Below are 57,671 nucleotides of genomic sequence, written 5' to 3' on the forward strand. Positions count from 1 at the left end.
AAGATGAGATTTCCCATTACGTCAAGTAAGTAAGACCCCTTAGAGATGATGAGGTTGATAGGTCTCGGGTGGAAGCGTGGTGACACGTGGAGCTGAGAGATACTAATCGGTCGAGGACTTATCCAAATAGAAAAGCGTTGAACTTGATCTAGCACATTATCCAGTTTTGAGAGAATCACTCTCAATAATTTAAGCACGAAGAAAATCGCAGCTTATCACAATTTTAAAAGGATTTTCAGAAGCAAGAAGTTCAAGGAAGCAAAATTCTGAGGAGCGGAGCGTATGTCATTAATACGTGAGCACCGCAAGAATTGCAGCTGACGAGGAAAATCGCAGCTTATCAAAATCCGTAGAGTCTAGTGGCGATAGCGAAGAGGTCACACCCGTTCCCATGCCGAACACGGAAGTTAAGCTTTTCAGCGCCGATGGTAGTTGGGGGCTTCCCCCTGTGAGAGTAGGACGTCGCTAGGCTTATATTATTCCACAGTAGCTCAGTTGGTAGAGCAATCGGCTGTTAACCGATCGGTCGCAGGTTCGAGTCCTGCCTGTGGAGCCAAATTGGAGAGCTGTCCGAGCTGGCCGAAGGAGCACGATTGGAAATCGTGTAGGCGGTGATAAACTGTCTCGAGGGTTCGAATCCCTCGCTCTCCGCCAGAGGATTTAAATATAGAGATACACGGCCCGTTGGTCAAGCGGTTAAGACACCGCCCTTTCACGGCGGTAACACGGGTTCGAATCCCGTACGGGTCACCAAATGAATTAAAGAAGATTTTTAGAAGCAAGAAGTTCGAGGAAGTGAAGTTCTGAAGGAAACGGAGCGTATCCTTAATACGTGAGTACCGTAAGAATGAAAGTGACGAAGAAATTCGCAGCTTATCAAAATCTGAATGGAGGATTAGCTCAGCTGGGAGAGCACCTGCCTTACAAGCAGGGGGTCGGCGGTTCGATCCCGTCATCCTCCACCATATATTAGTTAAATAACGACGTGGGGTGGAGCAACGAGCAATGCATCGATGAATATTCATCGAGTTGTTTCGACGCATATACTGCGAAGGAAAGCTGGAAGAGGAAGGAACAGTCAGACTCTACGGAGAGTGAACATCATCCGTAAACTTTATAACGACGCGGGGTGGAGCAGTCTGGTAGCTCGTCGGGCTCATAACCCGAAGGTCATAGGTTCAAATCCTATCCCCGCAACCAAAGTGGTCCCGTGGTGTAGCGGTTAACATGCCTGCCTGTCACGCAGGAGATCGCGGGTTCGATTCCCGTCGGGACCGCCATTTTTAGTGTATTAGTAGAGGGTTGAGAGAAGCAAGAAGTTCGAGGAAACAACCAAACGAACACCTGAATGTATAAGTAATACATGAGGACGTGAGTGAGGGAAGTTGACGAAGAGATTCGAAGCTTATCGCAGACCGAATAAGGCTCGGTAGCTCAGTCGGTAGAGCAATGGACTGAAAATCCATGTGTCGGCGGTTCGATTCCGTCCCGAGCCACCATTTATGCCGGTGTAGCTCAATTGGTAGAGCAACTGACTTGTAATCAGTAGGTTGGGGGTTCAAGTCCTCTCGCCGGCACCAGGAGTATTTAAGAATACTTTTAAAAATTACTTTTAGATCATTAATCTAATATGATATAATAATAAACATTAAGATGATGGAGGGGTAGCGAAGTGGCTAAACGCGGCGGACTGTAAATCCGCTCCCTGAGGGTTCGGCGGTTCGAATCCGTCCCCCTCCACCATGTAGTATAAATTGTAGGGGCATAGTTTAAAGGTAGAACTACGGTCTCCAAAACCGTCAGTGTGGGTTCGATTCCTACTGCCCCTGCCATTTTAATATCTTATAAAGCATTGGGCTATAGCCAAGCGGTAAGGCAACGGACTTTGACTCCGTCATGCGTAGGTTCGAATCCTGCTAGCCCAGCCATTATGCGGAAGTAGTTCAGTGGTAGAACATCACCTTGCCAAGGTGAGGGTCGCGGGTTCGAGTCCCGTCTTCCGCTCCAAAATTTTAAAAATGGCGGCATAGCCAAGTGGTAAGGCACGGGTCTGCAAAACCCTTATCCCCGGTTCGAATCCGGGTGCCGCCTCCATTTAAATAGCAGTAAAGTCCTAGCCGGGGTGGTGGAATTGGCAGACACACAGGACTTAAAATCCTGCGGTAGGTGACTACCGTGCCGGTTCAAGTCCGGCCCTCGGCACCATATTTATGTTTACCAAACAAAAAATCTATCGATTGGCCGGTGTGGCGGAATTGGCAGACGCGCACGACTCAAAATCGTGTTCCTTCTGGAGTGTCGGTTCGACCCCGACCACCGGTACTTCTATTCTTTACTTTTACATATCGTTAATTACAGAAGAATTAAGTAATACCAACGTTTACAACGTCTTTCTACAAATAGTAGGAAGGCGTTTTTTATTGTTTTTTTTAGCTGATTTTCACACGACAAATTATATTAAAATCGTGTTCACCGTTGGGAGGAATTGGCTATGGCAAGACATAAAAATATTTTAGACGATAGTGAATTAGCTGTTATTGAGAAGAAATCAAAATCTTATGTTGATTCATTTTCTGAAGCGATTGATTTATTTGTTAAGGACTGTGAAATAGCAACATTTACTAAAGACCAATTAAAAAAATTATTCAAACAACCAGACTTAAAGACATTCACTGGTGTACTTGATTATTCAATTATGTTGCTGATGCTTGAAACTGGAATTAGGGTAAATGAGTTAGCTGGACTTTCTTTAGATGATATCCGTTGGGAAGATAACATGATAATAATAAGGAATGCAAAAAGTTACCGCGAACGATTGGTTCCAATTCAAAAAGAAATGAAACAACAGCTAAAGAAATATATTGCAATACGTGGTTATGTTGAAAGTGAAGCCTTATTTGTAACTGTTGATGGTACTAGGCTAACTAAAAGGGGAATACAGCAACGCATCTAATATGGAGATATGGCTAACCTAAAAGATGTAAGATGTAGTTGTCACACTTTTAGACATACATTTGCAAAATTAAGTGTTCAACAAGGTGCTAATATATTTGAATTACAAACTATTCTAGGTCATACCAGCATGGAAATTGTTAAAACTTCCGTTAATCTTTTTGGAAGTGATGTCTCTATAGCCCCCAATTAATCGGTCTACTTAAAACCGGTTGCAGGTGAGGATATTCCTCATTCATGCCAGTTTCTGGAGATATAACTTTTGAGAACCGATATTCTTTGAAGCGTGGCATCAGTTTAAAACCAAGCAGATGACAAAAAGCAAAAGCAACCACACTTTGCCCGTGTGTATCGACATAATTTCGATCGATTTCCATATCTGTGCAGTGACGAAGGCCCCCTTCTATCATCGCAGCCACTTCGGAAGAAAGACAGGACTTAAGCTGAGAATAAATACATGCCGATTTTCGATCTGTATGCCAATAGATCATAACTCCCTGCCTCTTATAACGAGGATGCCATTCGGAAAGCAGGTTCTGATCCAAAGATCCAAAATGTTTTGAAGCGGAAGGACATGCAGTAGTAGCTTCTCCCCAAACTTCTTTCTGTCGATGGTAGATAATATGATTGGTAACCTCTGCATTAGCTTTTCGCAAATGATATTTATGAATAAATTTTTGACGGATATACCGAAGTTTCCGATAACTCTCTAGGTAGTTTCCAGCAGAAACAGCTTTCAAACCTGCATTCGTTCCTAATCCATATAAACTTAGAAGAAGCCGTCGTTGGATGGCTTTAATCACTGGCTGATGAAATTGATTGTTGGACCGAAAAGTAAGATTCATTAAAATATTAGAAAAAGCATTTCGATAATATCCACGATAAGAAGCGTGCGTCTTTGTATAGACTTTTTCTTTTGTACTCCCGATTATTTTTTGTCATATCTTTTATAATATCTTGAATAGTGAAGGCGCTAACAATAGGGAATAGAGTATCTTGAATGACTCCTTCCGGGTGATCCATGGTCGCTTTCAATAAATTGACAATATGTTTATTTTTCCCTTGGACTCTTTCTAATTCTTTTACTGCTTCTTTTCGGGTAGTATGCTTGGCCTTATTTCCGAACTTAAGCGTAATTTCATCCAATAAATCAGCTAAATAATCAATGAGTTCCCATGACGTTACGAAAATAAGATAGCAAGTAGGGTATATGAAAATACTTTAATAATACTGTAAATCCTAAACGACTTGCCCCTGTTTTATTACCAATCAGTTTCTTTCAATTGGTACTACTACAAAATGTTCTAGTAGCTCATCTTCATTCCAATTTCGTTTCATAAATCCTCTTCCCCTAATCTTAAAATAATTACTATTTTGAGTGTAATCTATTGATTAGAGGATGAAAACTATACTTTGCGGTCTAGAGTAGTAACGCTGTCACTAAGCTTACTAGAATGAATGCAACAGACGGTAAAGGAGTAATTCCAAGGATTAAAGCCTATAACCATTCTCTGTTGCTTCTTATATACACAAAACAAACTCCCTAAGTAATTAGTGAGTAATATACAATTTACAAAAAAATCAGAAAAAATACTTGCTTCATTGAAGAAAGTAAGTTATTGTGTATTTAACAGAAAAAACCAGTAAGGAGTAAATATCATGTCCAAACTCAGGAAGGCAGATAAAAACTTAATCAAGGATTTGAATAGATCAGCAGTGATTAATGCAATAAGGCGTAATGGTCCCATTAGCCGTACTGACTTAGCTAAAATAACAAAATTGGGTCAATCAACAATGACAAAAATTATAGAAGAGCTAATGAACTTCGATTTAGTTAATGAGATTGGAGAAGCAAGCTCGACAGGTGGAAGGAAAGCGATTTTATTAGAGTTTAATAAATTATTTGCCAATGCAATTGGTATAAAGGTTATGAAAGACCACTTAATATTTGCACTCACCGATCTACAAGCAAACATCATTGAAAAGAAAGAAATCTACTTTGAATCTTCTTTAGATACTCAACTTATCATCAACCTCATGAAAGACACAATCAACCAACTCCTTGAAGAAAATCATTTAGAAACTAATAATTTAATCGGAATCGGAATAGCAGTATCAGGATTAGTAAATGGAAAAGAAGGTGTAGTTCTAAGTTCTCCGCTCCTAAACTGGGATAATGTTAATTTAGCCGCTCCTTTGAAAGAAGAATTTCAATTACCAGTTTTAATCGATAATGATGTAAATGTTTATACTTATGCAGAGCTTGAATTCGGATATGGAAGGAATAGTAATCAATTTATTTGTATCTCAATTGGTGATGGAATTGGTGCCGGCTTTGTCATCGATAATAAATTATATAAAGGTGAATATGGTGGAGCAGGGGAATTTGGACATTCCATCATAAGTGTAGATGGAAGACCGTGCTATTGCGGCCAAAATGGTTGTCTAGAGACTTATTTGTCGAATCAGTCACTAAACTTGACCGCACAAGAGTTTTTTTCAAGATATCCAAACAGTGACCTTTTCCGTGAAAACATAAACTATGAAACGATTACGAGAGCTGCTGAGAATGGTGACCCGTTGGCATTTGTTCTTTTTGAACAAGTGAGTAAATATTTGAGTGTTGGCCTTATTAATGCTATTAACACCTTCAACCCTAAAAAAATTGTTTTAATTGGAGAGGCTCTTCTAGGAAAAGACTATTTCATTGAAAAAGCAATCGAAAAATCTAAAAACAATTTCTTTAAAGATTCCTTCGACAGTGAAATTGTATTATCCGATCTTGGGGATGATGCGTGGTTACAAGGTGCTGCATTACAGGCAATTAATCAATTATTTCAACCCCCAATCTATGAAGAAACAAATTCTCTAGTTAGTTCATAAAAAGGAGTGACAAACATGGTTGGTGATAGAGGGATTAAAAAGGTTTTAATTGTAAGCGCATTCTTACTACCTAACCTTCTAGGTTTCCTATTTTTTATTGGGGTTCCTATCGTTGCTTCGCTAGGCATCAGTTTTACCGAATGGGACCTGTTATCTAGCCCTGAATGGGTAGGCTTTGATAACTATGTGGCTTTAATGTCTGACCGAGATTTTTGGGCTGCATTAGGACATACGTTTTATTTTATTGGAGGGTATCTACCACTCGTCATTGTTGGTGCTTTAGCTATTGCATTAATTTTAAATCAGAAGATTAAAGGAAGAACTTTTTTTCGAGCAGCTTATTTTGTACCTGTTATTACTTCTTGGGTAGCGGTATCGCTTATTTGGAAGTGGTTATTTAATCCAGTTTATGGTTTGGTAAACTATGCTCTTTCCTGGGTAGGAATTACGGGCCCAGCGTGGCTGCAAGACCCGAGTTGGGCGATGCCAGCAGTTATTTTAACTAGTGCTTGGAAAGACCTAGGCTTTGTAATGGTTATTTACCTTGCTGGACTTCAAGGTATTTCATCAAGTTATTATGAAGCAGCTGATATGGATGGAGCAACCCCTTGGCAGAAATTTTGGCATATTACACTACCATTATTAAGTTCAACAACATTTTTTGTAACTGTTATCTCGTTAATCAACTCATTTCAGGTGTTTGATCAAATCATGATTATGACAGATGGAGGTCCCGCTGGATCAACAAGTGTCATTGTAGAGCGAATCTATAACCATGCATTCCGTTATTTTGAAATGGGTTACGCATCTGCAATATCATGGATTTTATTCCTCATTATTTTTATTGTAACTATTATCCAAATTTGGTTTCAAAAAAGGATGGTTAGCAATGGAAACTAAAAAACAATTACAAACACAAACAGACCCAGTTTATATACAAACTAGAAAAATAGATTATAAGATAATTTTTAAACGAGTTTTATTTTACACAATATTAATACTTGGGGCTGCTATCATGCTGATTCCGTTTATTTGGATGGTGTCAACTTCACTTAAAACATCAGGTTCTACTATGGTTTTACCGCCTCAAGTTATCCCTGATGAAATAAACTGGGGAAATTATGTGAGAGTTGCTGAAGCTTTTCCGGTATTTAAATTTCTTTGGAATTCCCTTTTTGTTGCTATTACCTCTACGTTAGGACAAATCTTATTATGCTCTATGGCAGCCTATGCTTTTGCAAGACTTGAATTTAAGGGAAGAAATATGATTTTCATTATTTATTTAGCGACGTTAATGGTTCCTACACAAGTAACAATGACACCTCAGTTTATATTAATGAAATATTTAGGATGGCTCGACACATATCAAGGTCTTATTTTACCAGGGATTTTTAACGCATTTGGAACTTTCTTACTTAGGCAATTCTTTTTAGGAATACCAAAAGAATTAGAAGAAGCTGCTTTCATAGATGGAGCTAGTCACTTCCGCGTCTTTTGGCAAATCATCTTGCCACTAGCGAAACCAGCTCTTGCCACACTGGCTATCTTTTCATTTATGCAATCATGGAATAACTTTTTATGGCCGCTTATCGTTGTAAGCGACCCAGAAATGATGACACTTCCATTAGGATTATCTTTACTTCAAGGAAGGTGGGAAACAGATTGGAATTTAATGATGGCTGGTGTAGTGATTAGTGTAATTCCTGTTTTAGCGGTTTATTTATTCGCGCAACGGTACTTTATACAGGGGATTACGCTGAGTGGTATGAAAGAATAAGAGGCGATAGATCCCTTTTAAGGAGGTGGTAACACCCAGCTAAAAGTAAGTGTGTCGATAAGTCGTGGTCATTGATTCATATTTTATTTAATCTTGAACAGGGGGTATGAAAAATGAGAAATTTATTTAAGTTTTTAGCTTTTATATGTATAGCGTTATTTTTGGCAATTGTAGGTTGTAGTCAAACAGATACTTCCTCCAATGAAGCAAGTAATAAATCAAAAGAAGGAAGTGAAAATAAGGAAACAACGAGTGTATCAGATGATGGCGAAGACGTTGTAACCATTGACTACTTTACATTTTCTCCAGGAGAACAACATGAAGAGGATTTACAAAAAATGATTTCAGCATTCGAAGCAGAGAATCCCAACATCAAGATTAATTATGAAATGGCATCTTTCGACGATTATTTTACGAAACTTCAAACACGCTTAGCGGGTGGTTCAGCTCCTGATACATTTGAATTAAATTATGAGAGCTTTGTTAATTATGCGTCTAAAGATGTGTTGTTACCGCTTGATGAGTTAATTAAAACTGATTCAGATTTTGATCCATCTCAAATTAATCAAGAAGCTTTTAAGGCATTTCAACACAATGGGAAGCAATATGGAATGGTAGAGTCCTTCTCAAATGTTGTCCTTTATTATAATAAGGACTTATTTGATGAAGCGGGTGTTGATTATCCTTCAGCTGATTGGACGTGGGAAGATGAATTGGAAGCTGCTAAAAAATTAACGAACAAAGACAATGGAATCTATGGAACCTATGCACCAATTCAATTTTGGGAGTTCTATAAAACAATTGAACAAAATGGCGGATCAATCTTTAACACAGATAAAACGGAAGCAACTGTTAATAGTGCTGAGAACATTGCGGCTCTTCAATGGATGATTGATAAAGTTCATAAATATGACGTTACACCATCTGATGCAGAAATGTCAGGTCAATCTGATGGAGACCTATTTAAAGCTGGAAAGATTGCAATGCTTAGAACTGGAATTTGGATGATGGGTTCATTTGGAGATGTACCGTTCGAGTGGGATATTGCATTAGAACCAGGAAATACCCAAAAAGCACATCACTTCTTTGCAAACGGGTTAGCAGCACATAAAGATACGGAGCACCCTGAAGCTGCGTGGAAATGGTTAAAGTTTATGAGTGCTAGTGAGGATGCAGCTAAAATTCGAGTTGATAGCTCATGGGAATTACCAGCTGTTAGTAATACAGAGTTAGTAGATGCCTACTTACAACAAACACCACCAGAAAGCAAGGAAGTCGTATTTGAAGCGCTAGATTCATTAGTTGTACCACCAGTAATCGAAGAGTGGAATAAACTAACGGACGCATTTGGGAAGGAACTAGATTTAGTTAAATTTGGTGAAAAGACACCTGAAGAAGCGTTAAATGATCTTCAGCCTCAAATTCAATCGTTAGTTGATTAAAGGACTATCTATGGATAAACGGGAGAAGAAGGTATCCTGCTTCTCCCGTTAAATGAACGTAAAAATAAAAAGGAGGCTACTATGTCTATATCTATAAAAGAAGCAAAATATATTCCTACTGGAAATGAAATGGTATCAATTCCTACTCTACGAGAAGATGGTTCAATTGAGAGTATTAATGTGATGAGTATGAAATACAGAGGGTTATTAGAAATGGTAGGTCAGCCATTTATTTCACCATTTATTGAGGTAGATAATCAGCAAGTCCAGTTTGATACATTGGAGTGGGAACGTCAAAACTATTGGATACCCAGTTATAAAGGCAATGAAAAAGACATTCAATTTTCAGGAACCATTCATGCACCGGTCGGAGAAAGAGGATTTTATTATGAATTAAAAGTGACAAATCAATCTTCGCAAAAAAAACAGATTTCTTTTGGTTTTGAAGGTGAATGGAGTCAAACCTATCACACCATAAATGAATCACGGAGTTTTAATGGTAAATTACACACATTTGCTAGTGGATGGAATCACTCTCACGTTATGGAATTGCATACAGAAACGTCTCAACTGTCATTAGCGCCAATGTTTAATGAAGCGTTAGATCATGAAGAGTGGGAAAAAGTAAGTCCGAATTCTACAAGATTTCATTTTAGTAGAAATGTAGATGTAAATCCCTATGAAGAACAAACACTTGTTGTATATTGGGGGGTTGGATTAGAAGAAGTGGGAGCTGCAACCTCTGCAAAGGAAATGAAAAGACAAACGGTTGATACGCTTTTAGAGCGTTCAATTACATGGTTATCCGATCGAAAGCTCCAAATTTCTGAAGAAGAAAAAGTCGAAGAGATCATGAATGTTAATGCGTTTTTCAATTACTTTTATGCAACGGGTTTAACATTTGATACAGAAGAAGATGTATTAGTTACATCAAGAAGCCCTCGGTATTATGTATCGGCAGCATATTGGGATCGTGATAGTCTATTGTGGAGCTTTCCAATGATATTACAAGTAGATGAAAAAAGAGCAAAAGAAATGTTAACTTATGTTTTTACCACACAAAGAAAAAACATCGGTATTCATAGTCGATATATTGATGGTATTGTGCTTGAGCCTGGCTTTGAACTAGATGAATTATGCGCACCTATTATAGCGCTGTCTATGTATGTTCAGAAAACAAATGATTACTCTTACTTAGAGAAAAGTTTTGTTAAAGAAAGTATTGAATTAGTTTTAGAAAGATTAGAGGAAAACAAACACCCAGATTTGCATCTATATAGTACGTTTCTTCAGCCAACTGATGACCCTATTGTATTACCGTATTTGACATACAATAATGTTTTGGTATGGAGAACCTATATGATTCTTCATGATTTTTCATCCCATACCCAAACACTACCTAACCAATCATTTGAGGAAAAAGCACAATTAATTAAACAGGCCATTTATTCTCATTGCATTTTTAAAGACAATGAGTTTGGTGATTATTTTGCATGGTCCATTGATTGTGAGGGGAACCACAACATCTATGATGAACCACCTGGGAGTTTACAATTACTTTTCTATTATGGCTTTTGTTCTTCTGAAGACTCTATTTATCAGAATACCGTTAACCTGATTCGGTCAGAACGATTCCCTCATGCCTTTAATGGTTGTGCATTTGAAGAGTTAGGGTGTGAACATGCCGATCATCCATGGGTATTGTCCATCGCTAACAGTCTACTCTCGGGCAGGGAAGAACAAGCAAAAGAGTTATTAATGAGAACACCTTTAGATAATGGTATTGCATGCGAGAGTATTAACGAAAATACAGGTGTATCAGAGACAGGAGAACATTTTGCTACATGCGCTGGATTTTTAGCATATTCATTGTATTTTGCATTTGGTCAAGAGGAGGTTCATAAATGGAAAAACAATATCCTGGCATTGGAATAGTCGGATATAGATATTAGTGGAAGATATAGAAGAAACAAATGTCTATAAAGAGAGTCCAACGGGGTTTGTGTATCGAACATATCAAAAGATGATGTGCATGAAACGATATGGAGAAACCTTGCAACATCAATTACAGAACATATTGAAGAAGGAATGTGGATTGATGAACAGAAGCGGTATGGATATGGTTATGTATTGTATGATGATGAATTAGTGAGAAAGTATGATACTCCACAATACTTTGGCCCTTTATATGGTTACCCAATTTCAGATAAATTTAGAGAAATGATAGATTCATCTCTAAATAACCAATCGTTTTTTGAATATGGAATAGGCTACAGTGAACAAGAGTACCATCATGGACCTTGGATATTTAATACCGCTGCAAACGCTCAGTGTCAAGCGCTGGTTGGTAATGATAATAATTATGTCTCCATTGTTCATTGGATGCTTGAACACTCAAATGCGTACGGGTTATTGCCTGAAGCGATCGATGGGAATTCAGAAGATATTTGTTTTATTAACCCGCTTACATGGGCTTGTGCAGAATTTATTTCTGCTGTTTCAATTGGGAAGCATTTATTAACAAAACCTGATTTGAAATTGGAGGTAAAAGGGTGAGTGTAATAAGTAAAAAGCAAGAGAGACTTATAACAGAGTTTTTTGAAATACACCATTTACAGTTAAATAATAACGAACAAGAGGCGAAGTCAGCATTAAGGGCTGTCATTTCCCGTACCGCATCAACTACTGCAATTGAGCATTCATTATGGACTTGGCTTTTAGCTGAACAAGTTTTGCGTTTTGGTGAAACAGAACTAATGTCAGAGTTTGAGTCCTTTATCGAGACGTCAGTGGAACTTATAGAAGGAAACTGGAATAAGCCACAAGCGCATCTTTACTTGCCGTTTTCAAATGATATCTTCACTCTACATTTAGCAATCTATTATTCTTCATTAGTTAATTTAAAGAATATCGGTTACAACCCTAGTATCCAACAAACGGCAACAGCGATAAGAGATCGTGTATTCGAAGGGCAATTAAAAGGTGGGATGGTGATTTGTTCACCCAATCACCCGTTTGCATCTACAGATTTGCTTTTATCTGTACTGCCGTTTGGACTCTTTTCGCCAGAAGATTTAGTCATGGTAGAAGCGGTAAAAGATATTGAAAATTCGTTAGTACAAGGTGATATTGTATCAGCTTCTCCTCTTGATAAAACTCATACAGATTTTGGGGCTGCCTTATTATCTTGGTACTTTCTTGAAAAAGGGGACCAATCAAAATCAAAACATTATTTGAAGCTTTCTAGAAATCCTTCAAACTTAGTTTCGTCACATGTTCAAAGCATAATAAACCACTATTTATCCTTAGAGGAAGTTACATTAATCACTCACGTACCTTATGGGAATGAAAATAGGTATGAACCACAATTGTATGAACGAGTACCTCATAAGCCAATTGAAAATGAAGAAGTTACGGTACAATTTACTGCTCCATTTTCGAGTAAAGCATCTGCTTTTGTATATGTTGTTCACGGTTCAAATGAAAGTAAAATAAAAGCAGACTATATTACCGGAGACGAACCATATTGGAGAGCAAATATTGGATTATTTGCTGCTCATACTAAGGTATCGTATTTTATTGAATGGGTAGGGGAAAATCAGACGTTGAGAACCCCTGACTATGTATTTTTTCCTTTAAAAAAAGTAGAGCTACGTAATCTTGCAGGAAAACAAATTAATCATTATCAATTCAAGTTTTGGCCAAAAGACATAAGCATACCACTGGCTCTATTTATAGATACAAAAAAACAAGTACTAGAGATTCAAAAAGCGAATGTTTATGAAGAACAAAAGGGGTCACTTAAGCCAAATCATGTGTTGGCAGATCAAAAGCTGCCCCTTTTAGTTGAAGACCCTTATGTAGCACCGATACAGATTTTGGTTGACAATATGGGAAAGTGGGTTGACCTCTCTCTGCGATTTCATAGTCCTTTAGATGAACGATTTTTTGGAATGGGAGAACGTTATCACCAGTTGGAATATAGAGGTGAACAATTAGATTGTTACGTGTACAACCAATATCGAGACCAAGGTGCAAGAACATACATGCCTATTCCTTTTTTTATAAGCTCTTTAAACTATGGATTACATGTGAAAACGAGTCATTACACGAAATTCGATTTTGCAAAGCGTTTTGATGATGTACTGATCATTTCAATCGATCACCATTATAAAGATAAAGAGACGACTACATTACAATTTTATAAAGGAACTCCTATAGAGGTTGTTAGTAGATTTACAAACGATACAGGTCCTGCAGACATGCTGCCTGTTTGGGCGTTAGGTCCATGGATGTCGAGTAATAATTGGGACCGGGACAGTGTAGTCCGTGAGCAAGTGAAGAAAACAACAGAACTGAAAATTCCATCTACGGTTTTAGTATTGGAACAATGGAGTGATGAGACAACTTACTATATTTTTAATGACGCAATATATTCTCCAACAGATGGTAGTTCACCATTATCTTATAAAGATTTTACGTATCCTGAATGGGGAAGATGGCCCAATCCAAAGGGGTTAGTAGATTTTATTAATGATAATGGGATGGAATTAATTTTATGGCAAATTCCAATTATGAAGTACTTAAATCGACAACATCATCCGCAAAAGGATAATGATGAGTCCTACATGTTAGAGAAGGGATACTATATTAAAGACAATAACATGGAACCCTATCGAATGCCTGAAGGGTGGTTTAAAGAAAGTTTATTAATGGATTTTTCCAACCCAGAAGGTGCAAAATGGTGGTTTGATAAAAGACAATATTTGTTAAATATCGGAGTAGCTGGATTTAAAACGGATGGCGGTGAAATGGTATTTGGAGATACAATCCGCTTTGCAGATAGTCGATTAGGCAGTGAGATGCGAAATGAATACCCAAACGATTATATTGAAGCTTACTATAATTTCGCTCAAAAGCATCGACCTAACGATGCCATGACATTTAGTAGATCAGGCTATACAGGCGCTCAAAAGTTCCCTGCACACTGGGCTGGAGATGAACGTTCTACTTTTGCTGCTTTCAAGCGGTCCTTAATAGCAGGTCTATCATCCGGTTTAAGTGGTATTATTATGTGGGGCTGGGATTTAGCCGGATTTAATGGGGAGATTCCTTCTTCCGAATTATTCATTCGTTCTGCTCAAATGGCGGCCTTCTGTCCAATCATGCAGTATCACGCAGAAAGTAAAGCGGAATTTAATCAAGACCGTACACCATGGAATATTGCAGAACGAACAGGGGATGAACGTGCTATTTCGGGATATAGATACTTTGCGAATGTTCGAATGAATTTACTTCCTTATATTACAGAACAAGCAAAATTATCAGTTTCTCAAGGTATCCCATTAATGAGAGCAATGATGCTGGAATGTCCAGATGATCCTAAAACGTTTAATATGTATGATCAATATTTCTTTGGTGAGAACTTACTGGTTGCTCCTGTTATTAAGGAGAATTCTGAAAAACGTTCTGTTTACTTACCTTCAGGCAAGTGGGTAGGTTTATTCAATAAAGAAGTCCATAACGGTAATCATTATATTGAGGTTGATGTGCCATTGATGGAAGTTCCAGTATTTCAAAGAAATAATAGTGTTTTGATTACTAATGTTTCAAAAGAGAAAAGAGAATTAGGAAGCTTTGTCGGAAACTCAATAGATTCATATGAATATCCAGTAATTCATATCGCTACGGATCAATCATTTGTTTACAATGGAAAAGACCATTTAGGTGAAATGTGGAAAATAACAGTTAGAAATAAAGAAGACAAAGTAGTTATTGATGTAGTTTCAAATCGAAGAGAGTTCTTAATTAAATATACAAATACATCACACGAAGATAAAAAAGTACAGATTAATGGAGTGAATAAAGTTAGAGTCGTTGGAGTAAATAAAACTTCAGAAATATAGAACACTAGTAGTTCTTTAAAGGGTGTCGTTGGCTTCTAAAAAAGGTAAGGTACCGATTAGGGAAAAAATTTATAGATTAAAGGAGTTAATTTGAAGAAAGTACAGTTGCCTTTTATCTCTTTAACAATTTTCATTTTAGTAATAACATCTTTTGGCTCTAATGTATTTGCAATTGATGGAGTATATCACAACCCATATGGGGATGATGCATTGTACGGTGTTCAGGCTACTGAACGAGCTCCTAGAGATCCTGTAGCTGGAGAGAATGTATATGTTAATATTACAACATGGCCTGTTGAGCCTGGCCAATCAGCGTGGGTAGTTTGGAAAAAGAATGGAGTTTCTCAACCATCTGTTGGTGCTGAGTATAAATATAATGAGGGAAAGACAAGATTTCTATAGCAAATACTTTTAAATGAATAATTGATCGTTTTGAAATGAAAAGGTTCGTACTCTATACGGAGTGCCTTTTCATTTTTTATGGAGTAAAAGATTGAGTATATTCACATATTTGGAAATAGTTTACTTGATAAGTAGCTGGCTAATATGAATCTAAAATAAGATATAATGATTATATAACCTTTCAACGATTATTTTAATGGTTAGAATATAATAGGGAAATTGGGAGGTAAACTTAATGACTGAAGCAAACAAATTTCCACTTATATCAGGTTATCTTTCTCTTGATTTAGTGAACACGGAAATAGTAAGACGTGGTCAACGTCAGGATTTATTGCTCTCGGAAGAGGATTTGATGGACTGGCTTCATGTAATAAAAGAGGAAAACTCTTATTGGGATGATCAGCTATTCTTAAAGGTCAAAGAGAGGATTGGACAAGTATTATTATGTATTCTAGAAATGCGGACTGTTTTAAGAGACTATTTTGAATTAATAGCAGATGGACAGTCATTTTCAGATCAATTTATTGCTTTTTTAGAAAAAACTGTCGAAAAAGCACCATTCACTTATAAATTAATGGATAAAAAATTGATTCCCATTCCTGTTGGTGAGGTAGAGGATGCCCTTTTATCGTTGATTGCCTTTGATATATTAACTTTAATTGAAACAAAAAAGCTGTCCTCCCTCAAACGATGCTCCAATCCGGATTGTGTACTTTTATTTATTGATGAAAGTGGAAGACGCAAGTGGTGTTCAATGAAAATATGCGGAAACAGAAAAAAAGCAGCACGGTTTCAACAAAGTAAATCCGACGAATGATGAAGAACCGACTTATTTCAAGAGTTGGTTTTTTTGCATACAATATAACTAACCCCTAAAATACGTTTTGACAGGTTAGTTATATTGATGTAAAGTAAAAAATAAGTAGAAGGAGGGGAAATAATGGATCGCGCTACAACAGTAAAGCGAGAAGAAGCACATTTATTTCACGTACGTTATTTATCTAAAATGAAAGGGAAAGGGAGAAGTCCATTAAAGGTAAATGTAAAGGACATAATAACCGGGTTAATCGGGGGATTTTTAACCATTTTTGCGTTAGTGGTTTTAACAAACATGACAGCAGCCGTATGGTTAATGGCTCCCTTTGGTGCTAGCTGTGTGTTGGCATTTGGTGCATGGAACGCGCCTTTATCACAGCCGAGAAATATTATTGGGGGACATTTTGTTTCAACATTCGTTGGATTAGCCATATATCAGTTATTGGGTAATGAACCTTGGATGATTGGTTTAGCTGTCGGTTTAGCGATTGCGTTTATGATGATTACAAAAACGACTCACCCACCAGCAGGGGCAGACCCACTTGTTGTTATGCTGGGCGCGTACAGTTGGAGTTACTTAATTACACCGGTATTAATCGGCTCGGTGATAATTGTTTTCTTTGCGTTGATTATTAATAATTTGCGCAGTAACCGGGAATATCCTACATTTTGGATATGATTAAGAATGTTCAGGAGGGAATAAAGTGGAAAACTATATCTTTAAACAATTAAGGTTTGTTCGGGATAATACGATTGGTCATGTGGCAGAAATGAATGATGAGACATCACTTTCCATTCCAGAAGGATTCAATAACAATATTAAATGGAATCTCGGGCATATATATGTCGTGCAAGAAAAGTTCGCCTTTCATTTCACTGGAGAAGAAATGAAGATACCTGATCAATTTACAGAATTATTCAGTCCAGGCACTAATCCAAGCGATTGGGGAGAAGAGGTGCCACCAATTTATGAATTAATGTGAAGGAATGTACTTAACGAAGCAGAATTGCAAAATAATTAAGTTTCAGACCGTATATAGAACAGAATATTTTTAGTGAGGAAAGAAAATTCTAAGAAGAAGTAAAGGAGGGAGCGAATATGTCATTAAAAAATCAATGGTTATTTAATATTGCAATGGTCTTAATATCATGGTTATCACTTCCCTTAGTGGGAAAACGTAGCATAAAGAGATTTCTTCCAGCATCGACCCTTGCAATCCTTTTAACTATTTTTGATCTCCAAATCGGAAAACAACGCAGATGGTGGTCATTTTATAATAAACCACAGTCGACTATTTCAAATGAATTTCCTTTTCTCATAGGTCCAATGTTGGTGATGTCTTTATTGTCATTAAAATGGACATACGGAAATTTTAAAAAATTTATTATGCTAAATGCTCTTTTTCAAGCAATTTTTACATTTCCGATTACAAGGTTGTTTACAAAATTAAAAGTGTATAAATTAGTTTGGTTTAATGAACTTCAATTCTTCTTGTACTTCTTTTATAAGGCCTTTTTCTTATATGGATTTCAGTATCTATTTGAAAATAGGAAGGAATTAATAGGCTTCACCAATATGAACAGAGAGATTACTATTCAAACCATTGATGAGAACCTACGTGCACCATAAGATGATGACAGTAAAGAATTGGCACGAAGCTAAAAGGTGGCGGTTATTGCGTTATCGGGGGCTTTTGTTTAATAAGGCTTTGCGTAATGAACTTCCATAATCGGGCGCTTTTCTGGAGTAACGAAAAAATTCCAATTTCTCATATTAATGATGAGAAATTGGAACTTTTAATAATGTAATTTTCTAAACGTTGTAAATCCGCGTTTATCTATACTTAGTAGTGAAAAGTCTTTATTTCATAAGGTTTTTACATTGAATACATTGTTTACAGAGTTAAGATATCAAGTATCTAAAATAACTTTTCAATCAATTTTTATTCTTTAAATACTTTAAATACTAATGATTTTCATAGTACAGATAATCGCGTTTTGTTGGTAGGCCCCCTACTATAAAAAAATAGTAGCACAAATCATGGCCTTGGTTTGACTACTAATGTTAGTCTGTTTTGAATGTTGTACATATATTTATATTTAGTATTTAAAGCTTAGTAAATTCGATATTTTATAATAAAATATTCAATTCGATGTCGCCTTCAATTAAATTAATCTTGTGGGAGGAGATTTCTATAGCTTTTAATAATAGTAAATATTGAAAGTTTTCATTTGGATCTTTTAAGTCAGATTCCAAATAGTTTTTAATGTTATCTAAACGATATAGTAGACCACTTTTAGAAATGTTTAAAATACGCATTGTTGCTTCGATTTTCAAATTATTATTTAAATAGACATAAAGTGTTTGTAATAATTCCTTGCTCTTTTGCTCCTTTAAACTAAGGATAGGAGCGAATTTATGCTTCGATATTTGTATAATGTGATCACTATTTGATTCATTTATAAAAATTGAGAGGATACTAATGTTTTTAAAGGCAGCGATTGAACCGTTTGAATCGGAAAGTAGTGCAAGTGATGCCTCATGATAATGTGAATTTGCTTCGTTTATAGAATGACCCATATTGCTATAACCAATTTGTAGAGGATGATTTGGAAATTGCCTGCACATCAATTGATGAAGATTTTTTAAAAATGAGCCGACTTCCTCTTCACTATTCAGACGATGGAAAATTATCGTGATGATTTCCTGTTCTTTATTGGTTATTAGGATACGATATTTTGAGAGTTGTTTTCGAATATAGTGCTCCATTTCTTGTTGAATAGGGTCAATGTTTTTATGCCATCTAAAGACTGCAATCGTGTATTTTTCAGTGACATCGATGTTGAAAAAACGTGATTTGGAAAGGATTTCATTGTAATTGGCGTGCTTATTATTGATTAAATTGTGAGTAAAGTGATTTTCATCCGTTTCACTTGAATTGGTCTTAATTTGATTGGCCATTAAGAGAATTGAAATTACATTTGAAATTTTGGTAAGAATTAAATAATCATTTGATATAAATAGATTTTCTTGACTATTTATTATTGATAAATAAGCTACTACCTTATTTTGGATAACGATTGTATTACATAATCGCGTATGGTGATCAAGTTCAATTACTTTTTTGTTAAATGTGAGTTGTTGACGTTGTTCAAAGAAATTAGCACCTAATTGTTGACGCTGTTGTTGATCATATTTATACATATCTTGTTGGATAAGATCTATCTCGTTTTTATTAAAACCGATAGAATGTGCAACATTAAAAAAGATATCTTCAATCACAAATTTACGGTCTAAAGCAAGAAATGCTTGTTGGAGAACCTCCTCGATAGAAGCGCCATCTGTTATCGATTGAATTAATTTGTTTTGAATATTACTTAATTCAATTAAATCGAAGTTCTTCTCTGGTGGATTTTCTTTAGATGCTTTTTCTATTAATGGTTGCACTGTATATATCTCCCAAGTGCAATTTTTATCCCCTTTTGCCACGCAATTTTTTTCCACAACATTTACTTCAAACTGACAAATCGTACTCATGTAACCTGTAGCAAAGCCAACTAGTGTATGACAAACTGGTTTATCGCTTTGTCCAAATTGTTTTAAATGCTCAATTGCTTCAAATGATTGTTGCCATGTTCCAGTACCGTGAATGGTTTTAATTGTATCATCCCCGTAAAGCTCGAGATATCCTTCGAAAATAGAACCTTTAATATGTCCTTTCTTACAATGACGAATAGGACCTTGGTTAATTAATTCCTTAATATTGAAATATTTATCTCTCATTAACATGGCATCTGTTTTTCCCAATTCATAACCATAATTGAACATTAGTTCTCTAGCTTTTTCATCATCAACAGTGTTTATTAATTCATTTCGTAAATGGGCAATCGCCTTTGTAATGACGATGTAATCCATCTCGTCTTCTGTATATTCAGATTGAAAGGTAGTCTTATTGATATTTACAATTTGCGAACTCACTTAACATCCTCCTTATGAAATACTCATTAATAAACCATTTATTGTCGTTTATCCTAATATTTCTTTATTTCCATACCAAACGAATAGTACTGAATGCGCTTTCATTTCCGATCGAATAGTGTGTTGTTAGAATATTTTATCTTTTGTATGCTGATGTTGTAAATAAATTTATTTTTCACAGGAGGATGTATTTATGTTACCAGAAATCGCAAAGCTAGGCCATATCGCATTAATTACTCCAGATTTAAAGAAATCATTATGGTTCTTTACTGAAGTATTAGGTCTCGAAGAAACAGAGGAAGTAAGTGGTACACATTATTTAAGAGCCTGGGGAGATTTTGAGCATCATACATTGTCGTTAACACAAGGAGAAAAATCGAAAGTAGATCACATTGCATGGCGTACAAAACGTCCTGAAGATGTAGAAAAATTTGCTGAAATGTTAGATGCTGCTGGAGCTAATATAACTTGGGTTGAAAAAGGTGTTGAAGCCGGACAAGGTAGAGCGATCCGTTTCCAATTACCAAGTGAACATCCATTTGAAATTTACTATGAAATGGAAAAAACGAAACCAGACCAAGACCGTAAGTCAGTGCTTAAAAATCAAGTATATAAATCATGGCGTAAAGGGGCTTCCCCAAGACGATTCGACCATGTGAATTTAGCGACTTCTCAAGATCCAGCTGTAATTCATAAATGGTTAATTGATAATTTAGGATTTAAACTGCGTGAATATGTAGATTTAGGAAATGGTGTTATTCAAGCTGGGTGGTTGAGTGTAACGCCGTTAGTTCATGATATAGCTGTTATGGCTGAGCCAGAAGCTGAAACACCAAATCGGTTACACCATCTTGCTTATTGGTTGGATAATGCACAAGACATTTTACGTGCAGCTGATATTTTAAGTGAAAATGGTATTGAGTTTGTTGGGCCAGGTAAACATGGTATTTCTCAGGCAATTTACTTATATGTTAAAGACCCAGGAAGTAATCACCGTATAGAACTGTTTTCAGGAAGTTATTTGATTTTTGAACCTGACTGGGAGGCTGTTCAGTGGACTCCTGAGGATTTAAAAGTTGGTTTAACTTATTGGGGACAAGATGCAGTAATTGGTAATGAAGAATCAACGGAAGCCTAGGAGGCATCAATATGGGATATCAAACTGACATTCTTGATACAGGAAATTACAAAACTTTCTATTGTGAAGCCGGAACAGAAAATAAAGAGGTGCTAGTATTTTTACATGGATCAGGACCGGGTGCCAATTCAGTTAGTAATTGGCAACCTATCCTTAATGAACTTTCTGAAGAATATCATGTTATTGCGCCTGATATGTATGGGTTTGGTCATACGCAGCATCCGGAAAAACACCCTAAAACATTTTGGGAATGGACGCAATGCCGGGTGGATCAAGTTCTTGAACTATTAGATAAAAAGAATATTCAAGAATTTAATCTAATCGGGAACTCAATGGGTGGATATGTAACATTAAATGTTGTGCTACATGCACCAGAAAGAGTTAAAAAGGTCATGTTAATGGGAAGTGCAGGTGGGGAAGCTCCACCAACTCCTGAAATTTTACGCATGGTCGGTTTTTATAAAAATCCAACTTTCGAAAATTTACGTAATCTTACTACTTGGTTTGTATATGATCCGACACTGATACAGGATTCTTTAGATGATATTTTAAAAATCCGCTTTGAGATGGTACAAAAACCAGAAATTCAAGAATCATATAATCATCATATGTTCCCTGGACCAGGTGAAAATCTTATTCCACCAAATGCTTTAAAACAAATGAAACAACCATTTATGCTATTACAAGGCTATCATGATCGTTTTGTTGCAAAGGAAAGCAGTCTCAGTATGATGAACTATTTACCAAATGCTCAATTACGGTTATTTACTCAATGTGGACATTGGATTCAGATAGAGAAAAAGAATGAGTTCTTATCAGCGGTGAGAGAATTTTTCTAAAAAAATTAAAATATACGAGGGGATAGTATATGAAAGTTCAAATGCAGGCATCGAATAAGGTATTTACTGAAACTGAATTGAAATTGATTGAAAAAGCTCGTGAAGCGGGTCAACTTGCTGAATCAGAATTAGTTACTTCAGAGCAGAATGCATCTGTTTCTCAAAACTTTGTAGATAAATTAATTGAATCTGGTATTACGCGTACAATGTTACCAAAAGAATATGGAGGACCTCAAATTTCACTGCGTGGCTTAGGGGCAATTGTGCGCACAATTGCCTATCATAATATTTCAGCTGCTTGGGTAGGTTATTTCTTTCCATTACACAATTCTTTACCTTCACATCTTCCGCAGGAGGGAAGAGATGAAATCGTAAAATCTGAAGATTTAATTGTAGATGTTTTCGCACCAGTAGGTCAAATGACTGTTGTAGAGGGGGGGATCCGTTTAACTGGGACGTATAACTATACAAGCGGCGTTGCATTTGCAAAATGGATAGGATTAGGTGGCTTTGCTCAATTGCCGGAGTCAGATCGTCCTGAATTTCTTATGTGCTTCATACGTAAAGACGAAGTACAAGTAAATATAAACTGGGATACATTTGGACTTCGTGGTTCAGGTAGTAATCAAGTTGTTGCAACCGATGTATTTATTCCGAGAAGTCGTATTTTAAGACTTGAGGTTGCGAATGATACACGCCGTCCGCCAGAGGGTTCTAATTATGATTCTGATTATCCATTCTATCATGTACCATTCTTCTCGGCGTTCTATCTGGGCTTCCCTAATATGGCATTAGGTGGTGCAAAGCGTTTAATCGATGAATATAAGAAGCGAACCGAGGCTCGTGTACGCCTGCATGGAGAGAATGAAAAAGATTCTCCACGCAGTCAGCGAATTCTAGCTAAGCTTATGCTGCAATATAAAAAAGCTATTGGCTTAATGGATCAATATTATGAGTTGTTAGCGACATATGAAACGGAAGGTCCTTATGAAAAGGGTGAGTTTTCTGCAATACGCGCTGAAATTATTAAAATTAGTCAAGATATCGCTACAACAGTAATGGTGTCACTTGGTGGAGCAGCACTAACGAAAAATGACACGATCGAAGTATTTGTACGTGACATTATTGCAGTTGCATCGCATGTTACTTCATTATATGAAGATGCTGTTTATTCTTATGGTCGTAATTTATATGGCTACCAAGGAATTGGCTGGGGATAATCAGCTGATTTTAGTATTAAGTGGTTATTCGATAGTAGAATAGCCGCTTGTTAATAGAGAAGGGAGGAAAAGGAATGGGTGTAAAGCTAATTCGATATTCTTTGAATGATGAGATTTCATGGGGGATAGAGGAAAATGAAAAGCTTTACCGCATCTCCAGCGATCAGCCACTAAAAGAAATCATCCAATCAAAAATCTATGAAATTGAAGATAAAGAGCAAGTAAAAGAGACTGTTAATATTTGTAGTCCGATTACGAAAGATGCTCAACTCTTCTGTCTGGGAGCCAATTATGGAACCCACAGGGAGGAATGTGGTCTAGATGCCAATAAACCTCCATTTAATTTATTCTTTTCAAAAGCATCAAGCAGTTTAACATCTGCAACATCAGATATTATTTGCCCGCCTCATGTAGAGTTGCTTGATTATGAGATTGAACTTGGACTTGTGATAAAGCAGACCATTCAAGAAGCGGTGCACGTAACAGAGGGAAATCTAGCTGATTATGTAGCTGGACTTGTCATAATGAATGATATCTCAGCGAGAGATGTTCAAATGCTGGAAGGGCAATGGTTAAAAGGGAAAAGTTATCGTACTTTCGCACCTGCAGGCCCCTATGTTTATTTACTTGATGAAGATGAAATTCAGTGTATTCATAACTTGGAAATTATATTGAAGGTGAATGAAGAAGTTAGACAACAAGCAAGCACTATTCAATTACTATATAAACCTGCTGAAACGTTAACAGAGTTTTCACAGCTACTCGATTTACATCCAGGAGATGTGATTTTAACAGGAACAACTGGCGGTGTGGGTCTTACATTGAATGAAGAAATGGTTCAAATTTTACAAGATAAAACTTTAAACTTCAAAGAAAAAAAACAACTATTTGTAGAAAATCAGCTGCAATCTAACCGCTATTTACGCCATAACGATGTAATCGAAGCGACTATTTTTAGTGAAGATGGTCATATTCATTTAGGTACACAGCGTAATCGGGTTGTAATGAGTAAAGTGGAAAAACAAGGAAGGGGCTAAGCGATATGACCAAGGTAGAAGTAGCCATTTTAGGGTCGGGTAATATTGGGAATGATTTGATGAAAAAAATAGAGCGTTTTAAGAAGAGCGAAAGAAGCGGGATATGCTGCTATTGCAACTGGATTGGATGGGTTTTTAGAAACCTCTGAATTAGCAGATATTGTATTTGATGCAACGAGTGCTTATGGACATAAAGTACATGCAGAAAAATTAAAGGCACATGGCAAGCAAGTAGTAGATCTCACACCAGCTGCAATTGGACCATTAACAGTACCTTCAGTGAATTTAATGGAGCATATAGAAGCAGGGAATGTCAATATGTTGACTTGTGGTGGACAGGCAACAATTCCAATGATTCATACGGTTTCTCAACTTTACCAAGTAGAAAATGCAGAAATTGTTGCAACCATTGCTAGTAAAAGTGCAGGACCGGCAACACGTGCAAATATCGATGAATTTATTAAAACAACGAATAATGCAATTGAGGTAGTTGGAGGAGCGAAGCATGGCAAAACGATTCTGATTTTAAATCCTGCGGAGCCGCCAATTATGATGAATGACACAATTCATCTACTACTAAAGGAGCATGTGAAAGATGAAGAGGCTTTAGTCGCGGCGCTTGAACATGCGGAGCAGGCCGTTCAGAAATATGTACCAGGCTATCGCTTGAAAAAGCGGCCATATATTGAAGGAAATCGAATTAGTATTTTCTTAGAAGTAGCCGGAGCTGCAGATTATTTACCAGCGTATTTACCAAAGAATACGCGTGATGAAATTGTCAATCAAAACGTATTAATCTGTGATGTATTTGTTCCAAATAATAGAGTAATTAGATTGGATCATGCAGATGCTTTCGGGAAACCTCCTGAAGAGGATTACGACAAGGACTATGCATTCTATGATACACCGTTCTATGCCACATTTTATCTTGGATTCCCGGCAATTGCACTTGGTGGTGCAGAAAGAATTTTTAAGGAATTTAAAACGATGACTGAAAAGCGAGTACGCCTTACAGATGGTGTTCGAGAAAGTGATCACCGAGAAGTCAGCGTGTTCTAGCAGAGATGACAGTTCAATATCATGCAGCAGATGCTTTAATGGATAAATATTTGAATTTGCTGAAGCAGTCCAGAGGGAAAAATCAAGAGGCGTTTTTACGTGGTGAATTTTTCGCCATTCGTACAAATATCATTAAAATTTGCACAGAAATTGCAGTACGTTCACTATTAACACTTGGTGGAGGGGCCCTTTATAAGGGTGGAGCGATTGAAATGTTTATCAGGGATATTTTAACAGTTGCTACACATAAAACATCATTGTATGAGGATTCCGTTGCTGCCTATGGGATGGAACTATTTGGATTTAATAGTGGCATAAGAGGATAAGGGGGAGGAATTATTATGGAAGATCGTTCATTTAGAGATGCAATGGGGAAATTTGCTACAGGGGTGACAGTAATTGTCACTGAAACAAATGGGGAGCCGCATGGTATGACGGCGAATGCATTTATGTCCGTATCATTAGATCCAAAATTAGTAGTTATTTCAATTAAAGAAAATGCGCGGATTTTGCCAAAGATTCAGGAATCGAAAAAGTTCTCTGTCAATATTTTATCGGCTGAACAAATGGATTTGTCGAAAATTTTTGCTGGTCAAATTAAAGATCAAGAAGTGGCATTTGGTCTATTAGACAATACAGCAATTATCCCTGAAGCAATCGCTCAAATTGTATGTGAGGTTTCTGCAGAGCATGTTGAAGGTGACCACACATTGTTTATCGGTAAAGTTACAGATATCACAGTGAAAGACGGAGATCCATTATTATTCTTTAATGGCCGTTATCGAGAGCTTCAAGATGTAGAAGTAGGTTAATTTAAAGGAGATGATCAGATGAAGACGATCATAGTGAATGAGAAGACTTTACCACAGGCATATGAACAAGCGACGGATTGTGTAATGGCACTCGGTTACTTTGATGGTGTTCATCTTGGTCATCAAAAAGTAATTGAGGTTGCTCGTGAAGAAGCACGGCGTCGAGGATTACCACTAGCGGTAATGAGCTTCAGACCACACCCTATTAAGATTTTATCGGGTGGTAAAAAGCAAGTGGCTCATTTAATGACACTTTGTGATAAGGAGTCTGCTTTACAGCGGCAAGGTGTAGATCTGTTTTATTTAGTTGAATTTACACTTGGATTTGCAGGGCTTTCTCCAAAGCAATTTGTGGATGACTATTTAGTGAGGCTCAATGTGAAACATGCAGTGGCTGGGTTTGACTTTAATTATGGCGTAAAGGGCTCTGGGAAGCTGAAGGATATTCCGTCAGATTCAAATGGTGGCATTATGATAACCGAAGTAGATTGTGTGGATTATTTAGGAGAAAAAATAAGCTCTACTGCTATTCGTCAACGAATTGTTGAAGGTTTAGTCGATGAGGTTCCACATTTTTTAGGGAAATATTATAAGTTGAAGGCACATTGGGATGGGATTTCATTTCAACCATTGGAGCAAACGTTATTTCCGAAAGAAGGCGTCTATAAAGTAGAAATACAGCAGTTAAACTCATCTTATTTAACGATGATGGAGATTACTAGTGATTTACAGCTAATTGCTCATGATTTTTCGTCTATATTGAAAAAGGGAAATGTGATTATTAAATTGTTAAAGTATAGTTCAAGTTCTTTGCCAATCTATTCTAAGGTTTCTTTTTGAAAGGGGTTTGTTGTTATGACGATTTGGACTGATTTAGCAAATGTTTCATTTAAATTGCACTTTGTGGATACGAATGGAATACGTACACGTGTGCTTGAAGCTGGTTAAGGGGAGCCTTTGATTTTGCTGCATGGAACTGGAGGTCATATAGAGGCGTATGCACGAAATATACCCGAGTTAAGTAAGAAGTTTCGTGTGATTTGTATTGATATGGTAGGACATGGTTATACAGATAAGCCGAATCGTCCATATGGCATTGATTTTTATAGTGAACATTTGCTGCATGTTATTCAGGCTTTAGAGCTTGAAAAAATTTATTTATCAGGTGAATCTTTAGGGGGCTGGGTAGCGGCTTGGTTTGCGATGGAACACCCGGAATATGTGAAGTCGATGGTATTGAATACTCCAGGAAATGTGAATAATAAACCTGAAGTAATGGCTGCTTTAAAAGCTTCGACATTGAAGGCTGTAAAGGAAGCCAATTATGAAAATGTCAAAACACGATTAGAATGGCTAATGTACGATAAAAGCCAGGTGACAGAGGAGTTAATAGAGTCAAGGTACAACATTTATACTCAGCAATCCTTTAAAGAAGCAGTTCATAATATTGTGTATTTGCAGGAAGTAGAGCCTAGGAAGAAATATACTTGGAATCCAGCGTGGTGCAATAAAATAACAACGCCAACTTTACTGTGCTGGACTGACCATGACCCAACTTCATCTGTGGAGGAAGCAGGGCCTTTATTACACATGATTCATGGAAGTGAGCTTGCGGTTATAAAGGATGCGGGGCACTGGCCACAGTGGGAAAAAGTGGACGAGTTTAATAATGTACTAATTGAATATTTATTGAATGGAAAAGTACTATATAAGATTAGTTATGGAGCGAAATGAATAATGAATAATAAAGTTCAACAATTGGTTCAGCTTTTAGATGATGCCTTTCATAATCATCAATCGATTAGTCCTTTAACTAATCATGCAGAAGATTTAACAATTGATGAGGCGTATGCCGTTCAACTAGAAAGAGTAAATGTCGCAATCCAGGCTGGAGAAGTGATTAGTGGTAAGAAAATTGGTCTCACTTCTGTAGCGATGCAAAATTTACTTGGAGTGGATCAACCAGATTATGGTCATTTATTTCACTCAATGGAAGTGAAGGATGGAGAGGATGTTTCTCTGAAAACATTATTCCAACCTAAAGTTGAAGGGGAAATTACTTTTGTTTTGAAAAAGGATTTAGTGAGTCCTAACGTGACGGCTGAAGATGTTTTACTAGCAACTGATTATGTTGTGGCTGCTATTGAAATTGTTGATAGTAGGGTGAAAGATTGGAAGATTAAGCTAGAAGATACTGTTGCAGATAATGCTTCATGTGGCTTGTATGTTTTAAGTGAAAAAGCAGTTCCGTTAAACGGAGTGGATTTGAAAAAAGTGCAAATGAAGCTTTTGAAAAATGGAGAGGTTATCAATGAAGGCTGTGGTCTGAACGTGTTAGGAGATCCAGCGATTTGTGTGGCATGGCTAGCTAATAAGTTATCTGAATATAATGTAACATTGAAAGCTGGGGAAGTAATCTTATCTGGCGCATTATCTGCAGCAGTAGAAGCAGAACCTGGGGATCAGTTTACAGCTGTGTTCACTGAGCTAGGTAGTGTTAGTGTGAATTTTACAGAATAGAATCAAGAACAACAATAGGGGGGAAATATAGATGATTTTACGATTGGTTTCTCAGAATTATATGTAACGGACTTAAAAGCATCCAGAAAATTTTATGTTGAAACATTGGGGTTTATAGAAGTAAAGCAAGTTGGCAACAGCCTGTTTTTAAGAGGAATTGAGGAGTTTGACGAGTTTTCATTTATCTTAACTGAAAAACCAAGTGCGGCTTACGGTTGTTTTGGTTTACGAGTATCTAGTAAAGAATATTTAACGGAGTTAAAAGAATGGCACGATCAAATGGGTATTCCAAATGAGTATGTGGCTGAAGGTTTCTATCCAGGTCTTGGATCATGCTTAAAGGTTGTTTAGCCAAATGGACATTCTATAGTCTATTATCATTCGATGTAGCAAGTTTCTATTAGAGATGAATCGGGAAAGATTAAAGTATTGCCGATGAGTAATACACATCAGTTTAATGGTATTCCACCTATTAAAATCGATCATATGAACTTACGAGTCGAAAATGTCGATAAAGCGCTTGAATATTGGCAAGCCCTTGGATTTAAAATTTCTGAATTCGTAAAAGATGGAGACGAAAAGTTTGCGGCATGGGTACGGCGTGCAACGTTTACGCATGATGTAGCATTAGTAAAAGCATCGAGAGCTGCACTCCATCATGTTGCATTTATTGTAGATGGTGTATTAGGAGTAGTGCGTACAGCTGACTTATTGGCTGATGCTGGATTCCGTGATTCTATTGAATATGGTCCTGGCAGACATGGAGTATCCAATGCATTTTTCTTATATATTAAAGACCCAGACGGACATCGTATCGAGATTTATGCACATGATTATGCGCGTGATTTAGATATGGAGACGATTGGCTGGACCCGTGAGGAATATAATGAAAAAGGAAGATTATGGTGGGGTTCAACTGTACCAAAATCATTCTATGAAGAGTTTTCAGATGCTAATCCTCACTTTTTGACTAGAAGGAGAGGGTTTAAATAGAGTAAAGAGTTAAATGTAAATCAAATAAAAGTACAATAACTTAAGTATTTCCCTACGTTAAGAGATTTTGAGGTACATTAAGTATTTCAGATTTAGTAGCTTACTTAAATCTGAAGCGTTGTTAATTACTAAAGGGAATTTAGAAGAATGGACTAATTATTCAAAAAATCATTGCTTACAAGAAGTAAGAAAATACAGTGATTTAATTAAGCAAAATTGAATTATATTAATCAATCTTTTTTATAAAAATAATCTCATAAAACAATTCTAACCTCGTATTTTGATCAATCTTTTTTCAAAATGCGAGGTTTTCTTCTATTAAATAATCAACGATTGTACTACAATTAATAAAAAGGAATAGAGTGTCAGGAGGAGCATTTGCTTCGATCGTTTCTAAGCAGGTAGTAGCATTTCGAAATTTATCTTCTATAGAGCAGTATTTAGTTCTATTACAATGCTTTTGGGAAAAACTTGATTGGTCGGTTTTTGAGAGAAGGCATCGCTTTCGTCCTCCATCTAATATTGATTTTCTGTTTGAATCTTTAGAGAAATATGCAGCTAATAAGAAAATTAATGTTAATACAAATGAGGATTTAAAACAACTTCTTTATCAATACGATCACTTTCTTCTGTACTTTAGCTACTTAGGGCTTTGGGAGGTTGAGCTTAATAAAGAAAAGGATTATGCGGGTACCCACTTTATGGCCAAAACATTGAAATTAACACCGTTATTTAAAAAGATAGATAAAGCATTGGCGAAAAATTGGCTTGAGCATCTAGAAGAAAGTAACAGTAGGGATGCTGGTTTAGAGTCATTTCTCAGTTTGATCGGTATTAATCAGTCCATTTTAAAACCTAAAAAAAGAAAGAAAAAGGAAATAACTCCATTGGTAACTTTATTAAAGCCCATTTTCCCTGAGGCTAATTTGGATAATCCGTTTTTATCAAACGGGAAAAAATTCACGTCGGGAGTCTTTACCTTAAAGGTGACCTTTGGTAGCAGTTGTTCTCGGACGATTCAAATCTCTAGCTCTCATACGTTACTTGACCTGCATAAATTGATTCAAAGAAGCTTTGGATTTCAGGATGATCATCTGTATTCGTTTTATATGGATGGAAAGAAATTTAGCAAAAATTGCTATAATTGCCTTGAAGAAGGAGTTGGTCCATTTGTAAATGAAGCACAATTTGGAAGCTTACAATTAATTGAAGGTCAAAGGTTTTTATATTTATTCGACTTTGGTGACGAATGGAAATTTGATATAGAAGTAATTAGAATTTCGGAAGGAACTGATATTATCGAGGCAAAAATCGTAGATCAAAAAGGGGAAGCTCCTTTGCAATATGGCGATTTCTAAAGTTAAGCCTTTAGGTGCTGATAAAGTAAGTGAGTACAGGATAGAAGATTTTATAAACGAAATACGGTGAGACTTATGATGTTATTTTCGATACAGTTGATGTTGTTATTGAATATTGGAAGGAAGCAGCCTTAGATAAACCGTCTGTTGTTAGATGTTCAAAGTTAAACACGTTCACTATAAAAGATTTTTGATAGATGGTGATATGAATTTAAATCTTCCATTAACGATATGAGTAGCAATGATATCACCTGAGTTTTCTACGATAAACTGGTAATCTTTATGATGTTGTGCTAGTTCTTCCTTCACTGCTCTTTCTATAATATGAAACAAGGAGGTCTGCTTCTAATTGCATAATTTCTTCTTGTGGGTCGTACATATTTTTTTCGTTTTTTTATTTAAGTCGGAATTCATGTTTTTAATTCTCCTTTAATTTTAAATAAAAAAAACCAAAAGAAGCATCCCTTTCAGAATACTGCTTTTGGTTCATGTCTAGCTAATATTATCTAGCTCATTTCCACCACTTTATTTAATTTTTAATTTCTCCTTCAGTAATCAAAATAATGGGACTTTCATCTATTTCGAAATCCCACTCAACAAAAATGTCATTGATTTTTCTATTCAAAATACTTGTAAAATCAACAGTACTATATAAATATCCTTTTTCGACAGATCTTTTTATGCCTTTCAATAATAATTCTCACCATACCGTATGACCTCTTTTTCGATTCACACAAGAATACCGCTACGCATGACAAGAATGGTTCTTGGGTTAAGTTCAAAAGAAATTATTGAGTCAGGAGCTTTTTGAGCATACAATGATTTCCTGTTCAATAGCCTCCTGCCCCATTATAATTTTCATTTGCATATTTTGATTATATTATAAATTCACATTTTTTTTCAAACGTTTCAAACGCAAGCAGACGATTTAGGGTGTCTGGATTGAATAAAAAATTATAAAGCATTTTTTTTTATTATCTGAAAATATAAATCTATTAAATAAACACTTAGTAAAAAATCCTTATTAAATATCGTAGGTAATAATGTTTATTTTTACTAGGACAAACATACAATCAAAATTTTTCCTGCTTTATATATTATATAAATAGGAGGTGAAAGTTTGATGCAAGCAAGAAACTCACAAAATGCATTGGGTCTTGATGTTTCCCATCACCAAGGGTCGATTGATTGGCCAAAAGTGAAAGCGGCAGGAAAATCATTCGTTTTTATAAAAGTGACAGAAGGAGTAGGGTTTATAGACCCGAAATTTCACGAAAATTATGTTGCTGCAAAAAAAGAAGGGTTTATTGTAGGGGCCTATCATTATGCAACTCCGGCTATAGATGATGCGATAGAAGAAGCAGATTACTTTGTTGATACGTTACTCAAATTTAATGCATTACAAAAAGGAGATCTACCTCCAGTATTAGATCTTGAAGAACACCGAGGATTAAATAAAGATGAATTAACAAATTGGGCGCGTAATTGGATTAACAGAGTAAAGGAAAGAATAGGGATTGAACCGATTATTTACTCTTACCCGTGGTTTATCGATACCCACCTTCATCCAACGCTTCATGATATTCCTTTATGGTTTGCGAGATACGGAGTGAATCAACCACGTGATTATGGTGGGTGGAATAGGTGGACATTTTTACAATATACAGCCTCAGGTTCCGTAAATGGAATAAATGGACCTGTTGATCTCAATGAGTTTGATGGAACCGTAGAAGATTTAAAGGAATTTGTAAGCTTGGCTACTCAAAACTTAAAACTACCAACCTCTATCACTATAACTTTGGAATTGCTATTAGAGAAGAGTAAAAGCTACTTTGATAATTTACATCCAGTAGTTCGTGATAAAGCCATCCAATTAATTACTGAAGGTTATAAGCAGAAAATAAATGGAGTTATTATTAGTGGTTTTCGCTCGATAGAAAAACAAAATGAATTATATGAGCAAGGAAGGAGTAAGCCAGGAAATATCGTAACAAATGCACCTGGAGGTCATAGTTATCACAATTATGGATTAGCAGTCGATATTGGAATTTTAAATCCAGATGGTAAATCCTTTAATTGGAATGACTTAAATGCATTCAAGCAATTAGGTCAAATTGGTGTTTCGCTTGGCTTCGAATGGGGAGGCAACTGGAGAACTTTTAAAGACTATCCACATTTTCAATATACGTTTGGACTTTCTATCAAAGATTTACTAAGTGGAAAACGACCACCTGATCACCCATTCTTACAAGAAGGTGATAAAGGTGAAGAGGTCGAGAAATTACAAACGTATTTAAAAAAGCTAGGATTTTATAAAGGATCGATAGACGGAATATTTGGCCCCGTTACAAAAGAAGCGGTCAAAGCCTTTCAAAAATCACAGGGGTTAACCGTGGATGGGATCGTTGGGTCGAATACGAGGGAAGCCCTGAAAAAAGCATTATCCACTCCGCAACCAAAGCCGTCTCCTGAAAAGAAAAACTTGGAACGTGGAGCTCAAGGGGAAGAAGTAAAGAGCCTTCAAACCACGCTTAAAAAGCTAGGGTATTATAAAGGAACGATAGACGGAATATTTGGCCCCGTAACAGAACAAGCGGTCAAAGCATTTCAAAAATCAAAGGGATTAACCGTGGATGGGATCGTTGGCCCGAATACGAGGGAAGCATTATCAACTGCCCAACCAAAGCCGTCCCCTGAAAAGAAAAACCTGAAACGTGGAGCTCAAGGAGAAGAAGTAAAGAGCCTTCAAACCAGACTTAAAAAGCTAGGGTATTATAAAGGAACGATAGATGGAATATTTGGCCCCGTAACAGAACAAGCGGTCAAAGCCTTTCAAAAATCAAAGGGATTAACCGTGGATGGGATCGTTGGTCCGAACACAAGGGAAGCCCTTAATAAAAAATAAATGAAACTTAAAGACTGTCAACGATTACTGAAGTTTGACATACTAAATAGTTTGGAAAATGACACACTAAATTACAGAGTGACAACAAATACGTTATTTCATAGGAAATAAACAATTCTTGAATAAGATTAAAACGCTTGGATGAAGTATAAATCCAAGCGTTGTTATTTCCTTTACTATTTTCATTATAATTCCAATTCCCAATGTTTTTTACCGGTAATTTCCATTGATTTCATAGTATCAGAACTACAGAAGAGATTATCCCCCTTTTTCATAGAAGCTGTAGATGCAAAAGGGGTTTTTATATTGGTAATTTAAACATTTAGTTGATACTACTATTATGGTAACACATTATAGTAATTGTTATGAATTATGATTGACGTTCACAAAAACTTTGTGTATATTTATTGAGTGTGAATATAAATAGTAATAGTTACGATTTATTCCTCTATCACCATTTTTACTATTTTACTATCTTGCTATTTTTTAAAAGAAAAAATGACGAAACAAATGTACATAATTGTTCAAAACAAAGTCGACGAGCAGCACCTGTAAAACGGGCTGCGATTTCGTGAAAAGAAAGAAAATAGTTTTTCTAAAACAAGGAGTGGAATAAACAATGTTTAAAATACAATCAGTTCTTTACTTAATTCTTGCTTTACTATTTACTTTTGTTGTGGGGTGTAATAACCAGGGAGAGGATACTGGTTCCAAAGTAAAGGAAGAAGGTACAAGTGAATCTTCTGAGACAGAGGATAAGTCAGTAACGTTGTTATTTAGTTTTGCGTCGAAAACGATAGATCCCCATCAGGATTGGATGGGTGTTCGTGCAGGAATTGCAGAGACGTTAGTGAAGATTGATGAAAATCTTGAAATTCAACCGTGGTTAGCAGAATCATGGGAGCAGGAAGACGAGAGAACATGGACATTTACGATTAGAGATGGAGTTACGTTCCACGACGGAACATTAGTTGATGGGGAAGCTGTGAAAGCTTCATTTGAACGTGTTATGGATGTGAACGATGCGATTGCAGCTAACTTAAAAATCGAATCCATAGAAGCAAGCGGTCAAGAAGTTACGTTTATAACTACAGAAGCGTACCCTGTGTTTCTGTCTGAATTGGTCCATACAAATGCTTCTATTATAAAAGCAGACGAAGAAAATATCAGTGAAAAACCGATTGGAACAGGTCCATTTCAAGTAGTTAATTTTACACCTGAAGCAGAGATCCAACTAGAAAGATATGAGAATTATTGGGATGGAGCTGCGAACTTAGATAAAGTCATGATAAAGTTTAACTCAGATGGAAATGTCCGTGCACTAGCCCTTCAATCCGGTGAAGTAGACATTGCATATCATTTGCCTCCTGAGGCGTTAGATCCAATTGAGACTAGTGATAACCTTCGTGTTGAATCGATTTCAAGCTTACGTGTCCATTTCATTCTTTATAATGCCGCAAAGCCTGCATTACAAGATGTAAAGGTTCGAAAAGCAATAGATTTACTTATTAATCGTCCTGTAGCGGTGAGTGAGATTATGAATGGACATGCAACAGCTGCCAATGGACCGTTCAACCCTGATTTTGCATTTGCAAGTGAAAAAGAGCCAGAAAGTCATGATCCAGCACAAGCAGAGGTTTTATTGAAAGAGGCTGGTTATGAGAAGAATAAAGATGGGAAGTTGGAAAAAGATGGAGAGGTTCTTGAGTTAACGTTGGCAACGTATCAAGGCAGACCTGAACTTCCATTAATGGCCCAGTACTTACAAGCAGAAGCGGCAAGTTTAGGAATTGGTGTGAATATCGTCACGATTGAAAACATTGATAGTTATTTATGGGAGCAACAAGATGAATGGGATCTAGTTACGTACTCTAATTTGACGGCTCCTCGAGGAGACGGCGGCTATTTCTTGAATGTTGCATATTTACCAGAGGGTTCATTAAATCCAGGGCAAATCGATATTCCTGAACTAAATGAAATCACGAAACAACTAAATGTGACAGCCGATCTTGAGGAAAGAATTGCCTTGCAAAAGAAAGCTGTAGCTATCATTCAGGATCAGGTTCCACAATCGTTTATTTTACATCCCCATATTATTGTAGGAGTGAATGAGCGCGTTAAGAACTGGAGTCCAGGATCTGAAGAATACTACTTAATTACTAATAAAATGGATGTAGAATAGTAGAAAAGTGAAAGTGTCTTAAGATACTTTCACTTTTCTTGTTAGCTTTTTATAACGAGTGTTGGCAGGTGAGAATAGATGTGCAGAATTTTGTCTATTATTGGTTCGAGAATGATCCAATTAGTCGTAATGGTTTTAATTCTTTCCTTTGTGACTTTTTTATTAATAAAAGTCACACCGGGTGATCCGATTAGAGCGATTTTAAAGGTAGATGACGTGGTATCAACAACAGTTGAAGAGGAGAGGTTAAAGAAAGAGTATGGCTTAGACCAACCGATTTTAGTGCAATATAGTCGGTGGATTTGGAATGTTGCACATTTTGATCTAGGAGAATCGATTATTGCTAAAAGGCCAGTGCTGGACATGATAATGAGCAGATTGCCGGCCACGGTTGCTTTAACTATAGGAGGCATGGTGGTACTTTTTTTGATCTCAGTTCCACTTGGAATACTAGGAGCTGTTTATGAAGGTCGTTGGCCTGACTATATAAGTAGATGGATGGCAATGCTGGGAGCTTCTATTCCAAGCTTTTGGCTTGGATTGTTGTTAATTTATTTGTTCTCATTAAAGCTCAACCTTTTACCTGTAATGGGGAAAGGTACATTAGCTCATTTTGTTTTACCTTCTATTACGCTTGGAATTGCAATGGCACCAATGTATATTCGATTACTACGCGAACGACTAATTTCTACGTTGCAGAGCTCATACATTGAAGCGGCAAAAGCAAGAGGATTACGAAAAGAGCGGATTCTTCTTTTTCATGCCCTAAGAGGGAGTCTAATTCCGTTGGTTACGGTGTTTGGATTAAGTATTGGCAGTCTTCTCGGAGGAATAACAGTGATTGAAATACTCTTTTCCTGGCCAGGAATGGGGGAACTGATAGTGAATTCCGTGATGCAACGTGATTATCCGGTTATTCAAGGTTATATCCTAATAGTAGGTTTTCTAGTAGTGATAACAAACCTTATCGTTGATTTAATGTATTTGATGATTAATCCACAAATCAAGCAAGGAAAGGAGTTGGGGTAATGGAAACAGCATTGCTCAAAACCTCAAGACTTCTCCGTAACCCTAATATGACGATCGGACTTCTCCTTGCTACGCTTCTTGCATTTGTTACGTTCCTTGGCGGAGTCCTCGTTCCCCATGATCCGTTTCAAATTGATATGGGCAACAGGTTACAGGGCGCATCTTCAACTCATTGGCTTGGAACCGATCAATTAGGTCGGGATGTGTTTTCAAGAATTATATATGGAGCAAAACTAACGATTGGTTTAGGGATGTTTACGATTGTAATGGCAATTTGTATAGGTGTTCCAATCGGACTTCTTTCTGGTTACATGGGAGGAAGAATTGATGCATTTTTTATGAGAATTATTGATGGGATTTTAGCTTTTCCTGATTTTATATTAACTATTGCAATTGCTGGTATGTTAGGACCGAGCCTAACTAATATTATTATTGCGGTTGTTTTGGTAAGGTGGATTGTCTATGCTCGTGTGGTTCGAGGCTTAGTCCTTGCAGAAAAAGAGAAAGAGTATGTTTTAGTTTCAAAAGTCTCTCATTCTAGTTCTTTCAAAACAATACGTATGCATTTGTTACCTCAAGTGATGCCAGACATTATTGCCATGGCTACCATTGATGTGGGGAAAGTGATTTTACTGATTTCAGCATTCTCTTATATTGGCCTGGGAGCTCAACCACCTATTCCAGAATGGGGAGCGATGCTTAACGATGGACGAGGTTACTTTCAAGTGGTACCTACTTTAATGATTTATCCAGGGTTAGCAATTATGGTAACCGTTCTATGTTGTAACTTATTAGGAGATGGATTGAAAAGTTACTTTGATATACGAAAAGGAAGGGATTATTTGTGAGTGGACCTCTTATGACCATACAAGGTTTGCAGATTGAAAGTAGAGCTGGAAAAAATGCATTATTGAGAAACATGAATATTGAAGTTCAAAAGGGTGAAATTGTTGGTCTCATTGGAGAAAGTGGTAGCGGGAAAAGCTTAACTGCAAAAGCGATTATGGGTCTTCTTCCGTCAGAAATGAATGTAAATGGTCATATTTTCTATAAGAACGATGATCTATTATCAATACCTTCAGAAGCACACCGTAAGCTTCTCGGGAAGGAAATCGGTTTGATCTTTCAAGATTACCGTGGGAGCTTTACTCCATTCATTAAAATTGGGAAACAATTGGTTGAAACAATCTGTACACACGAAATGATTCGTAAAAAAGAGGCAAAGATCATCGCTTTTCGAGTTCTTGAGGAAATGGGTCTCGATTCAGAAAGGGTCTATAAAAGTTATCCATTTCAATTAAGTGGTGGACAGGTTCAACGGGCTGCCATTGCGATGGCGTTAGCATTAAGACCTGATTTGCTTATCTGTGATGAAATCACTACTGCTTTGGATGTGATGAATGGCGAGAAGGTGTTAAGTTATATTGATCAAGTTCGAAAAGAAACAGGGTGTGCGGTTCTATTGATTACTCATGATTTAGCTCAAGCTTATAAGCGGACGGATCGGATCTATGTTATGCACCAAGGTGAAATCGTTGAAGAAGGTTTACCCGAACAGATTCGCTGTCATCACCAGCACCCCTATACGAAAAAATTATGTTCTTGCCTGCTTTCGCTTCCTGGAGAGGAAGCACTAATCCAAAATAATAAGGTGAGAGTCCTATGAGTTTATTAATCGTCGATCGGTTATCCAAGAATTATGCAAAAAGTGTTAAGGCTTTGGAGAACGTTTCATTTCGTGTTGATAAAGGAGAATGCATTGGGATTGTAGGAGAAAGCGGTTGTGGAAAAAGTACGCTAGCACGAGTAATTTTAGGTTTGGAATCCTATAAGGAAGGTCGTGTAATTTTTAAAGAACAACCAGTCGCTCCGAAGAAAAGGACTTTCTTACGTCAGTATCGAAAAGATGTTCAAATGATCTTCCAAGATACCACGAGTACGTTAAACCCGAAGCTGCCGGTTTGGAAAAGCATTCTAGAACCTCTTGACAATTTTAAGGAAATTTCCCCTGCTTTTCTATCAGCTGAAGGATTATCAAGAAAAGAAATCGCTGAAGAACTTTTAGAAATGGTGGGACTAGAAAAACAAATGGTTGACCGTTATCCAGGGGAATTAAGTGGAGGACAAAAGCAACGAGTTAGTATTACTAGAGCATTAAGTATTGAGCCATCACTTCTCGTCTGCGATGAACCTACAGCAAGTTTGGATGTTACGGTTCAAGTTCAGATTTTGCGTTTACTAAAGGAGCTTCAGAAAAAAACAAACATGACTATTCTGTTTATCTCACATGATCTAAGGGCTGTTACATTTTTATGTGAAAAAATAATTGTATTAAGAAATGGTTCCATAGTTGATCAGTTCGATTTGGCAGAGCTTTATCATAAGCAACGTCATCCTTACACAAAAGCGTTAATTCAAGCTGCTTCAATTGAGTAATAGAAAAATCATAACAGATGTTTATCCTTTCCCAATTAGTGAGGCGTCAATGAAAGATTTAACTGATATGGAGTTATTATTCTTAACCAGAGAAAAGGCAACGTTTTTAGCTGCATTTTATAAAGATCAAGTAGTTGGAACTATTGCTGTTCGACCGTATGATGGAAGAATAGTTTCACTTGGAAATCGATACAACTTAGAAGAAACCTGTGAAATTATTAAATGTTATGTAGATAAAAATTTGAGAAAACAAGGAATTGGTTCTTCACTTTTTAATGAGGTTGAACGTTATTGTAAAGAAGTCGGCTATAAAATGATGTATCTACACACACATAAGTTCTTACCAGGAGGCTTGTCTTTTTGGCAAAAGAAAGGTTTTATAACTATATTAGATGAATGTAATGAGCAGGCAACTGTTCATTTAGAAAAAGGTCTAGTTAATAATGAACTTTGATTTACACATATTTATAAAAGTAAGATTAAAAAAAGGAGACAAGTATGAAATTAGCAACCTCCTCACTGGAAAACAAGGGTAGCCCTTCCTTAAGTCAACGCCAGTATTTAGTATTGGCAATTCCACTTATTATTTCAGGTATTTCAACTCCGATATTAGGCGCGGTTGATACAGCAGTAGTTGGCCGAATTCCTGACCCAGCTTCAATTGGTGGAGTAGCGATTGGGGCCGTTATTTTTAATACGATGTACTGGTTGCTTGGCTTTTTACGAGTGAGTACGAGTGGTTTTACTGCACAGGCAGAAGGGGCAAATAATCAAAAGGAAATGATATTATCGTTTTTACGACCGATGATTATAGCTGTGGTGTTCGGTTTGTTTTTCATTATTTTACAGCAGCCTATATTAAAAATTGCTTTAGCTTTAATCGGCGGAAGCGAAACGGTATCGTCGTTTGCTGCAAGCTATTTTTCCATTCGAATTTGGGGAGCGCCATTTTCTCTACTTAGCTACGTGATGATTGGTTGGCTCATCGGTATGGGGAAGGTTCGCTTAGCGTTAGCTACTCAAGTTTTAATGAATCTTTTAAATATCATTTTAGATATTGTATTTGTTTTAGGTTTCGGGATGGGAGTTACTGGGGTTGCTTATGCGACACTTATATCTGAAATCAGTGCCGTTTTATTTGGAGCATGGGTTATTTATCGTACACATAGAGTCAAACTCTCAACGATTAACTTTCAAATGTTAATAGAGTCTGAGCCGCTAATAAAAATGATCAAAGTCAATCGAGATTTATTTTTACGGACGGTTTGTTTACTGACGATGACGGGGATCTTTACTGCAAAGGGTGCGAGTATGGGAGAGGTAACACTAGCAGCGAATGCAATTCTTCTGCAAATCCATTATATTATGGCATATTTGATAGCAGGCTTTGCGAATGCGTCGAGTATCATCGTGGGAAGAGCAATAGGCAGTGGAAATCAATTTCTTTATAAACGTGCCTTATCCCTTTCAGCACAATGGGGCTTTGCTTCATCAATTGTATTATTTTTAGTCATACTTTTATTTGGTGAAAGTATTGTTGCATTGTTTACAACCATTACTGAGGTGAAAGAAGTTGCTATTGGTCTATTAATCTGGATGCTTGTTTTTCCTTTTGTAGGATTTTGGGGGTTGCAATTAGAAGGGATTTTTTCAGGAGCTACAGAGGCCAGATCGATTAGAGATTCGATTATCTTGGCATTAATCGTGTTTTTACTAGCCATTTGGTTGTTCGTACCTGTATATAGTAATCATGGAGTTTGGATCGCTTTTGTATTATTTAGTTTCTCACGTTCCTTCTTTTTATCGTTATTTATACCGAAATTAACTCGAACAAATTTTAGTTAACTTGTTTTACGGAATTTGATAGTGAAAAAGATCTCTTAACCATACTGATTCTTTCGGTATGGTATTTTTAAACCTAACAAGTTAAAAATACTACAATGATAGCTTTAGGGCAATTCTAATTGTATGGTACTATTTTCCATAAGAAATTAACAGGTATGTCTGTTAAGCGAGCATTATTTTACTTTATATAGTAACTACCTTATAATAAATTGTATTATTTTCTTGTCAAATAAATAGAAGTTCATACATTACGCTATATTAGATATGGTAATTTGAGGTGTTTAAACAATGTTACAAGAAAAATTTGAACATTTAAAAATAATTATACAAGAAATGGAAAGTGTAATTATCGCTTTTTCTGGCGGGGTAGACAGTACGTTTTTGTTAAAAGTAGCTGTCGATGTTCTTGGTACGGAAAATGTCCTTGCTGTTACGGCAGATTCTGAAACGTATCCTTCGAGTGAACTAGAAGAAGCAAAGCAGTTTGCAAAGTTAATTGGTGCTAGACATCAAGTGATCGAAACGTCTGAGCTTGCTATTCCTGGATATGCTGAAAATGATCAAAACCGCTGTTATTTCTGTAAAAAAGGTTTGTTTGAAGAAATCGTCCCTATTATGGATGAAAATGGGTTTCAAAATGTTTTATATGGTTTAATTGCCGATGATATGAGTGAACATCGTCCGGGTGTCCGGGCAGCGATCGAACATGGGGTTCGAGGTCCACTTCAAGAAGCTAATCTTTATAAAGATGAAATAAGAGAGCTATCGAAACAATTAAATTTACCAACATGGGAAAAGCCATCTTTTGCTTGTTTATCTTCAAGGATTGCATATGGTCAAATGATTACGCAGGAAAAGTTAACAAAGATAGAGAAATCTGAACATTATTTAAAGCTATTAGGTATTAAGCAAGTTCGAGTTCGCACACATGAAGATATTGCGAGAGTAGAAGTTGATCCAGAAGATATGCAATTGGTATTAAATCATCATGAAAGTATATCAGAAAAGCTGCAAGATTTCGGATATAAGTTTGTAACACTTGATCTTCAAGGATATAAGAGCGGTAGTATGAATAAGGCTTTAGGTAAACAAGAGACAGTAAATGAATGATAAAGTTAAAAAGGTGTGTCCTAATGGAAAATAAACGCATAGATGTCATACTCAATGAAGTAAGAGACGGAACATTAAGTATAGATAAAGCAAAGGCTTTATTGTCTTCTTTTGAGGATATTGGCTTTGCAAAACTAGATCATCAAAGGCAGAAGCGAACAGGTTTCCCTGAAGTCGTTTATGGAGAAGGGAAGACCGCAAACCAAATTATTAGCATTGTTTTATCTTTAATGAAAAGTACAAATCGTGTTCTAGCAACAAGAGTTGATGATCAAAAAGGATATCAAGTGAAAGAAGCAATCCCTGAAATGGAGTACAACTCAGAAGCCCGCACTTTATTTTGGAAGCAGCCAGATGAAACGCTATGTATTTATGAAGGGTATATAGCTGTTGTTTGTGCAGGTACTTCTGATTTACCTGTTGCAGAGGAAGCAGCCGTAACGGCAGAAGCTTTCGGTGCATCTGTAAAACGAATATACGATGTCGGTGTAGCAGGAATACATCGACTCTTTTATTATCTCGATGATATTGAAAATGCAACGGTGACTATTGTTGTTGCTGGAATGGAAGGAGCACTACCTAGCGTAGTTGGTGGATTAATTAGTAATCCCATTGTCGCTGTACCAACGAGTGTCGGATATGGGGCAAATTTTCAAGGGCTCTCTGCATTACTAACGATGCTAAATTCATGTGCATCTGGAATTAGTGTAATGAATATTGATAACGGCTTTGGTGCTGGTTATTATGCAATGTTAATACATAAAAATCATCGAATAAATTTTTAAAGAGAAAGGGGAAAGATAATTTGAATACGCTTTATATTGACTGTTTTTCAGGAATTAGTGGTGATATGACGATTGGTGCACTCTTAGATCTTGGAGCTGATCCTACAGTTCTTGAAACAGAATTAAGAAAACTTCATATTCATGAAGAATATGAACTCCGCTGGGAAAAAGTCGTAAAAAAAGGGGTTACTGCGACAAAGTTTGATGTGATTTTGTCTGAAAGTGACACACACCACAGCCATAGTCATCACCACCACCATTCGCATCGTCATTACTCTGATATTGTCAAACTGATTCAAAATACAGACTATAATGAAAATATAAAAGATATGGCACTCAAGATTTTTGAAATAATCGGAAAGGCTGAAGGTAAAATACATAACATTCCATTAGAAAAGGTCCATTTTCATGAAGTTGGTGCTGTTGATTCCATTATTGATATTGTAGGTACTTGTATTTTAATTGACCAATTGAAAGTATCGAATATTTTAGCTTCTCCTGTTCCTGTAGGAAATGGTAAAATCCAAATTGCCCATGGTTTGTTTCCGGTACCAGCACCTGCAACATTGGAAATTTTAAAAGGGATTCCTATCAAAACAAGTGATATTGAAGGAGAATTAACGACACCAACTGGGGCAGGTATATTATCAGCACTTGTCCATCAATTTGGGCCAGTTCCTTCATTTACGATAACATCCATTGGCTATGGTGCAGGAACGAAAGATTTTCCTAATCATCCAAATGTATTACGAATGATGCTTGGTACATCGTAATCGGGGGAGATCTGAAAATGAAAGAACAATTTTTACATTGTGAAGAACATCTTGATCAAGACATGGTGAAAATTGAAGTTAACTTGGATGACATAACAGGAGAGTGGCTTGGCTATGTTATGGACAAATTATTTCAAGCAGGTGCAAATGATGTATTTTATACGCCAATTTATATGAAAAAAAATCGACCAGGGATCATGTTGCAGTTGTTATGTTCTCAAAATAAAGTTGATGAAATGATGAACATTTTATTTCATGAAACCACGACTTTGGGTGTTCGGTATTACCCACTACAGGTTTATCGATTGTCGAGGAACTTTATTGACATTCAAACAACTTGGGGAAAAGTCACAGTTAAACAAGGTTTATATCAAGGAAAAGTTGTACAAACAGCACCTGAATATGAGAGTTGTCGAATACTTGCAGAAAAAAATGATGTTCCGCTTAAAGAAATATATCTGCAAGTGTGGGAAAAAATAAGTCAATTAAAATGAGATTAATATACCATCCCTTTTTTATAAAAGGTACTGTTTTTACGTATCTGGAAATGAAAAGGGATTTTTAATTGAATTAAAATGTGATAAGCTATTATCAAAATATGGTATGTTGATTTTTGCAACAGGAGGTGAATGAGATGATAAAGGTACTATTCATTGCCCCTTATGAAGGGCTCGTTGAAATGATAAAAGAATTAGATAAAGAAATTCACGATTTTGAGTTGCATACGGAATTAGGAAATTTAAATGAAGGTGTTAAGATAGCAAGGAAAGTAGAAGAAAAAGGCTTCAACATCATTATCAGTCGGGGTGGAACGGCATCGATGATTCAAGAGGTAGTGTCGATCCCTGTCGTTGAAATTCAGGTATCTGGATATGACGTATTACGTACATTAACGCTTGTTAAAGGTTTCCCAGGAAAAGCAGCCATTGTTGGTTTTCCAAACATAACTCACGGCGCTGCAACGATATGTAACCTACTGGATTTTGAGATGAATACGATTACTATAAAGAAAGAAACTGAGGTAACTGAGCGACTAAAGAAGTTAAAAGAACAAGGTTATGAAGTGGTTATTGGAGATGTTATTACTGTACAAGCTGCCCAAAAACTAGGATTAAATGGAATATTGATCACTTCAGGGAAAGAAGCCATACAAGAAGCTCTTGAGGAAGCAAGACGGGTGTATCGTTTATTTTCCCGGTTACATGAAGATGTATTACTGTACCAATCGATCATCGATAACGATGACAGAGCTATTGCAATCATGAGTAAAGAAGGAAAAGTTATCTATCGTAATAAGCGTTTAAAAAAAGAATTCACTACAGCTCAACTAGAAAATTTATCTGATATTACGGAAGTTGTCAGGTTAACAGCTCAAAAAAAAGAAACGCAAACGAAATTTCTGACCATGGATGATGACTTGTGGAAACTAATGACATTTCCAACAAAAGAGGTCGTTTTATTATATTTTGATAAAGTTTATGATCATGGCGAGAAAGTGTCAGAGGAAAATGGTAATCCGTATGCGATTGACATCAAAACCTCCGTACCTTATATTTTGATTGCTGGAAAAAGTGAACCGATTCAAAATGTATTGCAGCAAGTTGAGGATTTCAGTCAAATGGATGAACCGATATGGATTATTAGTGAAAAGGGAAATGGAAAAGAGTTAGTTGCCCAGTCAATTTATTTGAAAAATAAAACGAATGATGAACTATTTATTACGATTTATTGTGATCTGTTAAAGCATGAGCAACTAAAAAAATTAATACAAGAGGGGTTTTTTCAAAAACATACGAATGATTTCATTTACTTAAAAGGTATTGATCAGCTTGATCATTTCATGCAAAAAGAGTTCTACTATTTTCTGAAAAATCAAGATGTTAAGATGCCAAGATGGTTAATATCTTCTGAAGATACAATTGAACAAAAAGTTAAAGACGGTTTGTTTGATCAAGACTTATATCATTTACTATCACGTTTAATCATCTATATCCCGCCACTAAGAGAACGGCAAAAAGATATAGAGAATTTAGTTCATGTCTTTATATCTGAATTTCATATAAAATATGGTAATCAAGTGGTTGGGATTAGGCAGGATGCATTAAAAGAATTAGAAAAGTTTGATTGGCCAGGGAATATCCAACAATTAAAGCAAATTGTTGAACAGCTAGTATTACAATCCTCATCTTTCTATATAGAGAAGGATGAAGTTGAAGTAGTTTTAAAACGGATAAAATATAAGCAAAAACAGGATGGTGTTTCAAAATACAACATAAATTTAAATGGAACATTAGAGGATATAGAAAAACAAATCATATCAATCGTCCTTGAAGAAGAGGAGATGAACCAATCGAAGGCAGCAAAACGGTTAGGTATTAACCGTTCTACCTTATGGCGCAAACTAAAATAAAGTTTGCGTCCATTTTTAATAAGAAAGTAGATGTCTAGCTCCAGCGCCCACCGACTAGCGAGACTTCCCCCATCTCCGTACGATAAGTCAACATCGACTTACTAACGAACACCCGAGTTTCCTTTATCTCCTGTGGCTCAGTCCAGTCCATACGTCGCTAATCGGGCACTTGCGCTTTTCTTGTCTAGCTCCAGCGCCCAGCGACTAGTGAGACTTCCCTCACCGCCGTACGATAAGTCAACATCAATTCACTAACGTTCATTGTGTTTCCTTTATCTCCTGTGGCTCAGTCCAGTCCATACGTCGCTAATCGGGCACTTGCGCTTTTCTTTTTCCACGTTTGATCAAGAGGAAAAAGTCTAATTAAACACGTCGATTTTGCTGTAAGTATATAACGAAAATTTTAATTTCTCAAAAACCACAAAAAAGTATTGCTAAATGCAACATGATAGTTTAATATATTCAATGTAAGCGGTTTTAATATGTTTAAAAATAAAACAGTTAATTGCCGGATGGACAAGCAAGTAATGTTAAAAATAAGTATGTAATCACCCAAAAGTCTTCTAACAGCTAAGTCTATTAAGGGGGGTGGAGATAATCGTTAAATTAGCAGTTATAGCGGACGATTTAACAGGGGCTAATGATACTGGGGTTCAATTTGCAAAGCAAGGCTTAAAGACAACGGTCTTATTTTCTAATACAAAGTTACACCAGGAACTATTTACAGGAGAAGTTATTGTTTTAAATTCAGATAGTCGTGCATTAAATCCTGAAAGCGCTTATGAAACGGTTTATAACATTTCAGAACAATTAAATCAATTAGGGGTTTCAAATGTTTTTAAGAAGATAGACTCAACAATGAGGGGAAATGTTGGACAGGAAATTGATGCTGTAATGGATGTTTTTCAATATCAAATTTCGTTCGTTGTTCCTGCCTTTCCAAAAAGTAATCGAATAACAGAAAATGGGAAACACTATGTGCATGGTGTCCCACTAGAAAAAACTGAAATTGCAAATGATCCAAGTTGCCCAGTAAAAGAAGGCTATTTGCCCAAATTAGTACAGCAACAGAGTAAACGTAAGGTAGAGTTAATTACGATTGATGATGTAAGAAAAAGTAAAGGTGAATTAGCGCAAAAGATGAAGGCGTTATCTTCAGATCAAGCATCGAAAATCGTTATTATTGATGCGACAACAGATGAAGATCTTAAGGCTATTGCCGAAGCTGCTCAATTAGTAGGGGAAGAGGTGATGTGGGTAGGTTCAGCAGGAATTGCTTATCACCTTTGTGAAACAGTAAAAGACCAAGAAACAGTATCTGAAAAACAGGAGCGTAAAGGGTTACCAGTATTAGTGGTAGCAGGTAGTGTGAATTCGATTACGGATAAGCAAATTCAACAGTTAAAAAAGAAAATGAATGTTGGAGAGATTGTGATTTCTCCGGAACAATTTTTCGATGAAACAAAGAGACATCAAGAAATTCAACGAGCTGTTTTAGAAGGAAATACACTACTAGAAAAAGGGAATTTAGTGATATCCACTAATCGCTCACGAGAAGCTATAGAAAGAGTAAAGAAAATACAGGCTTCACTTGGGTTAACGAATTTGGATATAGGTAGTGTAATCGCAAAAGCGATGGGACAAATTGCAGGGAAATTAGTTGAAAGCAAGGATATTTCAGGTGCAGTATTAACTGGCGGAGATATTGCTGGTGCAACGTGTAAAATACTAGAGGGTAATGGAATTAACGTTATTGGTGAAGTTGAGGATGGTATTCCATATGGTAAATTATTAGGTGGTCATCATGACGGTTTGCCACTAGTAACAAAAGCTGGTGCTTTTGGGACAGAACAAGCATTAGTGAAAGCGGTTGAAACTTTATCTGGAAGCCATGAATATGTGTAAAAATTTTTAATGAAATAAAAATATGAATAGTTAATATTACAAGGAGGATGTAACAATGAGAAAAATAAAAAAGAAATTATTAGGCGCAGTAACAGTATTAAGTTTAGGTTTACTTGTAGCATGTGGTACAGGTACTGATACAGATCCTGGTACTGGCGGTGAGCAACCACCAGAAGAAACTGCAACTGAAGGAGAAGCAAGAGCTTTACAAGTTGGAATTACATTAGCTGAAGATTCACATTACTATAAAGGCTTAGAGCATTTTGCAGAGTTGGTAGAAGAAAAGACTGATGGCGAATTAACAGTTGAAATCTTCCCTAACGGATCATTAGGTGGAGAACGTGACATGGTTGAAAGTCTGCAAATTGGTACATTAGATATGGTATTGTCATCTACTGGACCTCTTGGAAGTTTTGTACCTGAAATTAACGTTGTTGACTTACCGTTTCTTTTTGAAAATCGTGAACACGCTTATGAAGTATTAGATGGTGAAATTGGACAAGATTTATTAGTTAAGCTTGGTGACGAAGGTCTTACAGGACTTGCATGGTGGGAAAACGGGTTCCGTCACGTAACAAATAGTAAAAATCCAATTGAAACTCCAGAAGACCTAGAAGGATTAAAAATTCGTACGATGGAAAATAATGTCCACATGGATTCCTTTAACGCATTGGGGGCTTCTCCAACACCAATGTCATTTACAGAGCTATTTACAGCGCTTCAACAAAAAGTAGTTGATGGACAAGAAAACCCAGTTCCAATTATTTCAACTTCTCGTTTTTACGAAGTTCAGCCTTACTTAACGCTTACTGGCCATTTCTATTCACCAGCTGCATTATTAATAAGCAGTCAAGTATTTGATAGTCTTACTGAGTCACAACAGCAAGCTCTTACAGAAGCTGCAATCGAAGGCGCTCAATTTGAACGTGACCTAGTAGCTGAAATGGAAAAAGAAATGGTTTCAGATTTAAAAGAAGAAGGTATGGAAATTATCGAGGACATCGACAAAACAGCTTTCCAAGAGGCAACCAAAGAAGTTTATGAGCAATATTCTTCTGAATTCGGTGCTGAATTAATTGAACAAATACAAAATGCAGCAAAATAGGCGTTAGGTTTAGAAGATGCGGGGAATTCTTTCCCCCATCTCTTCTTTAATGGGGGTGTATTATGAGTGGAATGATTAAAGCAATTGACAAGTTTAACAAAATTCTTGGTATTCTATTAGCCGTTTTGTTAATCATTATGTCAGTTGTTATTTTTTATCAGGTATTTTCTAGATTTGTTCTTCAAGAATCACTAAGGTGGTCGGAAGAATTAGCAAGATACCTTATGATATGGAGTGTTTTTATTGGTTCTGCACTTGCCATTCGTAAGTTGGATTTAATATCGGTAGATGCCTTAAAAGAATTGCTTTCTGATCGTGCGAAATCGATTTTAAATATTATTGTTTACATTGTATGTATTGGATTTTTATGTGTATTAATATGGTATGGAATAGATATAGTCGGTAATGTAACTAGACAAACCTCTCCGGCTATGAATATTTCGATGGCGTGGCCATATTCAGCAATTCCGGTAGGATCCATTTTTATGATGATTAATTGCCTTGCAGTTATCCTTAATAATATTTTGAAGCTAAAAGGAGGGGTTGAGGAATGACACCAGTTTTATTAGTCTCGATGATAATTTTATTTCTCATGACTGTTCCGATTGCCCTTTCTATCGGTTTAGCTTCAACTCTTGCAGTCTGGTTCGATGGTAACATGCCATTAACAGTAATTGTTCAACGCATATTTACATCATTAGACTCCTTTCCATTAATGGCAATTCCTTTCTTTATTATTGCCGGGTCTTTAATGGAAACAGGTGGAATTTCAAAACGTCTTGTTCATTTTGCTAATACTCTAGCTGGTTCCATGACAGGGGGATTAGCAGGAGTTACTGTTATTACATCGATGTTTTTCGCTGCTATTTCTGGTTCAAGTCCTGCTACAGTTGCTGCAATAGGTTCGATTATGATTCCAGCAATGGTAGCTAAGTATTACGATGTGAATTTTGCTGCAGCTGTACAAGCCGTAGCTGGTGCATTAGGGGTTATTATTCCTCCGAGTATTCCAATGATCCTTTATGGGGTTGTCGTTGGCGTTTCAATCGGGGATTTATTTATGGCAGGAATTATTCCTGGGTTAATGATAGGTTTTTCGTTAGTATTAACTGCTGTCATTATTTCAAAAAGACGGGGATATAAAGGTACTGAACAATTTACATGGCAAGAGAGAGTGGTTGCGTTTAAAAATGCAATCTTTGCGATACTTATGCCGATTATTATACTCGGTGGAATTTATGGCGGAATTTTTACACCAACTGAAGCAGCAGTTGTTGCAGTGTTCTATGCATTAATTATTGGTTTATTTGTTTATAGAGAGATTAAGATAAAAGATCTAATTCCTGTATTTATGAGGTCTGGAATTACAACGGCGATTATTATGTTGATCATTGGTAATGCAGGTCTTTTAGGTTGGCTGTTAACGAAAGAAAGAATTCCGCAAACAGTTGCTCAATCCTTTATTAGCTTTTCTGATAATCCATTAGTCTTTTTATTAATTGTTAATATTTTCTTACTAATTGTTGGAATGTTCTTTGAAACATCTGCTTCTGTTATTATTCTTGCTCCGATTCTAGCACCAATCGCAATTGCACTTGGAATTGACCCAATCCATTTTGGGATTATTATGGTCGTTAACTTGGCCATTGGAATGGTAACGCCACCGCTTGGAGTTAATCTATTTGTAGCAATGCAAATATCAAAAGTTCGATTAGAGCAAATATCAAAAGCTGTTATTCCGTTTTTGATTGTCCTAATTATTAATGTACTGTTAATTAGTTATATCCCAGGAATTTCAACATTCTTGGTTGACTTTTTAAAGCAATAATATAAGAAAAGCGAAAGCGACCGTTCAGTGGCGTACGGACTGGACTGAGCCGCAGGAGATAAAGGAAACACGGAGAAGCGCTAGCGATCCGATGTTGACTTATCGTACGGAGGTGAGGGAAGTCACGCTAGACGCTGGTCGCTGTAGCTAGACATCTTTGAATTTTTATACTTTCAAATAAATAAGGAGGATTATTTTAATGGCTACTAATAAACCAATTATTGCGATCACAATGGGTGATCCGTCGGGAATAGGACCGGAAATTATTGTAAAATCTCTAAAGGATCAAGTGATTTATGAAAATTGCTCACCGTTTGTAGTAGGAGATCTTAAAGTTTTACAAAAAGCCCTCCAAGTAACGGATACAAATCTTGAATTAAATAAAATTTCAAAGACAGAGGAAGCAACTTTTACGTACGGTACAATCGATGTATTGGACATGGATCTAGTATCAGAAGAGTTGCCGTGGGGAGAAGTTTCTGCTGAAGCTGGAAATGCTGCATTTCGCTATTTAGAAAAAGCAATAACACTTGCTAATAATGGTGAAATTAAAGGAATTTGTACAGCTCCATTAAATAAAGAAGCTCTTCATAAAGCGGGGCATATATATCCTGGGCATACAGAAATATTAGCTGAACTTACGAATACTAAAGATTATGCGATGATGCTATCTGCTCCAGGATTAAGAGTAATTCATGTAACTACACATGTCGGTTTGATTGATGCGGTCAATAAAATCAATGTGGAAAGACAGTATACAGTCATTAAACTTGCTTATGAAACATTAAAAAAAGCAGGGATTGCATCTCCGAAAATTGCGGTATGTGGAATTAACCCGCATGCAGGAGAAAATGGACTATTTGGGAATGGGGAAGAAGAAGAAAAAATTATTCCAGCAGTAGAAAAAGCGCAAGGAGAAGGAATTGATGTAGTAGGACCGCTTCCGGCGGATACTTTATTCTTCCGAGCGAAAAGAGGAGATTTTGATATTGTTGTTGCTCAATATCATGATCAAGGCCATGGTCCGATTAAAGTATTAGGACTAGAAGCGGGAGTAAATATTACGGTAGGTCTACCGATTATTCGAACGAGTGTCGATCATGGAACTGCTTTTGACATTGCAGGGAAAAATATTGCCGATGAATTGTCATTGAAAGAAGCGATTCGTATGGCAATTGATTTAGCACCTCAAAACTAGGGAAGAATAACACAAGTAAATATGATATTTTGAGGATGGCTGAAAAGCAAGGAGTTTGTTCTTTACCAAAAAAAGGGGAGAAAACACTTGTTTTTGTCATCCTCGTCCTGCGTTATTGAACTAGATACCTGTAAAAGGAGTGGAACAAATGTCTTTTCCGAAAATGGCAAAGATAAAACAAAAATTTCAAGTGGAAAGTTTAAAAGATATTCCTTCTACGATTACTGAACAATTTAATCTAATTAATGCTAGTAAGAAAATTAAACCAGGGATGGAAGTAGCGATTACTGTTGGGAGTCGAGGAATTGCCAATATTCCAACGATTGTAAAATCTGTAGCGGATGAAATTAAAAAATTAGGTGCAACTCCGTTTATTATTCCAGCGATGGGAAGTCACGGAGGGGCTACAGCAGAAGGGCAAATTGAAGTTTTAGAGGGCTTAGGAGTAACGGAAGATTCAACAGGATGTGAAATACGTTCTTCAATGGATGTTGTCACAATTGGTGAAACCTCAGCAGGAATACCTGTTTACATCGATAAACATGCCTATAATGCTGATGGGATCATCGTGATGGGGAGAGTAAAACCACATACAGATTTTAAAAAGGATATTGAAAGTGGAATATTAAAAATGGCATCAATCGGTATGGGAAAACATAAACAAGCTCTTGCTTTACATACTTATGGTATCGAAGGAATTCGTGACATGATGCCTGAAGTTGGAAAAGTTGCCATTCAAAATTCAAAAACATTGTTTGGAATTGCAGTTGTGGAAAATGCACATGAAGAAACAGCAATCATTGAAGCCATTCATCCAGAGCAAATTGAAGAACGAGAAAGAGAATTATTAAAAAAAGCATTTGATTTGATGCCAAGTTTACCGATCGACAAAATGGATATTTTAATTGTTGATGAGATCGGTAAAAACTACAGTGGTACGGGCATGGATACGAATATTATTGGAAGAATACGTGTCTTAGGAGTAGAAGAACCGAAAAAGCCTGATATCAAATATTTAATTGCTTCTAATTTAAGTGAGGCTAGTCATGGCAATGCGTTAGGTATTGGCTTAGCGGATTTAACAACGAAGCGATTATTTGAAAAAATCGATTTAAAAACAATGAATGAAAATGTAGTAACAAGTACGTTTTTAGATCGTGCCAAAATTCCAATTGTACTCGATAATGACAGGGAAGCGCTAAAAGCGGCATTACGTGCAAACTGGGGAGTTGCTGCTGAAGATGCAAGAATTGCTCGTATTCCAAATACGCTTCATATCGGGGAATTATACGTTTCTGAAACGATTTTTAACGAAATTAATAATCAAGAAAACATCGAAGTACTGCAAGGTTTAGAAGAAATGAAATTCGATGAAAATGGCTATTTATATCCAATGGTCACTCAAATACACTGATGTAAATTACACTTTTTTTCAATGAGCACTTTATATATTTCAGGTAGAGTAACTAGATCAAAATTTTTACTACTAGTTACTCTACCTCTTTTTCAATAAGAATGGCTAACATAGTTTAATACGACTAAATGAATGTAGGAGATAAATATGGAATTTTCTTCAATAATAGTTTCAATTAGTGTAATGGCTATTATAATTATCATTGGTATTATTATAGAAAAAAAAGTTACCTTAAATATAGAAGCTAAGCAATTAATTTTATTTATTATTGTTAATATTGCCTTACCCTGTATCATACTAAATGGGGTATTTAATACTGAAATTACCGAAGATGTTCTTTCGAGAATGTTAATGATTTTCTTGTTTTCAATGATAATAAATTGCTTAGGTATGGGATTAGGTCTAGTTATATCAAAAATGTTTCAATTTGATTCCGTGAAAAGTCGAAAAATTGCTATACTCTCTGGAATGGGAAATACAGGGTTTATTGGTATACCGTTATGTGCAAATATCTTTGGCCCAATGGGTGGTTTGTTAGCCTCTATTTTTGATGCGGGTGTTAGTTTTACCGCTTTTACAATTGGAATATTACTTTTGCAGGAAAATCGAAAATTTTCATTCCAAAATTTGAAGGCACTTATAAATCCTCCAGTTATTGCCATTGTGAGTGGATTAGCTTTTGCAATTATTGGATTCGAAGCCCCAGTAATTGTTAAACAACTTACTGCAAACCTTGCTAATTTAGCTGCGCCACTTGCAATGTTATACGTCGGTATGGTAATTCCATCCATTTTCAGTGAGGGAAAAAAGGCGATTTCTTTCCAATTCATGAGTGTTCCAATCACCATAAAACTTTTTATTTTGCCAATTATGACAATCATTCTTATTAAGGGGATGCCGATCCATAATCTATTAAAAGAAATTACGATTATTCAGTCAGCCATGCCGACATTTATGTTAGCTTCGGTATTGTTTGCACGCTATACGAATGGAGACAATAGAGGCATCGTTACAATTATTTATTCGACAATTATTTCGTTAGTTACGATTCCTATCATCACTTTATTCGCAAAACTTTGGTTAGACGATATTAGTATAGTAAAAATGGTACATGAAGTAATCGGCCTTTTATAAAAATAGGCTATATTAAAGCATTATTGCAGAGTTTGGAGTGACTGTAGCTTATTATTTTATAATAACCAAAATGTAGATAAGGCTATTCAAGATACAAACTAACTATAATATCTTTATAATCTAAGAAAAAAAGTAGGTGGAAAAATTGGATTATAAATTTAAATCACTTTACATCGAAATTGGCGGGCAAGAAATGATCGATAAGCTTGTAGATGCTTTCTATCCACGGGTTTATGCTGATAAAGAACTAAGACCACTATTTGAAGGAGACATGGAAGAGATTAAGAGAAAGCAGCGCATGTTTTTGCCTCAATTTTTAGGTGGACCAGCTCTTTACAGCCAGGAATTTGGACCGCCTGCTATGAGAGAAAGGCATCTACCGTTTGAAATCACACCGAAAAGAGCTAATTGTTGGTTGAACTGTATGAGAGAAGCTTTTAAGGAAGTAGGTCTTTATGATACACCTGCTGGAAAGACTTTTTATGATCGGCTAACCCAAGTAGCTGCCATAATGGTCAATAGTCCAGATCAAGAATAGTCTTAATACCCTTGATTAGGAATGAATCAGAACATGGGAGGAATGTTTGGATCCAATAATTTCCATCGAGTCCACAATCCAATATTATTGATATAACAAGGATTTTTAAAAAGGAGGGCGACTCTTATGTAAAGTGTCAGGCACCTCAACCACAAAATATAGTTGCTGTAAAATTAAGCAGCAACTATATTTTGTGTAAGAACGAGGAGCGCAGTCATGAGTCACCCTCTGCTAATTAATATGAAATTTTTTATTTTCTCTATAAAATGGAAGCACTTAACCTACAGGGACCCCACTCCCTTACTTTCCCTCGTATTATTAAAACCAACCCCTTAACTTTTTTTTCCAAAGATCCCATAGAAGAATATATTGGTGATGTCTTCAGTTAAAGGTAAGATCTTTTGATATACATCTTCTCGTTGGAAGTGATCTTTTAACATATTAAGATAAAATAGTATCGCTTCATTTGATAGGCTTTGATCCACAAAGTAAGGGATTACTTTTTCCATGTACAGCTTTTGGCCAAATTTAACCGGGGGAGAAGTTATTGACTTATTTTTGCAGCTACGTGGAGTCAATCATAAAAATCGACGGGAAGAATTAATCGATAAATTTAAGTTAGATCCATCGAAAAAGTGTAGAACGTATTCAAAAGGAAACCGTCAAAAGGTTGCTTTAGTAGCTGCTTTTGCATCAAACGCTGATCTGTACATTTTAGATGAACCGACTTCTGGTTTAGATCCGTTAATGGAGAAAATCTTTCAAGAATGTATAAGTGAAGCGAAACAAGCAGGGAAAAGTGTCTTGCTTTCTAGCCATATCTTATCTGAAGTAGAAAAGCTATGTGATAGGGTAGGGATTATAAGACAAGGAAAAATTATTGAGACGGGAACGTTAAACGAACTTCGTCATTTAACACGAACAAATTTACTAGTCGAAACAAAACATCCGATAACTGCATTAAGTGAATTTAAAGGTGTTCATGATTTAGAAATGAAAGACAAAGCAATATCCTTTCAAGTCGATGCAGAAGAGTTAGATGCTGTAATGAAGTATGTTAGTCAGTACGGGCTAGTTAAACTAGAAAGCTCACCGCCTACTTTGGAGGATTTATTTATGCGCCATTATGAAGGTACAGAACATGTAGGAGTTACCAGGTAATGGAATCCCTTATTTAATCAAACAGGGAGGATCGTCCGCTTTATTGTTAGACGTGATCGGCTCCGCCTTCCCATTTGGTTGCTTTCGATTAGCATAATAACGATTTTCACTGCTTCAGCCCTCGTCATGATTAGTATCAATATACTCCTAGCGTTAGTCGTTGGTTTTGGTTTATATGCTTTACAAATAGGGAGTATGGATTTACAAGGTTCCTTTTTATATGGTGCTGCTTTAGGGGCAACAGGAATATTTTTCTCGAGTGTTACTGGATTGTTTGCGCAGCTTTCAGAAAGCGCCAGAGGTACGATTGGATGGTCCTTTTCGATGTTAGGGATAGCCTATTTAATTCGGGCTGTAGGAGACGTGAGCTATGAAACTCTTTCTTAGTTTTCACCACTAGGATGGATTTTAGGAACAGAAGTGTATGTAAGTAATTATTGGTGGCCTGTTTTTTTAACTATAGTTGTAGCAAAAGTACTCGTAGTCATTGCTTTATATTTAAATACAACTCGTGATTTTAGGTGCTTCATATGGGTCAGTATTTGGCGATATAGATTCTTTTTTTACAAATAATGAAATGATGGCTGAACTGTTAACACCAATAGAAGGGTTCTCTCTGACTGAGCAATATTTATCGATGCTAATGTCAGTTATTTCAATGATTTGTACGGTTCCAGCGCTCCTGTTTTTGTTAAAGCTAAGAAGCGAAGAGAGAAAGTCTTTGATGGAGCATTTATTAACGAGAGCAGTATCTCGAACAAAAATCCTAGGAAGCTACCT

Annotated in this window: 49 protein-coding genes, 15 tRNA genes, 2 rRNA genes and 4 pseudogenes (1 of these 70 running past the window's edge); 67 read left to right on the forward strand and 3 right to left on the reverse strand. The window is 36.4% G+C overall.

Going from position 1 to position 57,671, the window contains the following annotated elements; genetic code table 11:
* The 18 genes and pseudogenes from J0N78_RS16540 to J0N78_RS16625 form a co-directional block, all read left to right on the forward strand.
* Positions 1 to 126, forward strand: a 23S ribosomal RNA gene (locus J0N78_RS16540); the annotation flags it as partial.
* A 229-nt stretch (positions 127 to 355) separates the two neighbouring features.
* A 5S ribosomal RNA gene (gene rrf / locus J0N78_RS16545) occupies positions 356 to 471 on the forward strand.
* A 9-nt stretch (positions 472 to 480) separates the two neighbouring features.
* Positions 481 to 556: transfer RNA gene (locus J0N78_RS16550), tRNA-Asn, on the forward strand.
* Between the two features lie 4 nt (positions 557 to 560).
* Positions 561 to 654: transfer RNA gene (locus tag J0N78_RS16555), tRNA-Ser, on the forward strand.
* A 24-nt stretch (positions 655 to 678) separates the two neighbouring features.
* Positions 679 to 753 (forward strand) — tRNA-Glu (locus J0N78_RS16560).
* Between the two features lie 136 nt (positions 754 to 889).
* Positions 890 to 965 (forward strand) — tRNA-Val (locus J0N78_RS16565).
* 158 nt (positions 966 to 1,123) lie between these two features.
* A tRNA-Met gene (locus J0N78_RS16570) sits at positions 1,124 to 1,200 on the forward strand.
* Between the two features lie 4 nt (positions 1,201 to 1,204).
* Positions 1,205 to 1,280: transfer RNA gene (locus J0N78_RS16575), tRNA-Asp, on the forward strand.
* Positions 1,281 to 1,423: 143 nt separating this feature from the next.
* Positions 1,424 to 1,499: transfer RNA gene (locus J0N78_RS16580), tRNA-Phe, on the forward strand.
* Between the two features lie 5 nt (positions 1,500 to 1,504).
* Positions 1,505 to 1,580: transfer RNA gene (locus tag J0N78_RS16585), tRNA-Thr, on the forward strand.
* Positions 1,581 to 1,658: 78 nt separating this feature from the next.
* Positions 1,659 to 1,743, forward strand: a tRNA-Tyr gene (locus J0N78_RS16590).
* A 15-nt stretch (positions 1,744 to 1,758) separates the two neighbouring features.
* A tRNA-Trp gene (locus tag J0N78_RS16595) sits at positions 1,759 to 1,832 on the forward strand.
* A 21-nt stretch (positions 1,833 to 1,853) separates the two neighbouring features.
* Positions 1,854 to 1,928: transfer RNA gene (locus tag J0N78_RS16600), tRNA-Gln, on the forward strand.
* 4 nt (positions 1,929 to 1,932) lie between these two features.
* Positions 1,933 to 2,007 (forward strand) — tRNA-Gly (locus J0N78_RS16605).
* Positions 2,008 to 2,020: 13 nt separating this feature from the next.
* Positions 2,021 to 2,094: transfer RNA gene (locus J0N78_RS16610), tRNA-Cys, on the forward strand.
* A gap of 22 nt (positions 2,095 to 2,116) precedes the next feature.
* Positions 2,117 to 2,205, forward strand: a tRNA-Leu gene (locus J0N78_RS16615).
* A gap of 35 nt (positions 2,206 to 2,240) precedes the next feature.
* Positions 2,241 to 2,322, forward strand: a tRNA-Leu gene (locus tag J0N78_RS16620).
* A gap of 169 nt (positions 2,323 to 2,491) precedes the next feature.
* Positions 2,492 to 3,145, forward strand: a pseudogene (locus tag J0N78_RS16625) (tyrosine-type recombinase/integrase).
* Here J0N78_RS16625 and J0N78_RS26685 read toward each other — a convergent pair.
* A pseudogene (locus J0N78_RS26685) lies at positions 3,132 to 4,163 on the reverse strand (Tn3 family transposase); the annotation flags it as partial. The pseudogenes J0N78_RS16625 and J0N78_RS26685 sit on opposite strands and share 14 nt — an antisense overlap.
* Positions 4,164 to 4,611: 448 nt before the next feature.
* On the opposite strand from J0N78_RS26685, the gene J0N78_RS16635 reads away from it, so the two are divergent.
* The 12 genes from J0N78_RS16635 to J0N78_RS16690 all read left to right on the forward strand — a co-directional run bounded on the left by J0N78_RS16635 (position 4,612) and on the right by J0N78_RS16690 (position 17,808).
* On the forward strand, positions 4,612 to 5,835 hold the full coding sequence (locus J0N78_RS16635) for an ROK family transcriptional regulator (protein WP_209124207.1): 1,224 nt from the start codon (positions 4,612 to 4,614) through the stop codon (positions 5,833 to 5,835).
* Positions 5,836 to 5,850: 15 nt separating this feature from the next.
* The gene (locus tag J0N78_RS16640) at positions 5,851 to 6,735 is read left to right on the forward strand and encodes a carbohydrate ABC transporter permease (protein WP_209124208.1); all 885 of its coding nucleotides are present in this window, start codon (positions 5,851 to 5,853) and stop codon (positions 6,733 to 6,735) included.
* Positions 6,736 to 6,850: 115 nt separating this feature from the next.
* Positions 6,851 to 7,612, forward strand: a complete 762-nt coding sequence (locus J0N78_RS16645; protein WP_247747393.1) for a carbohydrate ABC transporter permease — start codon at positions 6,851 to 6,853, stop codon at positions 7,610 to 7,612.
* A gap of 113 nt (positions 7,613 to 7,725) precedes the next feature.
* A complete protein-coding gene (locus J0N78_RS16650) occupies positions 7,726 to 9,054 on the forward strand; it encodes an ABC transporter substrate-binding protein (RefSeq protein ID WP_209124210.1) in 1,329 nt (442 codons plus the stop codon).
* 81 nt (positions 9,055 to 9,135) lie between these two features.
* Positions 9,136 to 10,989, forward strand: coding sequence for a glycoside hydrolase family 125 protein (locus J0N78_RS16655; protein ID WP_209124211.1), 1,854 nt, complete (start codon positions 9,136 to 9,138; stop codon positions 10,987 to 10,989).
* Positions 10,990 to 11,082: 93 nt separating this feature from the next.
* Positions 11,083 to 11,610, forward strand: coding sequence for a glycoside hydrolase family 15 protein (locus J0N78_RS16660; protein ID WP_209124212.1), 528 nt, complete (start codon positions 11,083 to 11,085; stop codon positions 11,608 to 11,610).
* The gene (locus J0N78_RS26355) at positions 11,607 to 14,960 is read left to right on the forward strand and encodes a glycoside hydrolase family 31 protein (RefSeq protein ID WP_209124213.1); all 3,354 of its coding nucleotides are present in this window, start codon (positions 11,607 to 11,609) and stop codon (positions 14,958 to 14,960) included. Before J0N78_RS16660 ends, J0N78_RS26355 begins: the two co-directional genes overlap by 4 nt.
* 90 nt (positions 14,961 to 15,050) lie before the next feature.
* Entirely contained in the window at positions 15,051 to 15,362 is a 312-nt protein-coding gene (locus J0N78_RS16670) for a hypothetical protein (RefSeq protein WP_209124214.1), read from the forward strand.
* Positions 15,363 to 15,597: 235 nt separating this feature from the next.
* Positions 15,598 to 16,179: a CGNR zinc finger domain-containing protein gene (locus J0N78_RS16675; RefSeq protein WP_209124215.1), complete on the forward strand. Its 582-nt coding sequence runs from the start codon at positions 15,598 to 15,600 to the stop codon at positions 16,177 to 16,179.
* Positions 16,180 to 16,302: 123 nt separating this feature from the next.
* The gene (locus tag J0N78_RS16680) at positions 16,303 to 16,857 is read left to right on the forward strand and encodes an HPP family protein (protein ID WP_209124216.1); all 555 of its coding nucleotides are present in this window, start codon (positions 16,303 to 16,305) and stop codon (positions 16,855 to 16,857) included.
* Between the two features lie 25 nt (positions 16,858 to 16,882).
* Positions 16,883 to 17,161 carry a DinB family protein gene (locus tag J0N78_RS16685; protein ID WP_307794959.1) on the forward strand — a complete coding sequence of 93 codons (279 nt, stop codon included), beginning with the start codon at positions 16,883 to 16,885 and terminating at the stop codon, positions 17,159 to 17,161.
* A 116-nt stretch (positions 17,162 to 17,277) separates the two neighbouring features.
* On the forward strand, positions 17,278 to 17,808 hold the full coding sequence (locus J0N78_RS16690; protein ID WP_209124217.1) for a hypothetical protein: 531 nt from the start codon (positions 17,278 to 17,280) through the stop codon (positions 17,806 to 17,808).
* 501 nt (positions 17,809 to 18,309) lie between these two features.
* Here J0N78_RS16690 and J0N78_RS16695 read toward each other — a convergent pair.
* Positions 18,310 to 20,157, reverse strand: a complete 1,848-nt coding sequence (locus J0N78_RS16695) for a XylR N-terminal domain-containing protein (protein ID WP_209124218.1) — start codon at positions 20,155 to 20,157, stop codon at positions 18,310 to 18,312.
* Positions 20,158 to 20,350: 193 nt separating this feature from the next.
* On the opposite strand from J0N78_RS16695, the gene J0N78_RS16700 reads away from it, so the two are divergent.
* The 13 genes and pseudogenes from J0N78_RS16700 (at position 20,351) to J0N78_RS16755 (ending at position 31,133) form a co-directional block, all read left to right on the forward strand.
* On the forward strand, positions 20,351 to 21,295 hold the full coding sequence (locus J0N78_RS16700) for a VOC family protein (RefSeq protein WP_209124219.1): 945 nt from the start codon (positions 20,351 to 20,353) through the stop codon (positions 21,293 to 21,295).
* An 11-nt stretch (positions 21,296 to 21,306) separates the two neighbouring features.
* The gene (locus J0N78_RS16705; RefSeq protein ID WP_209124220.1) at positions 21,307 to 22,134 is read left to right on the forward strand and encodes an alpha/beta fold hydrolase; all 828 of its coding nucleotides are present in this window, start codon (positions 21,307 to 21,309) and stop codon (positions 22,132 to 22,134) included.
* Positions 22,135 to 22,163: 29 nt separating this feature from the next.
* Complete coding sequence (locus J0N78_RS16710; protein ID WP_247747387.1) at positions 22,164 to 23,354, forward strand: acyl-CoA dehydrogenase family protein; 1,191 nt, start codon at positions 22,164 to 22,166, stop codon at positions 23,352 to 23,354.
* Between the two features lie 74 nt (positions 23,355 to 23,428).
* Positions 23,429 to 24,391, forward strand: coding sequence for a fumarylacetoacetate hydrolase family protein (locus J0N78_RS16715; protein ID WP_209124221.1), 963 nt, complete (start codon positions 23,429 to 23,431; stop codon positions 24,389 to 24,391).
* 5 nt (positions 24,392 to 24,396) lie between these two features.
* Positions 24,397 to 25,141 (forward strand): annotated as a pseudogene (locus tag J0N78_RS16720) (acetaldehyde dehydrogenase (acetylating)); the annotation flags it as partial.
* Between the two features lie 314 nt (positions 25,142 to 25,455).
* On the forward strand, positions 25,456 to 25,776 hold the full coding sequence (locus tag J0N78_RS16725; RefSeq protein ID WP_209124222.1) for an acyl-CoA dehydrogenase family protein: 321 nt from the start codon (positions 25,456 to 25,458) through the stop codon (positions 25,774 to 25,776).
* A 15-nt stretch (positions 25,777 to 25,791) separates the two neighbouring features.
* Entirely contained in the window at positions 25,792 to 26,262 is a 471-nt protein-coding gene (locus J0N78_RS16730; protein ID WP_209124223.1) for a flavin reductase family protein, read from the forward strand.
* A gap of 18 nt (positions 26,263 to 26,280) precedes the next feature.
* Entirely contained in the window at positions 26,281 to 27,102 is an 822-nt protein-coding gene (locus J0N78_RS16735) for an adenylyltransferase/cytidyltransferase family protein (protein WP_209124224.1), read from the forward strand.
* A gap of 123 nt (positions 27,103 to 27,225) precedes the next feature.
* Entirely contained in the window at positions 27,226 to 27,996 is a 771-nt protein-coding gene (locus tag J0N78_RS16740; protein WP_247747388.1) for an alpha/beta fold hydrolase, read from the forward strand.
* A gap of 3 nt (positions 27,997 to 27,999) precedes the next feature.
* A complete protein-coding gene (locus J0N78_RS16745) occupies positions 28,000 to 28,782 on the forward strand; it encodes a 2-keto-4-pentenoate hydratase (RefSeq protein ID WP_209124225.1) in 783 nt (260 codons plus the stop codon).
* 42 nt (positions 28,783 to 28,824) lie between these two features.
* Entirely contained in the window at positions 28,825 to 29,133 is a 309-nt protein-coding gene (locus tag J0N78_RS25870) for a VOC family protein (protein WP_307794965.1), read from the forward strand.
* An 84-nt stretch (positions 29,134 to 29,217) separates the two neighbouring features.
* Positions 29,218 to 29,775, forward strand: coding sequence for a VOC family protein (locus tag J0N78_RS25875; protein WP_247747389.1), 558 nt, complete (start codon positions 29,218 to 29,220; stop codon positions 29,773 to 29,775).
* Positions 29,776 to 30,137: 362 nt separating this feature from the next.
* A complete protein-coding gene (locus J0N78_RS16755; RefSeq protein WP_209124226.1) occupies positions 30,138 to 31,133 on the forward strand; it encodes an IS1096 element passenger TnpR family protein in 996 nt (331 codons plus the stop codon).
* 529 nt (positions 31,134 to 31,662) lie between these two features.
* Here the strand turns inward: J0N78_RS16755 and J0N78_RS16760 are convergent.
* Positions 31,663 to 31,824: a hypothetical protein gene (locus tag J0N78_RS16760; protein WP_209124227.1), complete on the reverse strand. Its 162-nt coding sequence runs from the start codon at positions 31,822 to 31,824 to the stop codon at positions 31,663 to 31,665.
* 432 nt (positions 31,825 to 32,256) lie between these two features.
* Between J0N78_RS16760 and J0N78_RS25880 the strand changes: the two genes are divergently transcribed.
* The 24 genes and pseudogenes from J0N78_RS25880 to J0N78_RS26370 form a co-directional block, all read left to right on the forward strand.
* On the forward strand, positions 32,257 to 34,038 hold the full coding sequence (locus J0N78_RS25880; RefSeq protein ID WP_280637246.1) for a peptidoglycan-binding protein: 1,782 nt from the start codon (positions 32,257 to 32,259) through the stop codon (positions 34,036 to 34,038).
* Positions 34,039 to 34,657: 619 nt separating this feature from the next.
* Complete coding sequence (gene nikA, locus J0N78_RS16780) at positions 34,658 to 36,220, forward strand: nickel ABC transporter substrate-binding protein (protein ID WP_209124228.1); 1,563 nt, start codon at positions 34,658 to 34,660, stop codon at positions 36,218 to 36,220.
* A 78-nt stretch (positions 36,221 to 36,298) separates the two neighbouring features.
* Positions 36,299 to 37,249, forward strand: coding sequence for a nickel ABC transporter permease (nikB, locus tag J0N78_RS16785; RefSeq protein WP_209124229.1), 951 nt, complete (start codon positions 36,299 to 36,301; stop codon positions 37,247 to 37,249).
* Positions 37,249 to 38,097: a nickel transporter permease gene (nikC, locus tag J0N78_RS16790; RefSeq protein ID WP_209124230.1), complete on the forward strand. Its 849-nt coding sequence runs from the start codon at positions 37,249 to 37,251 to the stop codon at positions 38,095 to 38,097. Before nikB ends, nikC begins: the two co-directional genes overlap by 1 nt.
* Positions 38,094 to 38,915, forward strand: coding sequence for an ABC transporter ATP-binding protein (locus J0N78_RS16795; RefSeq protein ID WP_307794960.1), 822 nt, complete (start codon positions 38,094 to 38,096; stop codon positions 38,913 to 38,915). The genes nikC and J0N78_RS16795 overlap by 4 nt, the downstream gene beginning before the upstream one ends.
* A complete protein-coding gene (locus J0N78_RS16800) occupies positions 38,912 to 39,685 on the forward strand; it encodes an ABC transporter ATP-binding protein (protein WP_209124231.1) in 774 nt (257 codons plus the stop codon). The genes J0N78_RS16795 and J0N78_RS16800 overlap by 4 nt, the downstream gene beginning before the upstream one ends.
* A complete protein-coding gene (locus tag J0N78_RS16805; RefSeq protein ID WP_280637243.1) occupies positions 39,678 to 40,139 on the forward strand; it encodes a GNAT family N-acetyltransferase in 462 nt (153 codons plus the stop codon). Before J0N78_RS16800 ends, J0N78_RS16805 begins: the two co-directional genes overlap by 8 nt.
* A 44-nt stretch (positions 40,140 to 40,183) precedes the next feature.
* Positions 40,184 to 41,530, forward strand: a complete 1,347-nt coding sequence (locus J0N78_RS16810; RefSeq protein WP_209124233.1) for an MATE family efflux transporter — start codon at positions 40,184 to 40,186, stop codon at positions 41,528 to 41,530.
* Positions 41,531 to 41,818: 288 nt separating this feature from the next.
* The gene (gene larE / locus J0N78_RS16815) at positions 41,819 to 42,640 is read left to right on the forward strand and encodes an ATP-dependent sacrificial sulfur transferase LarE (protein ID WP_209124234.1); all 822 of its coding nucleotides are present in this window, start codon (positions 41,819 to 41,821) and stop codon (positions 42,638 to 42,640) included.
* A gap of 23 nt (positions 42,641 to 42,663) precedes the next feature.
* Positions 42,664 to 43,425 carry a nickel pincer cofactor biosynthesis protein LarB gene (gene larB / locus J0N78_RS16820; protein ID WP_209124235.1) on the forward strand — a complete coding sequence of 254 codons (762 nt, stop codon included), beginning with the start codon at positions 42,664 to 42,666 and terminating at the stop codon, positions 43,423 to 43,425.
* A gap of 20 nt (positions 43,426 to 43,445) precedes the next feature.
* Positions 43,446 to 44,198, forward strand: a complete 753-nt coding sequence (gene larC / locus J0N78_RS26210; RefSeq protein WP_209124236.1) for a nickel pincer cofactor biosynthesis protein LarC — start codon at positions 43,446 to 43,448, stop codon at positions 44,196 to 44,198.
* A 17-nt stretch (positions 44,199 to 44,215) separates the two neighbouring features.
* Positions 44,216 to 44,692 (forward strand): nickel pincer cofactor biosynthesis protein LarC2, encoded by a 477-nt coding sequence (gene larC2, locus J0N78_RS26215; RefSeq protein ID WP_209124237.1) that lies wholly within the window; start codon positions 44,216 to 44,218, stop codon positions 44,690 to 44,692.
* 140 nt (positions 44,693 to 44,832) lie between these two features.
* Complete coding sequence (locus J0N78_RS16835) at positions 44,833 to 46,608, forward strand: PrpR N-terminal domain-containing protein (protein WP_209124238.1); 1,776 nt, start codon at positions 44,833 to 44,835, stop codon at positions 46,606 to 46,608.
* Between the two features lie 588 nt (positions 46,609 to 47,196).
* A complete protein-coding gene (locus J0N78_RS26360) occupies positions 47,197 to 48,513 on the forward strand; it encodes a four-carbon acid sugar kinase family protein (protein ID WP_307794961.1) in 1,317 nt (438 codons plus the stop codon).
* Positions 48,514 to 48,568: 55 nt separating this feature from the next.
* Positions 48,569 to 49,618 (forward strand): TRAP transporter substrate-binding protein, encoded by a 1,050-nt coding sequence (locus J0N78_RS16845; protein WP_209124239.1) that lies wholly within the window; start codon positions 48,569 to 48,571, stop codon positions 49,616 to 49,618.
* A 62-nt stretch (positions 49,619 to 49,680) separates the two neighbouring features.
* Positions 49,681 to 50,172: a TRAP transporter small permease gene (locus J0N78_RS16850; protein WP_209124240.1), complete on the forward strand. Its 492-nt coding sequence runs from the start codon at positions 49,681 to 49,683 to the stop codon at positions 50,170 to 50,172.
* Positions 50,169 to 51,446 (forward strand): TRAP transporter large permease, encoded by a 1,278-nt coding sequence (locus J0N78_RS16855; RefSeq protein ID WP_209124241.1) that lies wholly within the window; start codon positions 50,169 to 50,171, stop codon positions 51,444 to 51,446. Before J0N78_RS16850 ends, J0N78_RS16855 begins: the two co-directional genes overlap by 4 nt.
* Positions 51,447 to 51,645: 199 nt before the next feature.
* Positions 51,646 to 52,644 (forward strand): 4-hydroxythreonine-4-phosphate dehydrogenase PdxA, encoded by a 999-nt coding sequence (gene pdxA, locus J0N78_RS16860; RefSeq protein WP_209124242.1) that lies wholly within the window; start codon positions 51,646 to 51,648, stop codon positions 52,642 to 52,644.
* A 148-nt stretch (positions 52,645 to 52,792) separates the two neighbouring features.
* Positions 52,793 to 54,058 carry a nickel pincer cofactor-dependent isomerase, group 22 gene (locus J0N78_RS16865; RefSeq protein WP_209124243.1) on the forward strand — a complete coding sequence of 422 codons (1,266 nt, stop codon included), beginning with the start codon at positions 52,793 to 52,795 and terminating at the stop codon, positions 54,056 to 54,058.
* A 147-nt stretch (positions 54,059 to 54,205) separates the two neighbouring features.
* A complete protein-coding gene (locus J0N78_RS16870; RefSeq protein WP_209124244.1) occupies positions 54,206 to 55,192 on the forward strand; it encodes an AEC family transporter in 987 nt (328 codons plus the stop codon).
* A 145-nt stretch (positions 55,193 to 55,337) separates the two neighbouring features.
* Entirely contained in the window at positions 55,338 to 55,730 is a 393-nt protein-coding gene (locus tag J0N78_RS16875) for a globin domain-containing protein (protein WP_209124245.1), read from the forward strand.
* A 513-nt stretch (positions 55,731 to 56,243) separates the two neighbouring features.
* Positions 56,244 to 56,891, forward strand: a pseudogene (locus J0N78_RS16880) (ATP-binding protein DrrA1-3 family domain-containing protein); the annotation flags it as partial.
* 126 nt (positions 56,892 to 57,017) lie between these two features.
* Entirely contained in the window at positions 57,018 to 57,278 is a 261-nt protein-coding gene (locus tag J0N78_RS26365) for a hypothetical protein (protein ID WP_307794962.1), read from the forward strand.
* Positions 57,279 to 57,402: 124 nt separating this feature from the next.
* A protein-coding gene (locus J0N78_RS26370) for a hypothetical protein (RefSeq protein ID WP_307794963.1) crosses the window boundary here: on the forward strand, positions 57,403 to 57,671 show its start. 415 nt of this gene lie beyond the right edge of the window; only the first 269 of its 684 coding nucleotides appear in the window; it begins with the start codon at positions 57,403 to 57,405; the stop codon falls past the right edge of the window.

Origin of the sequence: Alkalihalobacillus sp. BA299, assembly GCF_017745675.1 — a bacterium.
Taxonomy (GTDB): Bacteria; Bacillota; Bacilli; order Bacillales; family Bacillaceae_F; genus Alkalihalobacterium.

Coding starts and splice junctions, on each gene's coding strand:
- J0N78_RS16735 (WP_209124224.1), top strand. CDS start 26,281: ATGAAGACGATCATAGTGAATGAGAAGACTTTACCACAGGCATATGAA.
- J0N78_RS16690 (WP_209124217.1), top strand. CDS start 17,278: ATGTCATTAAAAAATCAATGGTTATTTAATATTGCAATGGTCTTAATA.
- J0N78_RS16700 (WP_209124219.1), top strand. CDS start 20,351: ATGTTACCAGAAATCGCAAAGCTAGGCCATATCGCATTAATTACTCCA.
- nikA (WP_209124228.1), top strand. CDS start 34,658: ATGTTTAAAATACAATCAGTTCTTTACTTAATTCTTGCTTTACTATTT.
- J0N78_RS26365 (WP_307794962.1), top strand. CDS start 57,018: ATGATTAGTATCAATATACTCCTAGCGTTAGTCGTTGGTTTTGGTTTA.
- J0N78_RS16855 (WP_209124241.1), top strand. CDS start 50,169: ATGACACCAGTTTTATTAGTCTCGATGATAATTTTATTTCTCATGACT.
- larC2 (WP_209124237.1), top strand. CDS start 44,216: ATGAAAGAACAATTTTTACATTGTGAAGAACATCTTGATCAAGACATG.
- J0N78_RS16645 (WP_247747393.1), top strand. CDS start 6,851: ATGCTGATTCCGTTTATTTGGATGGTGTCAACTTCACTTAAAACATCA.
- J0N78_RS16675 (WP_209124215.1), top strand. CDS start 15,598: ATGACTGAAGCAAACAAATTTCCACTTATATCAGGTTATCTTTCTCTT.
- J0N78_RS16850 (WP_209124240.1), top strand. CDS start 49,681: ATGAGTGGAATGATTAAAGCAATTGACAAGTTTAACAAAATTCTTGGT.
- J0N78_RS16730 (WP_209124223.1), top strand. CDS start 25,792: ATGGAAGATCGTTCATTTAGAGATGCAATGGGGAAATTTGCTACAGGG.
- J0N78_RS16845 (WP_209124239.1), top strand. CDS start 48,569: ATGAGAAAAATAAAAAAGAAATTATTAGGCGCAGTAACAGTATTAAGT.
- nikC (WP_209124230.1), top strand. CDS start 37,249: ATGGAAACAGCATTGCTCAAAACCTCAAGACTTCTCCGTAACCCTAAT.
- J0N78_RS16650 (WP_209124210.1), top strand. CDS start 7,726: ATGAGAAATTTATTTAAGTTTTTAGCTTTTATATGTATAGCGTTATTT.
- larE (WP_209124234.1), top strand. CDS start 41,819: ATGTTACAAGAAAAATTTGAACATTTAAAAATAATTATACAAGAAATG.
- pdxA (WP_209124242.1), top strand. CDS start 51,646: ATGGCTACTAATAAACCAATTATTGCGATCACAATGGGTGATCCGTCG.
- J0N78_RS16870 (WP_209124244.1), top strand. CDS start 54,206: ATGGAATTTTCTTCAATAATAGTTTCAATTAGTGTAATGGCTATTATA.
- J0N78_RS16800 (WP_209124231.1), top strand. CDS start 38,912: ATGAGTTTATTAATCGTCGATCGGTTATCCAAGAATTATGCAAAAAGT.
- larB (WP_209124235.1), top strand. CDS start 42,664: ATGGAAAATAAACGCATAGATGTCATACTCAATGAAGTAAGAGACGGA.
- J0N78_RS16810 (WP_209124233.1), top strand. CDS start 40,184: ATGAAATTAGCAACCTCCTCACTGGAAAACAAGGGTAGCCCTTCCTTA.
- J0N78_RS16710 (WP_247747387.1), top strand. CDS start 22,164: ATGAAAGTTCAAATGCAGGCATCGAATAAGGTATTTACTGAAACTGAA.
- J0N78_RS16715 (WP_209124221.1), top strand. CDS start 23,429: ATGGGTGTAAAGCTAATTCGATATTCTTTGAATGATGAGATTTCATGG.
- J0N78_RS16725 (WP_209124222.1), top strand. CDS start 25,456: ATGACAGTTCAATATCATGCAGCAGATGCTTTAATGGATAAATATTTG.
- J0N78_RS16655 (WP_209124211.1), top strand. CDS start 9,136: ATGTCTATATCTATAAAAGAAGCAAAATATATTCCTACTGGAAATGAA.
- J0N78_RS16640 (WP_209124208.1), top strand. CDS start 5,851: ATGGTTGGTGATAGAGGGATTAAAAAGGTTTTAATTGTAAGCGCATTC.
- J0N78_RS16635 (WP_209124207.1), top strand. CDS start 4,612: ATGTCCAAACTCAGGAAGGCAGATAAAAACTTAATCAAGGATTTGAAT.
- J0N78_RS16745 (WP_209124225.1), top strand. CDS start 28,000: ATGAATAATAAAGTTCAACAATTGGTTCAGCTTTTAGATGATGCCTTT.
- J0N78_RS25875 (WP_247747389.1), top strand. CDS start 29,218: ATGAGTAATACACATCAGTTTAATGGTATTCCACCTATTAAAATCGAT.
- J0N78_RS16835 (WP_209124238.1), top strand. CDS start 44,833: ATGATAAAGGTACTATTCATTGCCCCTTATGAAGGGCTCGTTGAAATG.
- J0N78_RS16705 (WP_209124220.1), top strand. CDS start 21,307: ATGGGATATCAAACTGACATTCTTGATACAGGAAATTACAAAACTTTC.
- J0N78_RS16680 (WP_209124216.1), top strand. CDS start 16,303: ATGGATCGCGCTACAACAGTAAAGCGAGAAGAAGCACATTTATTTCAC.
- J0N78_RS25880 (WP_280637246.1), top strand. CDS start 32,257: ATGCAAGCAAGAAACTCACAAAATGCATTGGGTCTTGATGTTTCCCAT.
- nikB (WP_209124229.1), top strand. CDS start 36,299: ATGTGCAGAATTTTGTCTATTATTGGTTCGAGAATGATCCAATTAGTC.
- J0N78_RS16865 (WP_209124243.1), top strand. CDS start 52,793: ATGTCTTTTCCGAAAATGGCAAAGATAAAACAAAAATTTCAAGTGGAA.